Source organism: Mucilaginibacter sp., from assembly GCF_028287845.1.
In the GTDB taxonomy this organism is placed as follows: Bacteria; Bacteroidota; Bacteroidia; order Sphingobacteriales; family Sphingobacteriaceae; genus Mucilaginibacter.
Genome location: NZ_JAQBOW010000162.1, coordinates 115,343 through 169,479, shown reverse-complemented (window position 1 = coordinate 169,479; position 54,137 = coordinate 115,343). Strand labels below are relative to the sequence as shown.

The following is a 54,137-nucleotide window of genomic DNA, read 5'->3' as shown; positions in this document are numbered from 1 at the left end:
CTTGCGAAACTGTTTGCCCGGTATTAGCTACCGTTCACTCATCAGAAGGTTTGAACCACATGGCTTACAACCGTTGCGTAGGTACACGTTATTGCGCTAACAACTGTCCGTTTAAAGTTCGTCGCTTCAACTGGTTCAATTACTGGAACGATTCTCGTTTTGATAACTACCTGAGTAACGAGCATACACAATTAGTATTAAATCCTGATGTAACTACACGTTTCCGTGGGGTTATGGAAAAATGCTCTATGTGCGTACAACGTATACAGGCCGGCAAATTAAAGGCTAAAATTGAAAAACGCCCAGTTAAAGATGGCGATATCAAAGTAGCTTGCCAGCAAACATGCCCTGCAAATGCAATTGTTTTTGGTAACGGAAATGATCCTGACTCTGAAGTATCAAAAGCATTAAGGAGCGAAAGAACTTATTACGTTCTGGAAGAATTAAACGTACAGCCGGGTATTGGTTACCAGGTTAAGGTTAGAAACACAACTGAATTAGAAGCTTAATATATACAATAGCTATACAATATGGCATCTCATAAAGAATCAATTATAAGGGAACCGCTGGTTACAGGCAAGGATATAACCTATGCCAAAGTTACAGATGATGTTTTGTTCGCTGTTGAAAATAAGCCAAACAAGGCCTGGTGGATAGGTTTTACGGTTGCATCATTAGGCGCTTGTCTTTGGGTGTTTGCTGTAAGCTGGACATTTTGGTACGGTATAGGCTCATGGGGGTTAAACAAAACAGTAGGATGGGCCTGGGATATCACCGGTTTCGTGTGGTGGGTAGGTATTGGTCACGCCGGTACATTGATCTCGGCAGTATTATTACTATTCCGTCAAAAATGGCGTAACTCTATTAACCGCTCGGCAGAAGCGATGACCATCTTCGCGGTAATTTGCGCTGCTACTTACGTAGTATCACACATGGGCCGCCCATGGATGGCACTATATTGCTTACCATTGCCTAACCAATATGGCTCGTTATGGGTTAACTTTAACTCGCCGCTGATCTGGGACGTGTTCGCGATCTCAACTTATTTCTCGGTATCATTAGTATTCTGGTACACAGGTTTATTGCCTGACATAGCTACCATACGTGACCGCGGAACAGGCTGGTACCGCAGAATATATTCTATACTTTCTTTCGGATGGACAGGTTCAGTAAAAACCTGGCAGCGTTTTGAAACCGTATCTTTAATATTAGCAGGTATATCTACACCGCTGGTATTATCGGTTCACACCATTGTATCAATGGACTTTGCAACATCATTAGAGCCGGGATGGCACACTACTATTTTCCCTCCATATTTCGTTGCAGGAGCTATCTTCTCTGGTTTTGCTATGGTGCAAACCTTATTATTAGTTACCCGTAAAGTATTAGGATTAGAGAACTATATTACCATGTTCCATATTGAATCAATGAACAAGATCATCCTTGTAACAGGTTCGGTAGTAGGCGTGGCTTATATTACAGAATTCTTTATCGCTTATTACTCTGGTGGTGAGTATGAACAATATACCTTCTTGAACAGGTTTATTGGTCCGTACTGGTGGGCAGCTTGTATGATGTACGGCTGTAACGTATTAATGACCCAGGTAATGTGGTTTAAAAAAGTACGTACCAATATCGCAATGTCATGGGTGTTATCCATCATTGTAAACATAGGTATGTGGTTTGAACGTTTTGTTATCATCGTAACCTCATTACACCGCGATTATATACCATCAAGCTGGGCCATGTTTTACCCAACCTGGATTGATGTATCGGTATTCATCGGATCTATAGGTGTATTCTTTACCTTGTTCTTGTTGTTTATCCGTGTATTGCCTTCAATTGCAATGGCCGAGGTGAAACTGTTACTGAAAGAGCAAAGCGAGCAGGAAAAACGCAAGCAAATTGAAGCAGGGCACCTTGACGTAGCGCAAGTGGCATTCTACAAGAAAAACTTAGAGAAATTTGATAGTGTTGATGTATCAGAATACGAAAACGCATAAACTATGAGCAGCACGAAATTTATATTAGGCCTTTTTGATGATCCCGATGAAATGATGCACGGGATTGACAAACTACAAAAAAACAGCATCCCTATTTATGATGTGTATACGCCGATGCCTATACACGGTATTGAAGCAAAATTAGGGATAAAAGATTCTCGCTTAGGTTATGCAGCATTTATGTTTGGCTGCGTAGGTGGTACAACTATATTAAGTTTAGTGTATTACTTCCTGGTACATGATTGGCCAATGAACATTGGTGGTAAGCCGCACTTTGCCGTTCCGGATTTTATCCCGGTTACATTTGAGTGGTCTGTATTGTTTGCCGCTTTTGGTATGACATTTACTTTCTTTTATGCTACACACCTTTTCCCGGGCCGTGCGCCAAGGGTTATGGACCTGAGAGCAACTAACGACAGGTTTGTTATAGCCATTGATGCTAAAGGTAATATCCCTCATGAGGACATTACTAATTTACTAAAAGAAGCGGGAGCAGTTGAAATTAAGCATAACGACAGAAAATATGTTAGCTATGAATAAATTTAGAATATTGGGTTTAGCGGTTATCACTATTACTGCATCGATTGTAGTTACATCGTGCGATAGTAAGAGAAGTACCGGTTGGGAATATGCCCCCAATATGTATGAACACATTGCTTATGATCCGGATCAGAAGAATCCGAATTTTAAGGATGGTAAAACAGCACAGTTACCACCGGCGGGCACTACGCCAATTGGTTTTACAAGATTTGATTATCCTAAAACTACCGAAGGGTATGAACTGGCAAGTGTAGAAGTTAAGAGCATGCTGCCACAAACGCAAAAAAATTATGCTGAAGGCAAGGCGTTATTTGTAACTTTTTGCTCTCCATGTCACGGTGCAACCGGACAGGGTGATGGTATAGTTACAACGCACGGTTTTCCGCCGCCGCCATCATACTCAAAGGGCCAGTCGTCTCGTGGTGGCGCTATGAAAGATCTTACTGACGGTAAGATATATCATACTATTACGTATGGTTTAAACGCAATGGGCTCTTATGCCTCGCAGTTAAATCCGGAAGAGCGCTGGAAAGTGATCATGTATGTTCACCATTTACAAACTTTATAAGAATTGAATTTAATGGAAACTCATAATAGTTTTAACGAACAATTTGAATTTAGCGGTAAGGCAAAAACATGGAGCCTGATAGCTGTTGTTATCGGCATTATTGCCATAGCGTTCGGATTCCTTACTAATCATGGTGAACGCACATTTGCAAACTTATTGCTTATGGGCTATTACTTTACGTGTGTTTGTATTGCCGGCATATTCTTTTGTGCATTGCAATATGCGGCACAGGCGGGGTGGTCTGCTTCATTATTACGTGTACCGCAGGCATTTGTTAAGGTATTACCTTATGCGGCTGTTATATTATTAGTAATAATTTTTTGCGGTATACACTTTACCCAACAAGTAGTAACAGAAAGTGGTCAGCATATCACCGGGACTTATTTGTATAAAGAATGGGCGCCAAAAGCAATTACTACGCCTGGCACTGATGCATATAGTAAGGTGATTGCCGGTAAATCGGGCTACTTAAATGTCCCTTTCTTCTTTATCCGTTTAGCGTTTTATCTGCTTGCTTATAGCATATTAGGCTTGTTGCTGGTAAAATACTCAAACAACGAGGATGAATTGGGCGGTATGTTCAATTACAAAAAGAGCTTTAATGTAGCTTGTGCATTCCTGGTAGTATTTGGTTTTACTGTACCGTTATTCGCGTTTGATACGATCATGTCATTAGACGCGCATTGGTTCTCTACCATGTTTGGCTGGTATAACTTTGCAGCTATGTGGGTAAGTGGTTTAGCGGTAATTACGCTGGTTATAATTTACCTGAGGAAACAAGGCTATTTTAGCTGGATCACCGAAGATCATTTGCATAATCTGGGTCAGCTAATGTTTGGTTTCTCTATATTCTGGACTTACTTATGGTTTGCACAGTTCCTGTTGATCTATTACGCCAACATACCTGAAGAAGCCGCTTATTTTTATAAGAGATGGGAACCCGAGTTTCAACCATGGTTCTGGTTAAATATAGTAGTGAACTTCTTAGCACCGTTCTTAGTATTAATGGCCCGCGATTCAAAACGTGCCGTAGGTGTTCTAAAAGCAGCTTGTATTATTTTAATACTGGGTCACTGGCTTGATTACTACATGATGATAATGCCTGCTACTGTAGGGGCAGAGGGCCGTGGTTTAGGTGTAGAAGAGATTGGAATTTTTATTGGATTTGCCGGATTATTTACCTTCCTGCTTTTCAACGCGTTGAGCAAGTTCAAATCCCTTGTGCCTAAAAATCATCCTTTCTTGCAGGAGAGCTTACATCATCACATATAATAATTGTTAAATTTGCAACAAAATAAAGAATACCAAACAACCAATACAATGGCATTCAAACAACTAATAAACGGCGGAGCCCTCTTGAACACCTCTGAGAGCAAACCACTCGTGAAAAATTCTAAGAAGTTACTTGCGCTTTTAGCCGTGTTTATGCTTTTGGGCACAAACGTGTTAATGGCACAAACAGAAACTGCTTCTGCTACTACTGCCGATAAACCCGGTGTTGACTGGTTAAGTGTAGGTTATTATGTACTGCTCTTCGTTTTACTGGCAATAGCGATAGCTGTTGTAGGTAAAATATTAAAGGTTTATGACCTTAGCCAGCAGATACAAGGAAAAAAAGGTATCCAGTGGAACAACGTAATGGGTATAATTTGCCTGATTTTTCTTGTAGCAGGTCTTGGTGGTGCTTATTGGGATATCACCGTACAGGGCAGCATGACATTACCCGAGGCTGCTTCAAAACACGGTGTAAAAATAGATGCCATGTTTTTAACAACTACTATCATCACCCTGATAGTATTTGTTATAACCCAGATATTGTTATTTACCTTCCTGTTTAGATACAGACACTCTGCAAAACGCAGGGCTTATTTTTTACCGCACAATAACACCATCGAGAAAATTTGGACAATTGTTCCTGCTATTGTGTTAACGGTGTTGGTTATCTTCGGTTTCTTTACCTGGCAGGAAGTTGAAAACAGCTCTGACGTTAAAGGACAACCGGCTTCATTAAACATTGATATTACCGGCCACCAGTTTGCATGGGAAATACGTTACCCCGGTACTGATGGTATATTAGGAAAGAAAAATTTCAGGCTTATTGTTGGCAGCAACAAATTAGGTATTGATTATAAAGACAAACACAGCTTTGACGATTTACAGGCAGATACCTTAGTATTGCCGGTAAATAAAACAATACGCTTAAACATATTTTCACAAGACGTGATACACAGCGTTTATTTGCCGCACTTCAGGGTACAGCAAAACGCGGTGCCGGGCTTGCCAACCTTCTTCAAATTTACACCTACCATTACTACAGCAGAAATGCGCAGAAAGGTAGACGATCCTAAATTTGAATACCTGCTTTATTGTAACAAAATATGCGGAGGAAGCCATTACAACATGCAAAAAGTTGTGCGTGTGGTTACCGAAGGCGAATACCGCCAATGGATAGCCAAGCAAAAGCCTTATTTAACTTATCCGTTAATGAAGGAACTAAAGCTTGCGCAAGCAGGTCAGAATAAAAGCATTTCACAAAATAGGTTAGCGTTAAACAATTAATTAGCGATTATGTCAACATTATCAGTTCACGATCACGGAGTAGTACACCACGAAGAGGGTCACGAGCATCACCACGATACATTCCTTACTAAATACGTTTTTAGCCAGGATCACAAAATGATTGCCAAGCAATTCCTGATAACAGGTATTACTATGGCCGTTATTGCCATGCTATTGTCTATCTTATTCAGGATACAATTAGCATATCCTGATAAAGCATTTCCATTATTAGAAACACTATTAGGCCGTTTCGCTCCTGAGGGACGTTTGGACCCTGAGTTTTACCTGTCGTTAGTTACCATACATGGTACTATCATGGTGTTCTTTGTATTAACTGCCGGCTTAAGCGGTACTTTCAGTAACTTATTAATACCATTACAGGTAGGCGCACGTGATATGGCTTCGCCATTCATTAATATGTTGTCTTACTGGTTGTTCTTAACTGCATGCGTTATCATGCTGTCATCGTTCTTTGTACAAAAGGGCCCTGCCGGACCGGGATGGACAATTTATCCACCGCTATCTGCCTTGCCTACCGCTATGAAGGGTTCTGGCATGGGTATGACGTTGTGGTTAATTAGTATGGTATGCTTTGTAGCATCATCGCTAATGGGTGGCATAAACTATGTAAGTACCGTATTAAATATGCGTACAAAAGGTATGGACCTTTGGAAAATGCCTTTAACGATATGGGCGTTTTTCTTAACAGCTATCCTTGGCGTATTATCATTCCCTGTACTGGTTGCCGGTGTGGTATTATTAATATTCGATCGTAGTTTTGGTACAAGCTTTTACTTATCAGACATTGTTGTTAACGGACAGGTTATGCCTTTTGAAGGTGGTAGCCCTATATTGTTCCAGCACTTATTCTGGTTCCTGGGTCACCCGGAAGTATATATCGTAATTATGCCGGCAATGGGTATCTCGTCCGAGATCATGTCTGTAAATTCACGTAAACCTATTTTTGGTTATCACGCAATGGTTTACTCATTAATTGGTATTACCGTATTATCTTTCATCGTATGGGGTCACCATATGTTCATCACCGGTATGAATCCGTTTTTGGGTGGTGTGTTCATGATCACTACATTAATTATCGCGGTACCATCAGCAGTAAAAACCTTTAACTGGCTGGCCACGCTTTGGCGCGGAAATATCAGGTTTACACCTGCTATGTTATTTGCTATTGGTATGGTGTCTTTCTTTATATCAGGTGGTTTAACCGGTATATTTTTAGGTAACGCCGCTTTAGATATTAACCTTCACGATACTTATTTTGTTGTGGCCCACTTCCACCTGGTAATGGGTTCGGCAGCTATTTTCGGGATGCTTGCCGGTGTATATCACTGGTTCCCTAAAATGTTTGGCAAAATGATGGACGAGAAATTAGGCTATCTGCACTTTTGGTTAACCTTTATAGGTGCTTACCTGGTATTCTTCCCAATGCACTTTATGGGTCTTGATGGGGTGCCACGTCGTTACTATGCCTTTACCGAGTTTGCTTCAATGCAACGCTGGTTATCAGTAAATATGTTTATTACATGGGCGGCTATTATGTCGGCTTGTGCGCAGGTTGCATTCTTGTATAACTTTGTACATTCTATTTTCTGGGGTAAAAAAGCTATTCAAAACCCATGGCAGGCAAATACATTGGAATGGACAACACCTGTTGAACATATACATGGTAACTGGCCGGGAGAAATACCAACCGTTTACCGTTGGCCGTATGATTATAGCAAACCAGGGGCTGAGGAAGATTTTATACTACAAACAACTCCTTTTTCACAAACAATGAGCTCAAATTTGCCGCATGATTTTGAAGATAATCCTGCAGGAATGGAAGAGCTTAGCAAGTGGACAAGTACACAAAAAGCTAACGAAGAAGTAAAATAATATAACACTTTTACCGATCTGATCTTTTAGGGTATCTGTACCTTTTTTAAGTCGTAAGTTTTAAGTCGTAAGTCTTTAGTCAATAAGTTTTGACTTACTTCAGACTAAAGACTTTAGACTAAAGACTTAAGGTTACAGATACCCTAATTTGTTAGAAATATTTAGATGAACAGAGCCGCATCAAAAATCAGATTTCGAAAAATTAACTTTTTAAGCGTTATTCTGCTTTTTGTATTGATATTAGCAGGTGGGGTGGTACGCAGTACCGGCTCGGGCATGGGTTGCCCCGACTGGCCAAAATGCTTCGGCGGATATATACCCCCTGTTACCGCGTCAGATCTTCCAGCTAATTATAAAGAGAAATATGTTGCCGGTCGTTTGGCTAAGAACCAACGCTTTGCCAAAACGCTTGATGTATTTGGTTACAGCGATTTGGCCCGCCGTCTACGCGAAGACAAATCCATACTTATTCCTGAAGAATTTAACGTTGCCAAAACCTGGACGGAATATATTAACCGTTTAATTGGCGCTGTATCAGGCATATTTTTATTATTAGCCACTATCTATTCATTCAGCTATAGCGATACCAATAAACTAATACCTTTTTTATCAGTTTTTAATTTAGTGCTGATAGGTTTCCAGGCATGGTTGGGCTCTATCGTAGTGTCGTCCAATTTAGTGGCCTGGATAATAACCGTGCACTTATTGCTGGCATTAGCCATATTAGCTATAAGCATTGCTACTTATCATTTAGCCAGAGTTTGCGGCCGACCGAAATTGCAGGTAAACCCAATAACCCATATTGTTACATTATTTGCTTTGATAATAAGCATATTGCAAATAACATTTGGTGCCCAGGTACGAGAAAGAATTGACGCGGTATCAACAAGGTTGCAAGACGGCTACCGGTCTGATTGGATTAAGGATGCCGGCGATATATTCGCGCAGCATAGAGACGTAGCTATATTAGTATTGCTTATTAATGTGTTATTATACGCGTTGATACGCCGTACCTTTAACAGGCATTCGTTACAGCAGCAAATAATGAGTTTTACCTTTTTAATGATTGCTTTGCAAATTGTTACGGGTATAGTGCTATCTTATTTTGCATTGCCTCCGGTTGCGCAGGCCACACACATTTTATTGGCAAGTTTGGTATTTGGTGCCCAGTTTTATTTAATGTTGAATTTATATCAATCGGTTAATTTACAGGGGGCGCGCATATGAAGTTGGCTGATTTTTCAAAACTAATAAAATTCAGGCTAACCTTTTTGGTTGTATTTTCTGCATCTATATCATTTATCATTGCCGTAAAAGCAAATGGGGGCAATACCTGGGGTTCGTTGTACAGCTCGGTGATGTGGATCAACTGGTTAAAACTTGTAGCCGGCGGCTTCCTGGTTACCGGGGCAGCAAATTGCTTTAACGAAATAATAGAAGTGGACCTGGATAAGCTGATGAAACGTACCATGGACCGCCCAATGCCAGCCGGTAGGATGACCACGGGGCAGGGCCTTGTTTTAGGCTTAGCTATGGGCATGGCGGGTACTTATATTTTGGGTACGCTTAATATCTTAACAGGGATATTATCGGTATTCTCAATTTTACTGTATGCCTTTGCATATACGCCGCTAAAGCGGAAATCGCCTATTGCGGTTTTTGTAGGTGCCATACCGGGAGCTTTGCCGCCGCTTATTGGTTATGTAGCCGGGCAGCCACATGGGCGCATTGATGAAATTGCACTAATACTATTTGCAATACAATTTATTTGGCAGTTTGTCCATTTCTGGGCAATTGCCTGGGTGCTGGATGATGATTATAAATTAGCGGGTTTCAGATTGTTGCCAACAGGGAGCCGTGATAGAGCCAGCGCCATAATAACCTTTATATTTGCAATTATATTAGTACCGGTAAGCTTATTGCCAACTATTTATGGATATGGCGGTTGGTATGTATTCGGCGTGTCATTAGTGTGCAGTTTGATATTTTTATACCAGGCATTCGTATTATTACGCAAGCTGGATATACCATCGGCACGTAAGCTAATGTTCGGTTCGTTTTTTTATTTGCCGGTAGTACAGTTAATGTTTTTATTTGATTTTATAGGAAAGTGAGATGATGGCCCAAATACAACAAGAAGATAAGATAAACTTAAATGCCAAAAAATTTGTAATGTGGATTTTCATATTCACATCATTTATGCTTTTTGCGGCTTTTACCAGCGGATTTATAGTTTACAGCGGGGGGAGTGGCCATGGGCTTAGCGTAATATTGCCAAGTTCATTCAGGTACAGCACCCTGGTATTGATAGCAAGCAGTGTCACCTTATTTTTTGCATCAAGGGCCGCAAAACGATTAGAATTTGAAAAACAACAAATGCTATTGTGGATAACCATAGGCCTGGGTATAAGCTTTTTATTATTACAGGTATATGGCTGGTATATATTGGCCTACAAAATGCAAATATACCTGGTAGATCCAAATGCAACACGGTCATTTGTTTATGTAATGACATTTGCACATTTACTGCATGTTATTGGCGGCCTTATATGGTTAATAAGCGCGCTAAAAGGCAGTATTAATCGTATACCACAGGTTAAAAATTTATATAGAATGGAAATGACATCTATTTTTTGGCATTTTCTAGATATTATATGGATTTATCTGTATGTTTTTTTACTTTTGAACCAATAATTTAATAACGCTATACTAATTACAAATGAGCGCAACAGTATCACAAATTGATGAAATAAAAACAACACCATGGTCGGGGGGAAGATCTCCGTTTAATGTTGAGTATGGTAAAATGATGATGTGGTTTTTCCTCCTTTCGGATGCATTTACCTTCTCTTCATTATTGATCGCTTACGGGGCCTTACGCTTTAGTGCAAGTACCTGGCCTGGCGCTGATAAAATATTTCAGTCAATCCCCGGGTTAGTTGAGCATGGCGCTCCATTAGTGTTTGTGGGTTTAATGACTTTTATCCTAATCATGAGCTCTGTTACCATGGTATTGGCTGTTGAGGCCGGCCACCGTAACTCAAAGAAAGAAGTTGTCATGTGGATGATATTTACTGTCATTGGCGGGTTTATGTTTTTGGGTTGCCAGGCATTAGAGTGGAACCACTTACACAGCGAGGGTTTTTGGTGGTCAAGCATACCAACAAATACAGAAACTTTAAAAGAGTTTTTTAACGGTGGTACATTAGTAGCACAACAAACATCTGCACACCAGTTTGCTAATTTATTCTTTACTATAACAGGTTTTCACGGTTTTCACGTATTTAGCGGGGTTATCATTAATATCATTATCACCATTAATGTATTGGTTGGTACCTACGAAAAACGCGGCAGCTATTTAATGATAGAAAAAGTTGGCCTTTACTGGCACTTTGTAGACCTTGTATGGGTATTTGTATTTACTTTCTTTTATTTAGTTTAAAACAACATCTTTAACATATTATATATGTCATCAGAACCAACAGAAGTTCATCACGAAGAACATGGTGAACACGATACAATGACCCGCAAAAAAATATGGAACGTATTTTTTGTGTTGCTGGGCATTACTACAATTGAATTTATAATTGCGTTATACATGGTGCCCAAGGGTATCATTCCCGGCCATATTGCAAACCCGGTATATATTGTTTTAACGTTGTTAAAAGCATTTTATATTGTTGCTTATTTTATGCACTTAAAGTTTGAAAAAGTAGGCTTGGTTTACGCCATATTGGTGCCTATTCTTTTCATCATCGGTTTGATCCTGGTATTGACGAACGAAAGTCATCACTGGATTGATCTGAGATTGTAATGGGTAATTTAAGTGCAGTAAAAAAAATTATAATCCTGGTAATGATATTAGCATTACCGGGATTTTTATATTATTTGCTAACCGCCGAAGGTAAGAACCGTTATAAGCCGCTTCCTTTTTTCGGGCCAAAGCAGCTGGCCAAAACAAGTCATAAATTTCATGGTGAGGTTATTCCCGATACTATATACCATCAACTGCCCGATTTTAAATTGTATGACCAAAACGGTAATATAGTAACCGCTAAAAGTTTTGACGATAAAATATTTGTAGCCAGCTTTTTTTATACGCACTGCCCGTCGGTTTGTAATACCATAAATAAAAATGTTAACGCGCTATTATCAGATTATGCCAAGAATAGTATGGTTTGTTTTGCCTCTATTACGGTCGATCCGCAAAGAGACTCGATAGCAGTGTTAAAAAAATATTCAGCACAATATAACCCGCCGGGTATAAAGTGGCTGTTTCTAACCGGCGATACTTCAGTAATATATCCGCTGGCCCGTAAAGGGTTCCTGGTTAATGCAATAAAAGCCGGTAACGATGATTTTATATATAGTGATAAGCTGATATTGATTGATAAAGAAAAACGCATCAGGGGCTATTATTCGGGCACATCAAACAACGACCTTGCCAAGCTTAATGATGAAATTAAAGTACTGATAGCCGAAGAGCTGCGCAAGAACGATAAACCGCTTTATTAGATTCAAGGAGCAAGAGTCAAGAATCAGGACAATGACATAAAATGAACTATTAAATAAGAATCTTGACTCTTGTCTCTTGATTCTTAGATCTCTAAAAAATTATGACTGATAAATTTATATTCCGTTTTGTAGCTGCAGTGTCTGTGTTTGTATTTGCAGTAGTGTTGATCCTAAGCATGAAAATATTGCCCACCCCGGCGGTTTTGCCGTCATTTACCCCATATTTACCTAAGCTTAATGCTTTATTAAATGGTACCTGCAGCGTACTGCTGGTTATATCATTGTACCTCATCACCCACGGAAATATTACCTGGCACAAGCGTATTAATATCCTTGCCTTTTGCTTGTCATCTTTGTTCCTGGTTTCATACATTTTGTTTCATTATTTAATGAAAGTGGATACAAAATATGGCGATTTGGATGGTGATGGAATTTTATCACCAATGGAACTTGCTGCCGTTGGTAACCTGCGTACCATTTATCTAACTATTTTAACATCGCACATTATACTGGCGGCAGGGGTATTGCCGTTAATACTATTGAGCTTTTACTATGGCTTGCAAATGCGGGTAGAGAAGCATAAAAAACTGGTAAGATGGGCGTTCCCTATATGGTTATATGTAACTGTTACCGGGGTAATTGTATATATATTGATATCACCTTATTACCATTTCTAAATAGCAACTGTCACTCGAAATGACAGATATTAATGATTAATTTTGTACTAATGAAAGCCTATAAAATATTATTGATCCTTTTTGTTGCAGGTATGCTGGTTTGCAGTGTTGAAGCTGTTAGCGCGCAATGTGCTATGTGTACAGCTTCGGTCGAATCGAACGCGAAAAGCGGTAGCACAACAGCTAATGGATTGAACCATGGTATTATGTATTTGCTGGCTGCCCCGTATTTGGCGGTTGCTATAGTAGGTTATATATGGTATAAAAAATATCGCCGTAAAAATGTTGATCTTAACATGCGCGACGAAAAACTTCATTTAAACTAAATCAGGTAAGCCTGTCTCCGGCTTAAATATATCATGGCTACAACATCCAAAACATGGGCAATGTTACATGCCAAATGCCCGCGTTGCCGCCGTGGCGCTATGTTTAGCGGCATGATATATAGTTTAACCAGCAACCGTATTAATATTGATTGCCCGCGTTGCGGCATGCACTTTGAAATTGAGCCCGGCTACTTTTACGCGGCTATGTATGTAAGCTATGCGCTTAACGTAGGTACATCATTTACCATTGCCATGCTTACCTATTTTATTACAGGCAATATCACTTCGCCATGGTTGTATACGGGAGTTATTATTGGGGGATGTTTTTTGTTGGCTCCCATAATTTTCAGAACTTCGCGGGTATTACTTTTGTACTGGCTATCGCCCAAAATACATTATCAACCTTATTTAGATGTAGATGATACAACAGCAAACACTTGATTTTTTAAAGGAGCTTGTTGAGAATAATAACCGCGAATGGTTCATGGCCAATAAAGTACGCTATGATACCGCCCGCGAAAACATGATAGCGTTTACCGCCCAACTTATTAAGCTGCTCCATAAATTTGATCCGGCAGTATCAGAAGAGCTTGATCCTAAAAAATGTGTTATGCGCATTTACCGGGATATCAGGTTCAGTAAAAACAAAACGCCTTATAAAAATAACTTTGGGGTAAGTATTCCAACTTCAGGCACTAAATTAGGCGGGGCCGAGTATTATTTTCATGTGCAACCCGGTAAATCATTTATAGCCGGCGGATATTGGATGCCCGAAGCGGCACATTTAAAAGCTATACGCCAGGAAATAGATTATAACGCCCATGACCTGCTATCAATCATTGACGATCAGGAATTTGTAAAACTATTTGGCGATTTTAGAAATCAGGATAAACTGAAAACCTTACCGCGCGATTATACTGCCGATAATGAGAATATTGAATTACTGAAATTAAAAAGCTTTATTGTTAGCTGCCCGCTAAAAGATAAGGATCTGTTGAGTGACGGCGGTGCAGTGAAAGTAGCGGCTATATGCAGCAAACTATACCCGCTTAATGTTTTTTTACGAAATGCAATTGTTTAACTATAATCCCCGATACTATGAAAATAAAGTATTTTTTATTCGCCCTGTTTTTAAGTATAACCTTGCATTCGTGCGTGGTATTATCAACAAAAAAATATAAAGCAATGCTGTCTCAGCGCGATTCGCTGTTTAGCCGTTCGGCTAATTTAGAGGAAGAATTAGCAAAGCTACAGAGCGATACTGCACGGCTGCACCGTGAACTGGCAGGGTTAAAGCATGACCTTGCAGACCAGCAAGCCAGCTATACTACATTAAAAGGCAATTATGATGCATTGAATACTAACTATGGGTCAGCATCATCAAAAGTAAATCAATTATCAAGCGATCTGCAAAAACGCGAGCAGCGCTTAAGAGAGGTAGAAGAGATATTGCGTAAACGCGATGAGGCAACCAATGCTTTAAAAGATAAGCTTCAAAAAGCTTTACTGGGTTTCCAGCAAAATGGTTTAACGGTTGATATCAGGAACGGCAAGGTTTATGTTTCGTTGACGGATAAATTGCTTTTTCCGTCGGGCAGTATTGTTATAGATGAACGTGGTAAGGCAGCGTTGAAACAATTGGCCGCGGTACTAAATAAAGAACCGGATATTAATATGGCTGTTGAGGGTCATACCGATGATAAAAAAGTAATTAACCTTGGTCAGATAAAAGATAACTGGGATTTGAGCGTACTGCGTGCAACATCTGTTACCCGTTATTTAACCGAGGTTGAAAAGATAGATCCGCATAGGTTAACCGCAACGGGTAAAAGCGAATACCAGCCAATTGATCCGGCTGATAATAATGATGCCCGTACAAAAAATAGAAGAATAGAGATTGTACTTAGCCCTAAATTGGACGAACTGTATAATTTGATAAAGAAGTAAAGAGAAAGGCTAACCGAAAGGTTAGCCACCGCGACCGTAGGGAGCTCTTAATACCTTTAAAAACAAACAACACATTAATAATCTCTACATGCAAGGTAAACAATGTATCTGGCGTGTAGAGATTGCCACGCTATCGCTCATAATGAAAGTGATTGTAAGTTATTGATTATCAATGTAATAAAAATGTCATCTCGAACGATAGTGAGAGATCTATACACACGCTAAGCAGACGGACTGAAATGTATAGATTTCTCGCTATCGCTCGAAATGACAACGGTTTTTATATATTTTCCATTTTTTCACACGTCATTCAATATTTTTTCCAGGGTGGGCTCTGGTGGGTACTTGCAATGACGTCGTTGTGGGGAAGAGCTAAAACGGGCTCACAAACCCCGCAAACTCCGGCAATACCGCATCCTTGGGTGATATCAATGCATCCTGCTCTGCAATGCCCCAGTTTATGGCAAGGGTAGGGTCGTTCCATCTTACACCAACCTCGCATTCTTTGCTATAATAATCATTCACCTTATAGGTAAAAATAGTATTATCCTCCAGCGTAGCAAACCCGTGTAAAAATCCTTCGGGAATTAAAAACTGTAGTTGGTTATCACCGCTTAACTCAATAGCTTCATATTTACCATAAGTGGGCGATTCTTTGCGCACGTCTACAACCACATCTAAAACCCGGCCCTGTATCACCCGTACTAATTTGGCCTGCGCATGCGGGGCAGATTGTGCATGTAAACCCCGTATGGCACCTTTATGCGAAAAGGATTGGTTATCCTGCACAAAATCAATAGTTATTCCGGCAGCGGCAAACTTTGTTTTGCTGTAACTTTCAAAAAAATAACCGCGGCCATCATTAAATATTTGCGGTTCAATTATCATTAATCCTTTAATACTTGTTTCTGTAATTTTCATTTTTTAGTCTATTGTTTGCATTAAAGTATTAAACAGCACAAATTGGTTCTCGAATTTTTGCTGATGTATGGCTTGAAGATCTTGTAAATGTTTTTTGTTAAAATTATTGTAATGCTCTAGTTTATCGGTTAAATACTGAATGCAATAAGTAACCCCTTCATTTGGCGAATCTAGCACATTGAGTATTTTATAAGATTTAAAATGGCCGCTTTTCATTACCATAGGGATGTATTCGTTTTGCATCCAGCTTAACCATTGCTTATGTATGGCTTCGTCCACAATAATGGTTTCATTGTATATAATCATGGCGCAAAAATACAAATTAAGGCTTAATATGGCTTTACAGTTTTTAATTATAAACCATCGGTCTTATCGCCCCGCAGTTTCCTGAAACGTTTACGCGCCTCGTTTATAAAAAGGCTGCCGCCATAATCAGTTATAATTTTTTGATAATAATTTTTTGCCTGTTCCTTGTCGGTAAGCTGGTTTTCATAAATATCGCCCAGCATAAAAACCGCGTCGTCGGCCCAAAGATCAGTAGGGTGTTCGGCTACAATTTTTTTCAGATCAGCCGCTGCATCAGCAAAGTTTTTTTGCTGAATTGCAATACGCGCCTTGGCCATTAATATATCATCGCTCAAAGCATTGTTTGGATATTTAATATTTATACTATCCAGTATTTTTATGGCTTTATCCTGTTGTTCGGCAAATATTTGCAGATCAGCATGTGCATACATTTGTAATGCTTTGCCGCTGGTATCAACTGCTATATTATCAGCAATTAAAAGCGACAGGTTAAGGGCGTCGTTAGCTATGAGTTGTGATGTTGCTGCTTTTAATACATCCAGCTGCCCTTTTGCCCAGGTAAAATCGCCGGTATAATAAGCAAACTTAGCATTCCTGAATTTAGCATCCTGGCCTATGGCAGTATTAGGGTATTCCTTTTCCACCTGGCTATATAATAGCGTAGCCTCCCACGGCTGATTGTTTAACAAATAAATATCGCCAAGATCAAGCTTGCAGGCCGCACGTAAATTTGGCCTTATTTCGGTAATATTTATAGCATCTTCCAGTATTTTTTGTGCTTCGTTTAGCTTATGCAATTTAAAGGTTTGCAAGTTAGCCAGTTTTTGCATGGCAGAAGCGGTTGTGTTGTTGCGGCCAAACTCGGCTATAAGGTCTATATAATTTTTTTCAAGATCAACAAGGTCGTTTTGTACATATTTACCCGCTGTTACCTTTAGGTTTTTAGTATTAATTAACTCAATTCTCGCGTCAGCATATAGTGGTTGGTCTTTACCCATGCTAATCAAATATTCATAGCCCCGTATGGCTTCGTCATAAGCTTCATTAGCTATCAGCGTGCGGCACAGATCGTAAATATCACTACCATCACTATTTGTTCTGCGGCTTAATGCCAGAGCCTGGTTTAATGCCTGGCCAAAATCTTTTTGCTGTAAAAATTGCCAGGTAAGCAAATTAACAAAAACAGTTTGCTGCGGATCTTTTTGTATGCGTTTTAACAAAGCTATCCTGAGCATATCATAATCAGCCTCACCCTCAAATAAAGTAGAAAATGTATTCTCTGCCTGGCTAAGGAAAAGCGGATTTTTAGGCAAAATATTTAAATACTCTTCGGTAAGCTCCGGTTTGTTTCTTTTAAAGCGATAAAGCGTTATCAGCTCATACGTAAACAGATCATCATTATGTAACAGTTTGCGCCCCTGTTGAAATGTTTTTATAGCAAAATCTGCATTAGTGCCCTGGTAAAACTGGGCGGCAAGTGATGCAATGACATTTTGGTCGGCCGGAAGGCTTTTTATTAAACCATTATATAAAGCGTTGGCTTTTTCTGTATCGCCGCGCTGGATATAAATGGAGCCTAAAGTAATGGTATACTCTGCCGCATTAGGATGCTTACGCATTATTTTTTTGGTGGCGATTTCTGCCTCATCAAACTTTTTAAGCGACATCAATGCAGCAACATAACTATTGTAATAGGTATCATTATCCTGCTTATACAATTTTTGATATATAGTAAGTGCCTTTTCATGCTCACCATTGGCGTAATACTGCTTTGCCAACTGTAACTCATCGCTTTGAGCAAACAGCTTAGTGCAGCTAAGTATGGCAAAAAAAACTAATACCAATATCCGTTTCATTGGTTAAAAATAATTATTTAAAAATTAAACCCGATGTATATTTTTGACGATTATTTATATAACGCTTAAGTAGGGTAAAATTGTAGTGACATTTTGAAAAGCCTATGTAAAATGTATAACTTACTTGATTATAAGCCGGAGTTTGATATCTATGTTAAGGAATCTGCGAGTTTTATCTTTATTTATTTTAATAGCTGCTTTATACTCATGCCAGGACAATAAAGTACAGGAAATACCTATTGTTGAATTTTTTAAAACTCCCGACAAAACCAATTTTAAAATATCTCCGGACGGAAAATACATATCATATTTAAAGAACTATCAGCTTAAACAAAATCTTTTCATCCAATCGCTGGTTGATGGAAAAGAGCGTGTGGCAACCTCATTTAGCGACTTTGCTGTACGTGGTGATTATAGCTGGACATTTGATAACCAGATTGTTTTTAGCCTGGATGGTACACCCCATGGTGTATATTTAATGTTTGCACTGGATGTTAATACTTTGCAAAAAAGGCCCCTGCTTTCTGAAGAAAAAGTTAATGTAAGAATGGTAGGCAGGAATAAGCTTACGCCCGATATTATAACCATTTCAATGAATAAGCGTGACTCGGCTAATTTTGATGTGTACCGGCTAAACGTTACAAATGGCGAATTGAAACCCTACCTGGTAAACCCGGGGAACATAACCGAATGGGTGATGGATGCTGATGGCCGGATACGATTAGCAAAAGCATCAGACGGTGTTGACGAAACTATATTATTCCGCACTAATGATAATGCTCCGTTTAAACCTATTATAAAAAACAATTTCAGAAACTCAGTTAAGCCTATAGCCTTTACCGGGGTAAAAAACTATTTCTATGCGTTATCAAATGTGGGGCGTGATAAAACAGCTTTTGTAGAGATAAATGCAGAGAACGGAAAAGAAGAACGGGTAATTTTTTCAAGCAATACATCAGATATACAACGGGTAGATTATTCAAAAAGTAAACGCCGTCTTGAATTAGCTGCATGGGAAGAAGCAAAGCCGAAGAAACAGTTTTTAAATGCCGACATTAAAAACATATACGATAACCTGGCTAAACAACTTGGTGAAAGCGAAATAAATATTACCGACAGGGACACGGCAGAGAAAAAATTTATTGTAACAACTTATACAGATCGTAGCCGTGGCGCGGTTTATTTATATGAGCGGTCAACTGATAAATTAATCAAATTGACCGATAATTCGGACATTAATCCTGACGAATTATGTGCCATGCAGCCTATAAATTATAAAGCGAGTGATGGCTTGATAATAAACGGTTATCTTACACTACCACTTGGCGATAATAAAACTAATTTACCCGTAGTGGTTATGCCACACGATGGGCCTTTTGGTATGCGTAACTCATGGGGATACAACTCTGAAGTGCAGTTTTTGGCTAACCGCGGTTATGCGGTTTTGCAGGTTAATTATAGAGGCTCATCAGGTTATGGAAAAGCTTTTTATAGTGCCGGATTTAAAGAAATTGGCGGTAAAATACAGCAGGATATAACGGATGGTGTAAACTGGCTCATTGCCAATAAAATAGCTAACCCTAAAAAAATAGCTATATATGGGCGTGGCTTTGGTGGCTTTTCGGCTTTATATGGTGTTTCTTTTCATCCGCATTTATATAATTGTGCAGTGGTACAAAACGGGTTGATAAGCTTCTTTACTTATATACAAACAGCCCCGGCTTATTATAAGCCATTCTTACAAAAAATGTATGCAACCATAGGCGATCCTGAAAAAGATGCAGCCCAATTAACTGCCATTTCGCCGGCGTTTCATCCCGAAAAACCGGTAGTTCCGCTATTTATTTCACAGGATGCAAATGACCCGCGTGCAAATTTGGACAATATGAACCATTATGTTAGTAAATTGCAAAAGCGTAATGTACAGGTTAAATATTCTGTAAATAAAAGCGAACGCGGATCAGTTGGTAATGAAAAATGGCGAATGCAAAACAACGCTGATATTGAAAAGTTCCTGGATAATAATATACGGGTTAAACCTTAATCCCTAAAGGTGATGAAGGGCTCCGGAACCGTATATCGTAAAAACTTTTCGCTTATTGTTGCTTTTTTAATATTAGTAACAGTAACCCTTATTATAGGATTAATAGTGGCCTACAAATTTACAGCTCAAACCGTCGAGAATGATTTTTCGACTAAAAAAAATAGCGTTGCAGATCCAATCATTAATTCTTATACCGATTTTTCAAATAAGATACAGGATATAAACGTTTACTCCGGATTACTTGATTCGGCATCGGCGGCCAACTATACCGATTCTGTTTTTCACAACTTTAGTTTTGTTAGCAAAATAGTTTTTTATCAAATAGTAGTTGGCAATCAAAATAACGGGCCTGCTGATAAGAAAAACCTAAACATATCTCTTAAATCAATTTACCAATATTATCCAAAAGACGGTAAGCCGAATAGACAGAAGAACGAAAATGAGATCAATCAAAACGATTTCATGCAAATGGCAGATAAGTTCAGCGATTATATAGCCAGTTACGATTCTTTGAAGGGCCCGCGGGCCGATGCATCTTTTGAAACATTTTATGATGCAAGGCCCGGTAAAATTATTTTTTTAAATGAGCCTACCCCCGAGGTGTTGAAAACCTATCATGATCTTCAAAAAAGCGGCCATGCCAAATCTTTCTATAAGCAACAAAATATGATGGTTTTTTATGTTGATCCGAATAGGCTCAAGTTTAAAAATATCCATCCTGAACTTTATCAAAGGGTTTCGAAAGAACGAATAACTTATGATCCTACTGATATTGACCGCGCCAATACAATTACGGGCGAGGTTGCTCTTATAGGGGCCTTTGCTAACTATAAATTATATTTCAGGTCGCCCAGAGATTTTCTTATACCCGAAATCGATCACCGTTTTATGCCCGTTGGAGGTGTTATATTTTTGATCTATTTCTTTTTTGTATTAATAGGCTGGTTAATTTACCGTAATCTGGCTGTTAACCTTAAGCTGTTTAAACTGCAATATGATTTTATAAACAACTTTACGCACGAGTTTAAAACACCGGTAAGTGTAATAAAAATTGCAGGTTCAAACTTAAAAGGAGATAATGAGCTTACAGACCGCCAGCGTAAACATTATGGCAAGATTTTGGATGAAGAAGCCGATAAGCTGAATGAATTAATGAACAAATTATTATCATTCACCCAATTGGAAAATAAATCTATCACCATAAAGAAAGATAAGATAAAAATTGAAAGCTTTGTGAAAGGATATATTGATACCTTTAAAATAAAATACCCTGATTTTAAACTTAATTATAATATTAGCGAGGCTGAAATATTTTATACAGATACAGTATTGCTTGGCAGTGTGTTTCAAAACCTGATAGAAAATGCCTATAAGTACTCGCACCCTGAAAAAAGAGAGCTTTTTATAAATATTACGCTCGAAAAACGTAATATTATATTTTCTTTTATTGATAAAGGAATTGGTATACCTAAAAACGAATTGAACAATATATTCAAGAAATTTTATAGATTAGAAAATCAATATAACCAAAATGGAAGCGTAGGGCTTGGCCTGGCATTTTGCAAAGAACTAGTTAACTTTATGGGTGGCGATATAGCAGTACGAAGTAAAGTTAACCAGGGATCAGAATTTATTGTTACACTTCCATACGAAAATTAGATTATGAATAAAGAAATAAAGATAGCACTGGTTGAAGACGATGAAAATCTTCGTTTCCTGGTTGCCGAACGATTACAATCAGAAGGATATAAGGTTTTAGAAGCCGGTAATGGCGACGATGCCGAAGTAATGATACTGGCCGAGCAGCCGGATATTGTATTGTTAGACTGGATGCTGCCCGGCAAACAGGGCGCAGAAGTTTGTAGTAACATCCGCGCTAAAGGATTTGATGGCGTAGTAATAATGACAACCGCTAAACAGCAGGATATTGATAAAATATCGGCCTATGGTTTTGGCGTGTCTGATTATGTGACCAAGCCGTTTAATATGGATGTGCTGGTAGCGTTGATAGATAATAAGATCAAATTTGCATTAAACAGTGATAAATCAGAAACGTATCAATTTGCTAATATGGAGCACCATCCAAACACGCATTTGCTGATACGGGATGGCAAAAAAATCGAGTTGACCATATTAGAAAACCGCATATTATTATACTTCCTTAAAAACAAAAACAAGGTAATTAACCGCGAGGAGTTAATGATGGAAGTATGGGGCTATAATGCCGATGTAAATACCCGTACACTGGATATGCACATTGTACGGCTTCGTAAAAAAATAGAAACTAACCCGGATTACCCGCAGTTTTTACAAACAGTTAGGGGCATTGGGTATAAGTTTGCTTATGTGCAGTAGTTGAAAGTAGCTGCAATAAGCTATAGTGTCCCACGTTGTCCCAGGTGTATCCAGGTGTCCCTGGGACAGTTTGAAACTACTTTTGATAGGCTCTTGAAGCAATGAACCCACCAAAGAAAGTTTTTTCAGCAATAGTGATGTAGTTGGTTTGGCTAAATTGTTTTTCAATATCAGGTAAAGCCGAAGCCTCTATGCCGCATAGCATTTTGAAAAACACAAACATCGTATTTAGTAATATATTTTGCCACCATTTTCCGGTTAGCTGAAAATCAGTATTCAACCATAAGCCACCTGTTTTAAGTTGCGGGTGCAAATAATTAAACACTTTTTGCAGAGTTTGTTCTGTAAAGTTATCAAACAGAAAAGGGGTGATGATCACATCAAAATCGCCGGGCAGTAACGTATCTTCTGCGGCAGCATTTATAAAGGTTACTTCGTTATTACCGCAATTTCTTTTTTTAGATAGCGTCATCATATTTGCAGCCACTTCTACATAGTTGATCTTTAATCCGGCAGGGTAAATGCGGGTTAATTCGTCCAGTATCCAACCGGTACCGCCACCCACAATTAATAAATTTGAATTTGGAGGGATAAATTGCAGCAAATAAACCTGGGCGTTTATCAAGGCCCGGCCATAAACCAGCCCCGACAAGCGATCATAGAACCAGGCGGAATTATTATAATTAGCGGCCATCCAAATTTATTTCAAATTAATATTTTGCTGTATAATGCTTATATTTAAGCGGATATCATAAAATTCACAGCAAATATGAAAATTCTCTTTACCAAAATCTCCATCATTGCAACTTTAACATTAGCTACAGCTAACCTGTTTGCACAACATGTAAGTCCGGATGATAAATATAATCGAAAGGAAGTAATGATACCCATGCGCGACGGAATTAAACTACATACCATAGTATTCACGCCGAAAAATCAATCAGAAAAGCTGCCTTTCCTGATGTTGAGGACACCCTATGGTGTGAACAAATATCCAAGTCCCGAAAAGTCTGAATATGTAAAAGATATGGCTGAAGATGAATATATATTTGTATACCAGGATATTAGGGGTAGGTATCTTTCTGAAGGAAAATACGAAATGCAGCGTTTCAGCAGGGATAAAAAAGATACCAAATCTATTGACGAAGCCAGCGATACTTATGATACCATAGACTGGCTGCTTAAAAACATACCCGAGAATAATGGCAAAGCAGGGATGTACGGCATATCATACGATGGCTGGACAAGCATAATAGCAGCAGCCGATCCGCACCCGGCTTTAAAAGCCGTGTCTGAACAGGCTACCCCGTCTGATATGTTTATGAATGATGATTTGCACCATAACGGCGCTTTCCGTTTAAGTTACGCTTTCGAATATGCCTTTATGGAAGAGATATCAAAGACCGACTCGCTTTACCGGTTTGGCAATTATGATACGTATGACTGGTATTTAAAGCTGGGTCCATTATCAAATATTAACAAAAAGTATATGCATGGAATTTTACCAAGTTGGAATGCCTATACAAAACATCCTGATTACGATGATTATTGGAAGAGGCAAGCGGTAACCGCCCGGCTTGATTACCCGCGTTTAGCCATACAGCATGTTAGCGGCTGGTGGGACCAGGAGGATATGGTGGGCCCGCAGGATGTATATAAATTTTTAGAAAAACGCGATACCAACAACAATAACTTTATAGTAATGGGCCCGTGGAGACATGGCGGTTGGAGCAGGGGTGAGGGCACAAGCTTAGGTAATATTACCTTTAGTAACCAGCCTACCGCGGCTTATTTCAGAAAAGAGATACAGGCCAAGTGGTTTGCATGGTATTTAAAAGGCAAAGGCGAGGGCAAGTTTGCCGAGGCAATATCGTTCCAAACCGGTTCTGATAAATGGAAAAGCTATGCCACGTGGCCGCCTAAAGAGGCTGCAGAGAAAAATATCTATTTCCATGCGAATGGCAAGTTATCTTTCGAGAAGCCATCGGCTACCGAAGCTAAAACCTTTGATAGCTATGTGTCTGATCCCGCTAAGCCGGTACCCTATCGTGCAAGGCCGATTGAAGAAACTTACGGCCCGGGCTCACGATGGTTCTTTTGGTTGACGGATGATCAGCGGTTTGTTGATAACCGCCCCGACGTATTAACCTGGCAAACCGATACACTTAAAGAAGACATTACTATAACCGGTAATGTTGCTGCTAAACTGTATGCGGCAACATCAGGCACTGATGCAGATTGGGTGGTAAAGCTGATAGATGTATATCCGCAGGAATATAAAAAAGAGCCAAAAATGGCTGGTTATGAATTGATGATAGTTGATGATGTTTTCCGCGGCAGGTTCAGAAAGAGTTTTACTAACCCCGAGCCAATTACGCCCGGTAAAGTTGAAGAATATACCATTGGCTTACATGCTGCCGATCACGTATTTAAAAAGGGTCATAAGATAATGGTGCAGGTGCAAAGCACATGGTTCCCTATAATTGACCGTAACCCGCAAAAGTATATTCCGAATATTTTTGATGCGAAGGAAAGCGATTATCAAAAGGCAACACAAAAAATATTTCACTCCAGCCGTATTGTATTGCCTGTGGTAGAATAAAAGTTAGCGTGGTAATTAAATTAAATAGTAGCTACCTTAAAGCTTAAGCAAATTTGGCGAACAGAACTAACATTATGTATTGCAATATTAAAACGCCATCAAGATAAAAAAAGTAGTAATACTCGTCTTTTTTCCATTCGGATTTAAAGATGAGCCAGCCTGCTAATATGGCGGTAAGGGTAAGTGCCCAAAAATCATTGTTAAAGCCATTGTTTTTAAAGAGGAACAACAGTACAATATATCCGGCTAAAAGTGCCTGGCAAAACAAATAGGCACGTTTTTCGCCTAATATTACCGGGATAGTTTTTAAGCCTGATTGACGGTCCTCAAACAGGTCGCGGATATCAAAAGGAACGGTTAGCGCGCCTATCAATAAAAACCGTTTAGCAAGGAGTATAGTGGTATCGCGCATTGATATATTGGTTAGGTGCATATTTTGCGCCTCTAAAATGGGTAGCAACACACTGCTCAGGGTCCAAACCAAGGTTATTAAAAATTGCTTTAGTCCCGGAATATTGCGCAAACCAAATTTTTGATCGCCCAATGAAAATAGGGGAAGGCTATATGCAAAAGATATAATAGCGAGGAAAATAAGTAATAGTTTTGCTTCTGTAGATACCAAAAAGAATAAAGGAACCAGTGAAAGAATAGATACAATGGTAAAAGTAACCATCAACCTATAATGCGAAAAGAACCAGCGCACTCGTATATATGCTGATTTATGAGGTTCTTTAGGTTTGCTTAAAAGGATAGAGAAATTATAAATGCCAATTGTAGAAGTAAATAATAGAGCAAGTACAGTATAGAGTGGCCGGCAGCCTATTAAATGAAAAGTAACCATCGCCTGTGCAACCGCGCATAGGGCCATGAATACATTACTAAACAGCAAAAAATCAAAAACAGGCTTAAATAGTTTTTTCATTTATGATGAGAGTCTGCCGGTAAACCTTAAATATTTTTAGCTAATGGATTGTGGGCGGATCTTAATGTAAATATCGTAATCTCCGGCAATATTCCAACCCTGCCGGGGAAACCTAAAAATCCGTAACCTACATTTACATATAGTTGCTGATTTCTTTCAAGGTAAAGGCCGGCCCATTCTTTATAAACATACTCTACCGGACTCCATTGATAGTGCTCTGCACGCACGCCAAATTGCATGCCATGCGTATGGCCGGAAAACATAACATCTATCTGCGGATAATGCGGCAATATCTGCGCCCGCCAGTGCGAAGGATCATGCGATAAAAGAAGTTTAACCGGGAGGTATTCTGTGCCCTTTATGGTTGGCTCCATTTTCCCATATTTAGGAAACCGTGTTAACTCGCCCCAGTTTTCGCAACCCAAAATACCTATCTCTTCGCCATTAACTTTAAGGCGGCGATTTTCATTAAGCAATAGGTCCCAACCCATATTTTTGTGAGTGGTTATCAGGTCGGCAAGGTTTTTCTTTTTGGCTGATAATGATGTCCAGTCGGCATAATCACCATAATCATGGTTTCCTAAAGTAGAAAAAACACCAAGCGGCGCCTTTACTTTGCTGAAGATATCCTGGTAGCCGTATACTTCATCGGTACGCTTATTAACCAGATCGCCGGTAAAAAAAATAACATCCGGCTTTTGGCCCAATAACATTTCTACACCGCCCTGTACCGCTTTTTTATTATAAAAACTGCCCGAATGTATATCAGATATCTGGCCTATTTTTATGCCATCAAAGGCTTTGGGTAAATTGGGCAGATAAAGTGTTTGATAACGTACACGGTAATCATAAGCGCCAGCAATAATACCATATCCTATTGCCGCTAACGGAACAGCACCAGTAATTAGCCCAGCCCTCATTAAAAACTCTGAACGGGGAATGATTTCATTACCAGCTCCTTTGGTTGGTGGAGGAAGCGTTGATTTGGTACCGGTATGTTTAAGCCAAACAATTAACCGCCTTATATCATCAGCCAGCACAAAAGGTAAAAAAGTGATCTTTACTATGGCCAGCACAAAAAATACCATTAAAAATCCGGCACGTACGCCAACCGGTATTTTCATATATATGCTGATGATGACACCGGTTATAAGGACTATAGAAAATAGCGTATAACCAATTTTAAACCCGGTGGTATTACCCAAACCCCGCTTTTTAAAGGCGGCGGCAAAACCCCTGGCTAAATATTGGTCAAGCAGGAAAATCCCTATGCCTATTAAAATTAAAATGAATAACTGACTCTGCATTTATTAATTAGTAACGATCATCTTCTATATCAAGATCGTCATCATCAGGTTGTAGATTAAATAAACTGTTAAACATATCAGAAAAGGCGAAGCCATTGTCAAGGAAGCCTTTACTTAGTTGTGAAAATTCTGCAAGGCCATGCAATACAAATTCCATTAATATCAATTGCTGACTCTCTACCAAACCCGGATGGAATTTCTTAACCAGGTCCTTTAACCCGGTAACAGCGTTTAATAGCTTTTTATATTCGGCAAGCGGCAGGTCGTCAAGTACAGACAGGCTATTACCCTCGCTAAACCAATTGATGATCTCTGCATAAGGGTTGGGGGTCTTTGATTTCTTGGCTTTCTCCGGGTCAGGGAAAAATTTAACTAACAGAGTTTTAATGGCCTTGCCAATTAAAATATTAGCCACTTTAGCCGGGCCTTCCAGCTCGCCCTCATAAACCAACTCAATCTTGCCGGTAATGGCCGGGATAACACCCAGGAAATCAGCAATACGTACAAAGGTTTTATCCTCGTGATTGATGATCATGCGACGCTCGGCATTACTTATAAGGTTTTCATAAGCTGATATGGTTAAACGCGCAGATACCCCGGATTTTTTATCGATATATTCTGAGTTACGCGCCTCAAAGGCAATTTGTTCAACCAAATCTTTAACCAACCCATCTGCTTCAATATTAATCCTTTGCTCGGGTGAAAGTGATGCTTCCTGCTGGGTGATTTTGCGCGATATCTCTACCGAGCGCGGGTAATGCGTTAATATCTGGCTCTCTATACGGTCCTTTAGCGGCGTTACTATCGAGCCACGGTTAGTATAATCTTCCGGGTTGGCGGTAAATACAAATTGTATGTCTAAAGGTAAACGCAATTTAAAACCACGTATCTGTATGTCTCTTTCCTGCAGGATGTTGAATAGCGACACCTGAATACGTGCCTGCAGATCCGGCAGCTCATTAATAACGAAAATGCCCCTATGGGCACGCGGAATTAACCCGAAGTGAATAACCCGCTCATCCGAATAGGTAAGTTTCATGGTGGCGGCTTTGATAGGGTCAACGTCACCAATCAAATCGGCAACGGTAACATCAGGTGTAGCTAATTTTTCGGTATAACGTTCAGAACGGTGTATCCAGGCAATTGGGGTATCATCGCCTTTTTCTTTAACAATATTATGCCCAAACCATGATATAGGATTCAACGGATCATCGAATAACTCAGAACCATCTATGTATGGAATGTACTCATCAAGCAAATTAACCAATAAACGCGCAATACGTGTTTTGGCCTGCCCGCGTAAACCCAGCAATAATATGTTGTGGCGCGATAAAATAGCAGTTTGCAGGTCAGGAATTACGGTATCTTCAAAACCAATAATACCCTCAAAGCCACCTTCATGCTGTTTTTGCAGTTGGGCAATCAGGTTCCTTCTTAATTCATCCTTAACCGATTCACTTTTGTAACCTGTTTGTTTTAGCTGGCCTAAGGTTGTTATATTTTGTTTGTTAGTCATAGTATTTGTAAGTATTTCTGTCATTTTGAACGATAGTGAGAAATCTATACATAGCTAAGTCGCTAATGCATGTGTATAGATTTCTCCTCGTTCCTCGTCGAAATGACAATCGAGTTAATGTGTTGGACTATCTTACGTTCTTCCTTCTATTCTTAGCGTAGTCCTCAAAAATATACTCGCCTAAATTATTAAGCGAACTATAAAAAGCTTTGCCGCCGTTAGTCTCTGTAAATTTACGTACAAATTGCTGTAGGTAGGGGTCCTTAGCTATCATAAAAGTAGTGATAGGTATTTTTAGCCGCTTACATTGTGCCGCCATGTTAAGGGTTTTATTAACCACCTTTCTATCCAGTCCGATGCTGTTTTTATAATATTTGGTGCCCTCTTTTAAGCAAGTGGGTTTACCATCAGTAATCATAAAAATTTGTTTGTTATGTGTTTTACGGCGACGTAACAGATCGGTAGCCAACTCTAAGCCCGCATAAGTATTGGTATGATAAGGGCCAACCTGCAGATAGGGCAGATCCTGCAAAGTAATGGGCCAGGCATCGTTGCCAAACACCACAATATCCAGCGTGTCCTTAGGGTATTTGGTGCGGATGAGCTCTGCCAGCGCCATGGCTACTTTTTTTGCGGGTGTGATCCTGTCTTCGCCATATAATATCATGGAGTGCGATATATCTATCATCAGCACGGTAGAGGTTAGGGTTTTATAGTCCATTTCCTCTACTTCCAGGTCGCGTTCGGTCATCATAAAATCGCCGATGCCGTGGTTAACCTGGGCGTTGTGGATGGATTGGGTCATGTCTATCTGGTCCAAACTATCGCCAAACTCAAACTCGCGACGCTCGGAATTGCGCTCATCGCCCTGCCCGCTTTGCGGCGAGCGGTGATTGCCCTTGCCTGATTTTTTAAGCTTGCCAAATATCTCTTCGAGTGCGCTCTGCCTTATACTTTGCTCTGTTTTAGCGGTAATGTTAAAACCGCCGTTTTGCTTATCCTCATCAAGGTAGCCTTTTTGTTTAAGCTCGTCAATGAAGTCGCCCATGCCATAATCGTCATTGGTAAGGTTATATTGCTTATCCAGTTCGTTTAGCCAGGCCAAAGCTTCGCCGGCATCGCCCGCGGTATAGTTGAGCAATTCCAGGAATAATTTTAATAATTCTTCAAATCCGCCTTTTGGGATTTGGTTGGGGGTAAACTTCGAAAATCCGAAACCACGCATAATTTGCCTTTCAGTTATAAAATAACGGTTTATTTTACTCAAAAGTTTGATGATAGACAGATAAAGTTGAATTGTTAGGTAGGGATGACAAAGTTGGTGAGCAGTGAGTGGAGAATAGTGATTAGTTTAGTTGCATTATGCCACCGTGCATCTGGCGCAGCTGGTGCAATGACGGCGCACAGTTCAGTTATTTAACGCGTTTGTTTCACAATTGGTGAAACAAAATGTAACAAGTGAAACAAGATTTTGACTTAACCTATTGAAAATAAAACAATTACTAAAAAGTGGTGTAACAAAATGTAACAACTTATTAGTCTGTATTTTTATGCGTGAATTTTTAATATTTTATTGATTATCAAATAGTTGCAAATATGCTATTTTGGGAGTGGTGAAACAAGATGTGAAACAAATATATATCGAAAATAATAAAGAGGTTATTGTTAGTTGGCGTAGCCCTCCAGGAGGTCATTAAAAAACAAATTATTGCGAGTTAAACTTGAAAGTCTTTTACTACATTTATACTATGTATACCGACATTCAATTAATTAACAACACCGCCATTCACAATTTCGAGGTATTTGTTGATGGTCACCGCGCCTTTATTGATTACAAGCAACATGGCGATAAAGTATTTTTAATACATACCGAAGTGCCGGTAGAACTGGAAGGCAAAGGCGTTGCCTCGGCCCTGGTTGAAAAAACCTTTAAATATCTGGAAGAAAATAATTTAAAGATGGTGCCTTATTGCGAATACATTAAAGTGTATTTAAAACGCCACCCGGAGTGGGAGAGGTTGGTGGTGTAATGATAACGTCAACATAATTGGCTGCACTTATTCACCATATGTTTCAGGCGAAGTTTTATTAAAGTACCTCTTTCTTCCAGTCCTATCAGTAAAGTATGTTGGGTTATTTTTGTCATTTAAGGTGTAAATTCCATCGGCATATACCCCATATCCAAAGAGGCATTCTCCGCTAACCGTTTTAATAATGATTTTATTCTCTCGTTTAATAAATATTAATTTACAATTAGAGCTAATATCTTTGGGTATATATTCATAATTTCCGGTTTTTCTATTAAATATTAACCTACCATATAAAGCTCCAGAATTATAACTAGGTGCACCTCTTCCAACCTCTAAATAAAAAAGTATTGTGGACTGATCAGAGTAATGGATTTGAAGAAGTTGATAGGGACTGTCTTGACTTTTCTTTCCATATGTGTGAAAATAACTTCCTTGAATTGGAAATGATTGGATCCCATGAAAATTTAACAGCGTCCAAGTAATAATTGTAAACATGTACCCAAGTTAACTATAAAAATATATCTATTAAACTTATACAACTTAACTTTCCATCCCAGAACCAGGCAAAAAAATTGAAGAAACATTATACCGTTTAGCCGATGAGATGAAAAAGGCTTCTGTTTACGCCGCGTAAGAAGGAGATCACTATTTTAACACCTCCACAATCCCCTCATCATAAACCGGGTTTGCCCCGCGTTTGCCCGCCACATACGCCCCAACAGCACACGACTTTTCTAATACTTCCTGCAAGGGTTGTTTGTTAAGCAAGCCATTAATAAAAGTAGCCAAAAACGAATCGCCGGCACCTACGGTATCAACCACATCAACTGTAAAACCCGGGTGTTCATAAAATTCATAATCATGCCATACTATCGCGCCATGTTCGCCGCGGGTTACGCAGATGGTTTGGGCATGGTACTTTTTGCGGAACTCGTTTACCTTATCTTTCAGGTTGCCGTTGCTGCCATTGATGAGCAGGTTAGCTTCATCCTCGTTCATCTTAACCACATCGGCGCGGGCAGCCAGCGTTTCAATGGTTGATAGCGTGTAATGCGGCGCGCGTAGGTTAACATCAAACACCTTTAAGGCATTGGTTTCGTTCAGCAGGTTTAACAGCGTATCGCGCGTAGTTTGCTGTCTGCAGGCCAGGCTGCCAAATATTATGGCCGATGCCTGCATGCCGCTTTGTGTAAGCGCCGTTTCTGTTTTTATATTATCCCATGATACAGGCTGGGGTATGATGTAGGTAGCCTGCTGGTTCTTATCCAGTTGTACGGTAACCTCGCAGGTAGGCAGTTCTGCATCATTCTGTATCAACTCACTATAGAGGTTATTTTCTTTTAAAAATGCTATCAGCTCAAATCCAGAAGCATCCATGCCAACCTTACTGGCAAACGAGGCATTGGCACCTTGTTGCCGCAGGTGATAGGCCACATTCATAACGGCGCCGCCGGCTACTTTTTCGTCGCCAAAGGCGTCCCATAAAACCTCGCCGAAGCATAGAATATTGTTTTTCATAAGCGGTTGCAAGTTAGAGAGGTTGTGGGCTGTAAGCAACAATAAATGTATATATTTAGTTTATGAAAAAGTATATACTTTCTTGTCTCCTGTTTTTTAATGCTTATTTCTTATTACACGCCCAGGACAGGCAGGCGATCATCAAACTAATGGACGACCAGCGCCAGGCCTGGAACCGCGGCGACCTTGAGGGTTTTATGCAGGGCTATTGGAAATCAGACTCGCTTATGTTTGTGGGTAAAACAGCACCCACGTTTGGCTGGCAAAACACGCTTAACAACTATAAACGCGGCTACCCAGACAAGGCTGCCATGGGTATTTTAATTTTTGATATTAAAAAAGTACAAATTCTTGATCCGGAAAATGCCTTTGTATTTGGTGCATGGCACCTTAAACGTGAAAAGGATGAACCCGGTGGTTACTATACTTTATGGTTCAGGAAAATTAATGGGGTTTGGAAAATAGTGGTTGACCATACTTCGTAAAATAAGGCTGAAAGAATCATTTAAACGCGTCGTAGTGCTCAATTGCTGCTGGGCTGTTACTTTTGTCTTTGATACAAAAGTAACCAAAAGATCAAGCCAGCCCAATCGCTGCCACCTCACGGGCCAGACTCCCGGCCGCGTGGGCTGACGGGCCACCGCTTTTTTTTGATTGCTCATAATAACAGAATGTCGGTTCTATCCTAAAGAAGCGTCAGCAAATAAGCTTCGGGCGAAAGCAGGTAAAATAAGTTGGCCTGTGCGGCGGGAGAGGCATAGCAGCTTTTTGCCCGGGCAATGGCCTTGCGCGATATGGAGCAAAAATATTGCAGCCTGTGATTTTATCTGATTTGCAGGGCAAAGGCCTCGTGCGCAAAGAAGCCTCTTTGCTGACTTGATTTTTGGTTACTTTTCATCAAGGAAAAGTAACAGCCTTAGCGGCAATTGAGCGTCACCAAGCGATAAATACAACGCTAATTTATATTACCTGGGTTGCCCCTTTGCCAAAGCTTTATTAGCCCGTTTTACAGCCAACTTTTCACGATACCGCGCATAATCGCCTTTAAAAGCCATTTTAAGCATGCTATCCAAACCGCCTTTAACGGCCAGGTTATACAAGCTTGCCGCTTTGCGTGCAGGCGAGGCATCCCATGCACGCAGGCTTAACGAGTAGCCGCCCTCTAAATATTTCATCCAGTGCCAATAGCCGGTTGGCATAAATAAAGTATCGCCATGTTCTAAAAAAACTTCGGTACCTTCAATACCATTTAGTGCGGGGAATTTTTTTATGTCGGGATTAGCTACGTCGTAATCTTCCAGCGCGTAGGTAGCGTTAGGTAAACAGTACAGGCGTTCTTTCCATTTATTTTCAAACAGGATAATGTGTTTTCGGCCGCCAAAGTGGGTATGAAATATATGGGGCAGATCAATATCATAATGCAAAAAGGTAACCGAATTAGAACCGCCGAAAAACATAGCCGGCATACTTTCTAAAAATCCACCCATCAAGTCTTTAGGCAAAACAATATCATTCAGTAATTGCGGAGCCTGTTTAAATATATTGAAAAAGAATATGCGCAACTCGGTAGGTTGCGACATGATAAGATCCATATAGTCATCAAAAGGCATCTCGGCAGCTGCCGAATTGATGGGTTTCGCCGGATCGGCCTTGGCGTTATCATATAACGGCACTACCTTTTTACCAACTACCTGTTTTAAATATTCAGGTGTCCATTTTTCGCGGGCGGGCCAATTGTTGGTTAACCCTTTAATAACCAGCGGACGGCGCGCATCTAAATAGTTCTTTTTAAAATCGGCAGGAGAAATGGTATCAACGGTATCTATAGGGTGCAGAATAAAGCTCATGTTATATGTGATCAGAAAACTATTTTACTATGTGCCTGATACGGCAAAATAACGAAATTAAAGTACGGAATATGTTAAGGAAATGTTAAATATTAGAGGTTAGAGATTGAAGATTGAAGATTGAAGATTGAAGATTGAAGATTGAAGATTGAAGATTGAAGATTGAAGATACATTATGTTAAGCAGGGTTTTATATCCGATAGGCCTAATCTCTAATCTTTAATTAACTAATCTTTTTTGCTGACAGGCCTAATCTCTAATCTCTCTAATAAACTACCTCGGTTCTCTTGCAGCCAGCGCCTTGCCTGCCCGTTTAACTGCCAGTTTTTCCTTCCAATCCATATACCGGCTTTTAAAATTTCTTTTCATAATATCGTCAAACTTGCGTTGGATAATTAGGTTATACAGACTTTTTGCTTTAATGGCCCATGAGCTGTCCCAGGCACGCAGTGATATGGAGAATGATCCGTCCAGGTACTTCATCCAGTGCCAGTAGCCGGTAGGCATAAACAGGGTATCGCCATGTTCTAAAATAATTTCATAACCTTCAACACCGTCCAATGCAGGGAACTTGCTGTAATCGGGGTTTTCTATATCGTAATCCTCCAACGCATAAGTGGCAAAAGGTATCTGGTACAATCGTTCTTTCCATTTATTATCAAACAAAATAACACGTTTGCGCCCGTTAAAATGGGTGTGAAATATATGTGCGAGGTCTATATCGTAATGCAAAAAAGTAATTGATCCGGCACCGCCGAAAAACATATTAGGATATTTATCTAAAAAGCCACCCATCAGGTCGGTAGGCGAGCGGTAATCTTCCAGCAATTTAGGCGCGTGCTTTATCGGGTCGAACAAAAATATACGCAGATCGGTAGGGTGTTTTTGTATCAGGTCTATATAATCCCTAAACTTCATTTCGGCAGCCGATGCATTGATGGGTTTTGAGGGATCGGCTTTGGAGCTATCATATAGCGGAACCAACTGGTCGCCAACGGTTTCCTTTAAATAATCAAACGTCCATTTTTTTAAAGCGGGCCAGCTTTGGGTAGCCTTACGGATAACCAGCGGCTTGCGCGGTTTTAAGTAATTGTTAATAAAATCTTCTTTATTAATGCTATCAACCCTATCAATAGGGGTAAGAATCATGCCCATGCTCACAATTAATTAACATGCAAAACTAATTAATTGTATAGAAGCTTAATATGCCGGTTTTTGTTTTTTATATTTCATTGACATAAGTAGTGAATGGTAAGTGTGTGAATGGGAGAATGGTGAATAGTGAGTGGCGAATGGAGAATAGTGAGCGATTTGTTTTTAAACCAAAGCGCAGGTTCATTAAGGTTCAGTCGTTTAGAGAGGGCTAAAAAAATAGCTCGGCAGCTATATGGTCGGCATATAATTTACCTGTTTGGGTGAGGTAAAAAATGTTATTTTTTTGGGCGATCCATTCCTTTTCTAAAAAAGGTTGGCCCGTTTTGAGCAATACATTTGATGATGCCGCGGCAATAATATTTAGCTTATCCATGTCTAATCCCCACATGGTACGCAGCGAGGTCATTATGTATTCGTTCAGGCGGTCGGTCTCGGTCAATAGCTCGGTTTCAGTAGGCAGGTTATTGGTTTGGATAGATTGAATATATTTGGCATTATTGGCAATGTTCCACTGCCTTATCTCACCGTTATAAGAATGTGCCGATGGGCCTATGCCCAGGTATTTTACGCCCCGCCAGTAGTTAGCATTATGTTTGGAGTAATGCCCCGGTTTACAAAAATTTGATATCTCGTAATGTTCAAAACCTTTTGTTTGCATAGCATCCATCAGCAGGTTAAACTGCTCCGCGCTTTGCTGGTCGTTCATGGCAGGCTGCTTTTTTTTGTTGATGAAAGCGGCTAATGGGGTTTTTGGTTCAACCGTCATGGAATATGCTGATACATGTTGTACATCCAGCTCAAAAACCTTATTTAGGTTATGCTTCCACTTTTGTTCGGTTAGCAGGGGATAGCCGTAGATCAGGTCGACAGTGATATTCTCGAACCCGTTATCCTGCGCTCGCTTTACTGATGCTTCTGCTTCGCCGGCACGATGTACACGGTTCATCCATTGCAGGTCGTCATCAAAAAATGATTGAATGCCAATGCTGAAACGGTTAACCGGTGTTTGGCGCAAAGCCTGCAATTTAGCTTTATCTAAATCGTCGGGGTTAGCCTCTAATGTAATTTCAGCATTCGTGGTAACCGTATGTGAGCCGGTTATGGTATCTAATAACAGGTTAATCTCGCCAGCTTTCAGCAGGGAAGGCGTACCCCCGCCAAAGTAAATGGTTTCAATAGTTTCGCCTTTAAAATAATCTTTTTGCAGTTGTATTTCTTTTACTAATGCCTGCAAAAGTTCGTCTTTATATTTTAGTGATGTGCTAAAATGAAAATCGCAATAATGGCAGGCCTGTTTGCAAAAAGGGATATGTAGGTAAACGCCGGCCATGGGGATAAAGGTAAGGAAGCTCCTTTAAATCTCCCCGGTTAGTTGGCTTTTTTTTGTGATATTCTTAAAATATCTACCTTTGCGTTGGCGTTACCACCATAAGGTTGCCTGCCGATGCCAAATGAAAAGGATGCTGCTATTGACGGGATACTTGAGGTTATCAAACTTCATTAAGTTAAAAACAACCCATACTATAATTTTAGAAATTACGACAGCTCGATAGTATTATGATATTTGATAAAACACATTTAACACTTGATTCATTAGGCGGGGTGGTTGCAGATCATGTTCCGGCAATTCTTGGTTATTGGGACAAAGACTTAGTTTGCCGGTTTGCAAATGCAGCCTACCTGGAATGGTTCGGTAAAACGCCGGATGAAATGGTTGACACAGTTACTACAGAAGATTTACATGGACCAAATTACGCAAAAGTTAAACCCTACATTTTAGGAGCGCTTGCCGGCAAACCTCAAAAATTTGAGCGTGAAATAATACTTCCCAATGGCGAAACCAGACATTCTATTACTACCTATATTCCAGATATAGATAATGACGAAGTAAAAGGCTTTTTTGTACATATAGCGGATGTAACGCCATTAAAATTGTTAGAACGTGAGTTGATTAAATCTAATGAAATTATTGTTGAACAAAATAAACGTTTGTTAAATTTTGCCAATATTGTTTCGCATAATCTTAAAACCTATGCTTATAACCTGAGAGAAGTTTTGGAGTTCTTTATAAACGCAGATTCCGAAGGAGAAAAAGATTTGATGGTAAGTTATTTAAAAAGCATATCAAAAGGTTTTAGCTCTACAGTAAGTAATTTGAATGAGATTGCCGACGCGCAAAACAAGGGAGACATAAAAGCCGAACCAATAAATCTACATGAACATATAGATGATGTAATGAATACGCTCCAAATTCAAACAACTTCATTACATGTAAGTATCAGAAACAATGTGAATGTTGATTTCTATTTACTTGCGAATCCGGCTTATATGGAAAGTATCCTTTTAAACGTTCTCACCAATGCTATCAAATACAAACATCCAGATAGAACGGCTATAATTGAATTTGATGCGTTTACAAATGAAAAATATCTAACTTTAACAATTAAAGATAACGGAATTGGCATAAATCTGGAAAAAAATGGGAAGGACCTTTTTGGTATGTACAAAACTTTTCATGGAAATATGAATATTGACTCCCAGGGTATTGGTTTATTTATTACTAAATTTCAGGTTGAAGCAATGGGTGGCTATATAGAAGTTGAAAGTGAAGTGAACATTGGCACAGTGTTTAAAATTCATTTCAGTTTATAGTTATTATTAAATCTTTAATCAGGAAGTATTAAAGATAGCTCGAATGATTTTATTGAACTACTATAAAGCCTTAATTAATAAACCAATAATAGCAGCAGCTCCAATAATATAAGGCTCCTGTAGTTTTTTCATGGCGATCAAAGCAACCACAGCAGCCAGGGCAATTAACATGGTTGGTATGTCTGTAATGGAACGTAATCCGATAATTATTACAGACCCCACTAAGGCGCCAATTACAGATGCGGTAATTCCCTCTACAAATGCTTTGATAGCGGCATTTTTAGCAATCTTTTTAAAAGATGGCGCCAGGGCAACGGTAAACAAATAGCATGGTAAAAAAGTAGCTAAGGCCGCAATACATGCTCCCGGGAAACCGGCAACCAAATAACCAATAAAACCAACTGTAATAACTACCGGCCCCGGTGTTATCATGGCTACGGCTACAGCATCTACAAATTGGTTTTCTGTTAACCAGCCAAACTCTTTCACCACGCCACCATGCAGGAAAGGCACAATAGCCAGCCCGCTGCCAAACACAAATGTACCGGCTTTCAGAAAGAACCAGGCTATTTCATGCAGGTTCTTGCCATCATATTTCCAGAATCCGGTACTGATTAAAATTCCGACAGGTAATGTTGCCGGTTTTTTTATCCACTGGGGCGGGGCCTTGATCAGCATATACAAAATGCCACAGGCAAGGAATAACAGGATCTCTTCTTTTTGCGTAATTACTGTAATGGTAACACCAATTATATAAAACAACCATAGCAGCCATTTAGATCTCATGGCAGTTAGTTCAAATTTGCTAATCGATTTAATGGTTAACTTATAGGCGCTCATGCCGATAATTCCTATCACCGCGGCACCCACTCCATAAAACACGGCCTGCATCCAGGCTAAACCGCCATAAAGCTGGTAAGCCATGCCCAACAATACCACCATGATAAATGATGGCAGTACAAAAGCCAGCCCCGCCAGTGTAGCGCCGGTCAGCCCGTAATGCACAAAACCAATATAGATGCCTAATTGTGCAGCTAAGGGCCCCGGTGCCAGTTGGGCAAGTGCCAAACCCTCTTTATATTCATCTTCTGTCAGCCAGCCTTTATCTTCAACCAGGTCACGGTGCATATAGCCCACTAAGGCTATAGGGCCGCCAAAACCCCAGGTACCCAGCTTTAGAAAATACTTGGTGATATCAACTAAAGAATATTCGGCTTTTGCTTTCATCACATCTTCATTCCGCCCATTGGTTTCTTACCCAATTCGTCTAACGCTGCCCGAAAACCCTGCGCTAGCGTAACGGCATTACCACGGCCATAATAATGTAGGAAGATCATGTGAGGGTCGTCGCCCAGCATGTGGTTATGTACCGCCACTACTTCCAAATTATGTGCCCGCAAAGTTTTGATCACATTGTTTACCTCATTTTGCAGCATGGCAATATCACCTGCAATATGGGCATCATCCTGTTTGCCCGCAAAGGACGCCCAGCTATTCAGACCGATATTTGTGGTCATTTCCACACCCATAGCCATAACTTTCACATCGGCTCGGCCAATAGTATATTTGTACGTCGGGCCATTTACCGTACCCGTATATTTCACAATAGCATCCAATGCAGCAATATCAAAATTTTCTTTACCGGTTATCGTTGGCGGTGCTGATGGCGCGGGCTGGTTAGCCGGAAATAATTTGCTGTCGCGTATGGTGTTGGCATATTTTTTAGCCAGTTCTGCTATAGTTCCTATGCCATGAATGTGCATATAAAAGATGCGCGGCTCCTCATAAAAAAAGTGGTTATGGATAGCAGCTATTTCCAATCCGTTAGCATGTGCAGCAGAAATTAAAGGATTCACCTCTTCCATTTGCAATACCGTATCGCTCATAACCATTGCTGATTTGCCGTCAGTAGTTTTTTTGAACGATACCCAACCACCAAAACCAAAGGGAATGGGTATAGGCTCGCCTTTGATTTTCATTTTCAGATCATTACGTGGCAAGGGTGTAGTGTATACAGATTCGGCATCTTTATAACTTCCCTTTTTACCTAATGCAGCATCAATAGCTGCCATTTCTTCGGGCGTTATTGCTGGTGTTTTCGCCAATGATAATGAGGCGGCCTCTAATTTTTGTAAGGGCAATAGTAAGGTGGTGCCTAATACGGCCGTAGCCTGCAATGCCCGCCTGCGTGTGAATTTATTTGTTTCCATAGGTTAGTTGTTAGTTATGCAATGCTACCTTTTTGAAGGGGCTTAAAATTGTACAGATTTAACTATTTGGTATCTTTTTTACTTTTACCGGCGCTTTTTTTATAAGCGGAAGGATTTTGTCCGGTTTGTTTTTTAAATATCCTGGTAAAATGGCTCTGGTCAGAAAAACCGGTAAGGTAAGCGATCTCGGTTAACGAATAGGGCGTAATATCCATCAGGTTTTTGGCTTTATCAATGCGTAGTTTTCTGATATAATCGCCGAACGACAGGTTATCAAAGTATTTAGAAAATTCGCGCGACAGGTAGGCGGAGTTGATCTCCAGTTCGTTAGATGCCTGCTGCAAACTTAATGTTATATTGGTATCTAACTGATCCTGTATCATTTCTTTGAGCTCCTTTGCCCAATCAGGGGCCTTTTTTGAATCGTTTTGTTTGATGTACTTATTAAATACATCCAGCAGCATTTGGTCAACAGGGCCTGTTTGAGAATGTTTTAACTGGTGTAAATGCTTTGCCCAACTGTACAGACCATCGTAAATGGTCATGCCCAAGTTGAGTAATTCCTGATCGTCTTTGATATTATACGCCAGTCCGGAAAAAATGGCTCCAAGTCCGGCCGCCTGCGGTGCAAAATCATGCCGGTCGGTATCAGCGCCACGCACAATTGCGGCTACCCTGTCAAGCGCGGCATCTTTAAGGTGATGCTTCTTAATAAAATAATCAAAGGTACAATGATCATTATAATGAGTGTACTCAACTCCCGGCAAATCAAATGGCACCGCATTTAACTCTTTGGCTTTTATCATAACCTCATCAAATGGAACATAAATAATTTCTGCTTCCGTATCAATAAACCGCTTGATGAGCCAGGGGCAAGCGATACGGTCAATTTTCGGATGTTCACGGGTGATCCATTTCATGCAGTACAAATTATAAAAAAATTAGTAGAAAAGAATAATTTGGCCTATAACAGAAAGTTAACAGGAATAAAGGTTTATTGCCGCATTTGTTTACTACACGGGGGAGCTAATTTTATACAGCGTTTAATCATTAAACATTTTCGTTTTGCAATTAATTCATGCTGTTGGCTGAAGCCAACAGATAAAAGTATATTTTTGCAGCTTAACCATTAGTATTATAAATGCGTTTTATTGCTTTGTGCTTTTTGTTTATTGTTAGCTGCCATCTGGCAGGCTATGCGCAAAGAGATACGTCGGCAATTAACCCCATGCGCGCATACCCTGGTGGGCAGGGCGGCATGACCGTACTCGATTCGGTGGTACAGGCAACAGCCGCGCATAAAAAATTCATTGCAGATTCTATTGCCTTTTTATATATCAAATATCCGGATTTGTCAGTAAGTAAACAGTTTGTAGCCAGGGTATTAAATGAAAATTTATATAAAGGAGTAGCTTTTTTAGATATACCTTTTAAATCAAAAAGCATTTTACGCGACGGCCATATTCGCCAAACCCGCGACCAATGGATCATTACTATTATAATCGGACTGTTACTATACACAGCGGTATTAAATATTCTAATGAACAAGGATATTAAGAATGTATACCTGTCATTTTATAGTAACCGATCGCTTACACAGGCTGGTAAAGAGGAAGGGCAGATCAATTTTTGGGCCTTTATAGGTTTGTATATATTGTTCAGTTTAACATTTGGGCTCTTTCTATACCAATTGGCTTCCTACAAAAGCATTTATTACAGCATAAGCGGTTTTAGATTATTTACTTCGCTATCGTTAATAATTATCGTATTATTTTCCATTAAATTTTTGGTGCTAAAATTTATTGGATTTGTTTTTGATATACAAAAGCTGGTAAGTGAATACGTATCTATACTATATCTAACCTATTTTAATATAGCTTTTGTTTTTTTACCCGTTACTGTGTGTTTTAGCTTGTTGGCCGCGCAGTATATACCTTATTTACTGGCTATTGCCGTAATATTAATAGTAGTAATTTTTACCTGGCTATACTTAAGAAGCAGTGTGAATATTATTTCAAATTTTCGATTTCATAAATTTTATTTATTTATCTATCTTTGTGCCCTCGAAATTTGCCCCATTTTGATACTAATTAAGGCACTGAATATTAATTTTTAGGTTTTTATATAAACACAGAATTGGAAGATAGAAAGAAAAAGGTAAAAAGTATATTGGTTACTTTGGCGAAGCCTGAAAACGATAAAAATCCATATACTGAACTGGCGAAGAAACATAATCTGAAAATTGATTTCAGATCGTTTATACATGTTGAAGGTGTACCGGCTAAAGATTTCCGTAAGGATAAGATCAACCTGGCCGATTTCACTGCGGTAATATTTACCAGCCGTAACTCGGCAGATCATTTTTTCAGAATATGCGAAGAGATGCGTTTTGAGGTGCCGGTAGAGATGAAATATTTCTGCCTGTCTGAAACCATTGCGCTGTATCTTCAAAAATATATTCAGTACCGCAAAAGAAAAATATTCTTTGGCAAGCAAACAGCAACAGATCTGGCCGAAGTATTGAAAAAACACTCGAACGAAAAATTCCTCTACCCATGCTCTGATGTGGCTGCCGAAGAAACCCAAAAGTTTTTGTTAGAGAATGGTTATGATTTTACTCCGGCAGTGCTGTTCCGTACGGTTTGTAGTGACTTGTCTGATCTTGCCGATGTGTTTTATGATATCATTGCCTTTTTTAGTCCTTCAAGTATACAATCACTATATAAAAATTTCCCTGATTTTAAACAAAACAATACCCGTATAGCTGCATTTGGTGCAACAACCCATAAAGCAGTGTTAGAATCAGACTTAATTTTAGATATTCCGGCACCTACCCCCCCCGCTCCATCCATGACAATGGCAATCGAACAATATTGCAAGCAGGTAAATAAATAATTTTCAGCATTTTTTTAACTGGCTTGCAACATATTAAAATTATATGCCGTATAAGCTTCTATTAAATAACAGCAGTTATAAATTGTTAATTTAAAAAGGGTTTTTCGTTGTATATAAATTTGTTCTGTTTTTAATTAAGTTTCCTTATAGTTTAAAAAATGTTTGGATTTGCTATAAAAAACATTTTTTACCATTTGGTGAAGCAAATTTTATATATTCGGGGGTCATTTTGTGTTATATATTTATAACAGGATTTTTATTAATTGAAAATGAAGCAGATATACTTTTTAATAGCAGTTTTAGTTACAGGGATTTTAAGCGGATGCGGTAAAAAAACTGATAGAGGTGAAGTTTTGGGTGCTGATAGAAAATCGGCACCGCATACCGAGGTGCCTTACGGCATGGCCTATATCCCCAGCGGCAGTTTTTTGATGGGCCAAACAGATCAGGATATAACATTCGCCCAAATCGCCCAAACTAAGCAGGTTACTATACCTGCCTTTTTTATGGATCAAACCGAAACTTCAAACACCCAATACCGGCAGTTTGTTAACTGGGTTCGCGATTCAATAGCTATTACCTCTTATTTAAATGATCCTAAGTATTACATAGGTGCAAATGCTAAAACACCTAATGCTAACCCAACAGGGAAAAAATATATTAATTGGGATTATGTAAAAAAATACCCAATATGGAGCAGCCGCGCTAAAAAAGGCCAGGCTAATCCTGCTGCATCAAAATTGCAAACAATGATGTACCAGGGCGATGACCGTATATTTGATCGCGATGAAATTGATGTGCGGCTTATAAAATACAATTACGCAATGCCATTATTGCGCGAGGCAGCTAATTATAAAAACGACAAAACTAAAAAGAGATCTGACTTTATTTTAAGAGATACTGTTGGGGTTTATCCTGATACATTGGTTTGGTTAAGTGATTTTTCATACGCGGCCAATGAGCCAATGGTTGAAGGTTATTTTTCGCACCCATCCTTTAAAGACTATCCTGTTGTTGGTGTAACCTGGCGCCAGGCAAGAGCATTTACGGTATGGCGCACACGTTATAATGAATCTTATAAAGATTCAAGGCACCTGCCACACCGGGCACCTTATGAATTGCCAAACGAAGCCGAATTTGAATATGCTGCACGTGGCGGCAGGATAGGTAATGATTACCCATGGGGCGGCCCTTATATTAAAAATGCAAAAGGCTGCTTATTGGCAAACTTTAAACCGGGCCGTGGTAATTACTCAGACGATGGCGGTACATATACAGTAAAAGTAAAATCGTACTTCCCTAATGATTATGGTTTATATAATATGGCTGGTAATGTAGCCGAATGGACCTCATCTGCATTTGATCCGTCAGCATCAACATTTGTTAATGACTTGGCACCAACATTTAACTACGAAGCAAAAAAGAATGAAGCTGAGGTGATGAAACGCAAAGTAGTAAGAGGCGGATCATGGAAAGATATTGGTTATTTTCTGCAAAACTCATCACGTAGTTATGAATTCCAGGATACTGCTAAATCATATATAGGCTTTCGTTGCGTAACACACTTCCAGGGCCGCGACTTGAGAGATAAAAAATAACTCTTAAAAATCTTAATAAAAAACAAAAAATTAAAATTTCATTTAAAACTTAAATACACATTATATTACTATGGCTGGAACTGGACAAAAACTGCACCCTTATGGAATTAATAACATTGTATCCTGGGGTGCAACTATAGTTATCGTTGGGTTATTATTTAAAATTCAACACTTACCCTTTGGAGGTTTGTTTATCTCTATCGGATTAGGCGCAGAAGCTATTCTGTTTTTTATATTAGGATTTCAAAGGGAAGCAGTTGAGATTGATTGGACAAAGGCCTATCCAGAGTTGGCCCATGACTATACCGGCGAGCTACCAACAGCAGCAAGAGGTGCAATAGGTAGTGGTGGTGGTGGTGGTGTTTCAACCACTGCTGCGCTGGATAAAATGCTGGAAGAAGCCAAAATAGGCCCCGAATTAATTGGCAGCCTTGCAGATGGTTTGAAAACCTTTGGCGATAAAGTTAATTCTATATCAAAGGTTACAGATGCAGGAGAAGCTACCATGGCCTTTACGCAAAAAGTTAAAGCAGCAACTCAAAGCTATGATAACCTTACTACATCATTCGAGAAAGCTTCGGGTAATTTAATGGAGCTGGCAAATACAAATGTAGATTCGAAAGCTTACCATGACCAGGTAAATAACTTAGCTAAAAACCTTTCGGCCTTAAATGCGGTGTACGAATTGGAGTTGCAAGACTCAAGCGCCCATTTAAAATCGATGAACAAGTTTTATCAAAACCTGTCTTTAACCATGAATAACTTTAATGAATCATTAGAAGATTCTAAACAGTTTAAAGACGAAGTGGGCCGATTGGCTAAGAACCTGTCGTCATTAAATGCTATTTATGGCAATATGCTTACAGCAATGAACCAGCCGCGCCCTGCCTAATTGAGAGACCATAACAAAATTTTGAACAATAATATATACATATAGAAGATGGCTGGAGGTAAACAAACCCCAAGGCAGCGGATGATGAACATTTTATATCTGGTACTGCTGGGCCTTATTGCCCTTGAAGTACCGGAAAGTTTGCTTGACGCGTTTAAAAACATTAGCGATAGTTTAGTTGCATCCAAAACAAATGTTGAGGTTGGTATTGAGAATACTTTTAATGCATTTGAAAAAACCAAACTTAAGGAGCAACCTGAAAGGGCCAAACCTATTTATGAAAGGGCCAAAAAAGCAAAAAAAATGTCTGATGACCTGAATACTTATGTGGAGTCATTAAAAACTATGTTAAAAGATGCAAGTGGCGGCTTTGACCCCGTTATGGATGATTATAAAGGCAGGGAAAATGTGGATATATCAGTTGACCTGATGGTTAACCGAAAAAGAAACGCTTACGACTTGCATAAAAAAATTGATGCTACCAGGGAAGGATTAATTGCATTATTAGATCCAAAAGACCGCAACGCTGCAAAACTGCCATTGCAGGCGCTTCCACCGGCACCAAGAGTTGGGTTCCAGAATAAAAGCTGGGAACAGGCTAATTTTGGCGAAGGTATGCCAATGGGTGCGGCTATGACCTCTTTGGTAAAGATACAGGCCGATATAAAAAACTCAGAAAACGAAGTAATTAAAAAAATATTAGGCGAAGTTGACCAGGCTGTAGTCAACCTTGATCAGTTTTCGGCAGTAGCAGTTGCCCCAACAAGTTATGTGCTGGTTGGCCAGCCTTATACGGCCGAGGTGTTCCTGACAGCGTCTGATTCAAAATCATCTCCGGATATTACCGTTGATGGTGGCAGGTTACCTACTGAATCTGGCCGTGGTAAATATACAGGCACCACCAGTAGTGAGGGTGTACACACCTGGATAGGTACAATATCTGTTAAACAAAATGATGGTACTTTTAAAACTTATAAAACCGAACCGCAAACTTATACAGTAGCAAAACCATCGGCAGTGGTATCACCCGATAAAATGAATGTATTATATATCGGTGTACCAAACCCGGTTTCGGTATCGGCACCCGGTGTTGCAAAAGGAGATATTAGAGTAAGTATTACAAATGGGTCTTTAACCCCGGCAGGTAATGGCTATACGGCAGCAGTAACTACGCTGGGTACAGCCACAATAACTGTATCCGGCCAGATATCAGGAAAATTAATGACTTTAGGGTCAACTTTATTCCGTGTAAAACGTATACCACCACCAAAGGCAATGTTTGCAGGTAAATCAGGAGGAACAACAAGCTCTGGCAATATTAAAGCGCAGGATGTTCTTTTTGCAAAGCTGGACGGTTTTGACTTTGATGCTAAGTTTAATGTTACCAGGTTTACGTTATTAATTTCTAAGCCACGCCAGGACCCGATTACTATTTCAGGAACAGGGAGCGAATTATCAGCTAATATGCACACGGCATTAAATTCTGTTACACCGGGTACAACAGTTGTATTTAAAGACATTTTTGCCGTGGGCCCTGATGGTGCACAGCAAAGCCTTGATAATATTGTATTATTTGCAAATTAAAAGCATATGAAAAAGAAATTATTACTAGGTGTACTTTGTTTAGCGTGTGTGGCATCATTCGCGCAAACAAAAAAGAAAAAAGGTACAGGTAATCCGGCACCAAAACAGGCTAAATCGGTTTCAAATGGCGCTGTGTCTAAACAATCATCAACGATTGATACTTCAAAGAAAATAACGGAGGCGCCCGTTACTCCGGATGCTCCTGCCAAACCATTTGACAGGCCCCTGGATGGATATTACAAAAAAACCAATATTCAAAATAACAAGGTAACACCGTATGCTAACGTACGCGAGTCGGACGTGGTATTTGCTAAAAGGGTTTGGGAAGAAATTGACCTGCGCGAAAAAGTAAACGCCTACCTGGCGTCGCCAAAGGCAAGGTTAATTGATGCTTTAATGGATGCTGTAGCGGCAGGCGAATTAACTGCTTATGACCCAATGCCTACTAAGAATGACCCTAATGGCGATAGCTTTGCAACTCCCTTAACTCCCGCTAAAGCCAAGGCCAAAATGGTAGATAGCGCTACAGTTGATGTATTTGATAAAAAAACGGGCGATAAGATTAGCTCTAAAATGCAGGCAGGTGAATTTGTTGCCGATAGTATTGTGAAATTTCGTATTAAAGAAGATTGGTTGTTTGATAAACAACGCTCTGTTTGGGAACCGCGTATTATTGGTATAGCACCAATGATCAAGCAAAAAGTAGCAGGCTTAAATTTGGATTATCAGCCGGCATTTTGGATATATTTCCCTGCTGCCCGCCAGGTATTGGTTACCAAAGAGGCATATAACCGCAATAATGATGCAACCGACCTAAGCTTTGATGACGTGTTCTTGAAACGCTTGTTTCATGGATATATAGTAAAACAATCAAACGATAAGGATGAACGTATTAAGGATTATGCCACAGGCATAGATCGTTTGTACGAATCTGAAAGAATAAAGAAATCATTAATGGACTGGGAACTTAATTTGTGGCAGTATTAATAAGTTAAAAGTCAAAATTAAAAAAGTCAAAATCTTATAGGTTTTGACTTTTTTGCTTTTATACGTTGATAAGTTTTTGAATTTTTACTTTTTAATTTTGACTTTCTAATCCGCTTAGGATTTAAGTGAAAAATCAAAATTAAAAAGTCAAAAGCTGATAAGGGTTTTGACTTTTTTGCTTTATGATAATTAGTGAAATTTTGAATTTTTACTTTTAAATTTTGACTTTACAAACCGCTGCCGCCAAAATATTCTACTATTGCTTTGGCTTGTTTGCCATTAACTACTTCCTGCAAAGTTTCGGCATCAGCTTCGCGAATTTTTTTAACAGATTTAAAGTATTTAAGCAGCTTTTCGGCAGTGGTTTTGCCTATGCCTTCAATTAGTTCAAGCTCGGTAGCCAGTGTACCCTTATCGCGCTTTTTACGGTGAAAGGTTATGCCAAAACGGTGTGCCTCGTCCCGTAAATACTGAATAACCTTTAGCGTCTCTGATTTTTTGTCGAGGTACATTGGGTATTGGTCGCCCGGGTAATAAATTTCTTCCAGGCGTTTGGCAATACCAATAATGGTAACCTGCTTTTCAATACCCAACAGTTTCAAACTCTTCATTGCAGATGATAGCTGGCCCTTGCCGCCGTCAATTACAATGAGCTGGGGTAATCCGGTGTCTTCATCCAAAACCCTGCGGTAGCGCCTTAAAACAGCTTCTTCCATGGTGGCAAAATCATCAGGGCCTACAACTGTTTTTACGTTAAAGTGGCGGTAATCTTTTTTAAATGGCTTACCATCCCTAAATACCACAATAGCCGACACCGGGTACTTGCCCTGGAAATTTGAATTATCAAAACACTCAATATGGCGTGGCAGTTGGTTCATGCGCAGGTCCTTCATCATCTGCGTTAGCAGGCGCTCGGTGCGTATTTCGGGGTTAAGCTTTTCGTATTGGTCTATGCGTTCTTTTTTAAAGAACTGTACATTTTTTTGCGACAGGTCAAGCAGCTTTCTTTTCTCGCCTAATTTTGGTACGGTAAATTTTAAAGTTGTGTCGTCAAGGTCTATCTTAAACGGCACAATTATCTCTTTAGATTCGCTGTTGTACCGGCTTCTAAATTCAATTATAGCCAGTTCCAGTAACTCCTCATCGCTTTCATCCAGCCTCTTTTTAAGCTCGATAGTTTGTGTTTGAATGATAGTGCCATTCATCACCTTTAAAAAATTCACAAAAGCAATTTTCTCTTCGGATGCTATACTAAACACATCCACATCAGTAATAGATGAATTTACAACGGTTGATTTACTTTGGTAATTCTCCAGCAGGTCAAACTTGCGTTTTAGCCGGTGCGCCAGCTCATAGTTCATGTTGGTGATGGCGTTATCCATCTCGGTTTTCATTTTGCGCAGCACTGCGCCAATTTTACCGTTCAGGATGTCTTTAATCTCTTCAATACTGTTATCGTAATCATCCTCGGTTTGATAATTTTGACAAGGGCCTTTGCAGTTACCCAACTGGTACTCCAGACAAACCTTAAATTTACCGGCATCAATATTTGGGCGGGTAAGTGCCAGGTTGCAAGTGCGTAGCGGGTATGTTTCTTTTATCAGCCCCAAAATGGCATGCATCATGCTTACTGAGGCATACGGCCCCAGGTATTTAGAGCCATCTTTAACAATGCGCCTGGTCCAGAATATGCGTGGGAAATGTTCGTTTTTAATAATGATCCAGGGATAAGTTTTATCATCCTTTAGCATTACATTATAGCGCGGCTGGTGCTTTTTGATCATGCTGTTTTCCAGCAGCCAGGCATCAACCTCGGTATCAACAATGGTAAACGTAATGTCGCGAATCTTTGATACCAAAACTTTTGTTTTGGCATTTACATTAATGTCTTTATTAAAGTAAGAGGTAACCCGGTTGCGCAGATCCTTAGCCTTACCAATATAAATAAGCTCCTTATCCTCGTTCCAATACTGGTATACCCCCGGTTTATGGGGGATGTTTTTTAATGCTGCCCTGTAGTCGAATTTCTCCATTCTAATTTAACTACGTCCTTGATTATCAATATAATTAAAAATTGTCATCTCGAACGATAGTGAGAGATCTTATACACCCTGCTAAGCAACCATGCCCAGGCGTTTAAGATTTCTCCTCGTTCCTCGTCGAAATGACAACCCGTTTTATGTAATTTCTTTTTTGCATACGTCATTCAATTTTCCAGGGTGGCCCTTAGTGGGTATTCGCAATGACGCTCGGATATTATTGTATAACATTATTAAAAACTGAGCTTCTTGTCCACCTCATTGGTGCCTTTTTGCTGCTGGCTGTAAGCATTGCAATCTAAAGTAATAGTTAGCGGATCCTTTGGCGGCGTAAAGTCTACATTCTTTTTTATGCCCAGCTGGCCATCGGCATACACTTTTTTCATATACAATGCAAAAATTGGTAATGCAGAATTGGCTCCTTCGCCCAGACTTTGAGTTCTGAAATGTATATCGCGGTCCTCGCAGCCGGTCCATATTCCGGTTACCAATTGCGGCGTTATACCGATAAACCAACCGTCGGAGTTATCATTAGTTGTACCTGTTTTACCGCCTATTGGGTTGGTTAAATTATAGGTCCATCTTAGCCTTTGTCCGGTTCCTATTTCTATAACCCCTTTTAACATGTAAGTCATTACATAGGCGGTTTGCTCACTCATGGCTTGTTTTCTTTTTACATGGTTGGTATATATTATATTGCCATTTTTGTCTTCAATTTTTACCAGATAATTAGGTTCGGTCCATACGCCATGATTAACAAACGCAGAGTAAGCGCCCGTCATATCAAATACCGAAGCGTCAAAACTGCCTATGCAAATAGACGGATAGGCAGGTACAAAACTTGTAACCCCCATTCGTTTAATAAGGTCTACCACCGGTATGGGGGTAAGCTCTTTCATGATATGGGCCGTTATCCAGTTTTGAGAGTGGGCCAGGGCTTCGCGCAACGTCAGCATGCCGTGAATAGTTTCGGTTGGGCCCGAATGCGGACACCAGGGCGGACTGCCGGGAGTGTAAATCGTATCGGGCACATTGTTTACCTGCATACAAGGAGAGTATGCATTTTCAATAGCCACAGCATAAGTAAACGGTTTAGCGGTAGAGCCTACCTGTCTTGTACCTCTGTATATCTGGTCGGTTTGAAAATGTTCGAAATTAATCCCACCCACCCATGCTTTAACATAGCCGGTTGTAGGGTCCATGCTCATTAACGAATTGCGTAGCAGGAACTTACAATACACTATAGAATCAATGGGCCGCATTAAGGTATCTATATCGCCGTGCCAGGTAAACAGGTTGATGTTATCGGGCGTATTAAAGTTTTGTTGTATCTCTTCCTCGCTTTTACCTTCCAGTTTTAGTTCTTTATACCGGTCGCAATGGCGCATGCCCGAGTCAATTAACAATTGATAATTATGTATCTCTTTGGCATAGTTATGATCGCGTTTTTTCCAATGCGCATTAAACTGTGCTTGCAGCGTACGCATATATTGTCTTTGCGCGTCCTCGGCATATTGCTGCATAGCGTAATCAATAGTGGTATATATTTGTAAACCATCGCTATCAAGATCATAGGGCGTTCCATCAGATTTATAAATAGAATTTTTATCCAATAATCTCCTAACAGCCCTCTTTAAAAAATCCCTGAAATATGGGGCTGGCCCCTCAGTATGGTTAACAGGGTGGTAATTTATGCCAAGCGGTTTAGCTTTATATTCTGCGGCTTGGCCCTCGCTTAAATAACCTTCACTAACCATGCGGTTCAAAACAAAATCACGATTGGCTTTTGCCCTATCCGGATGTCTAATTGGCGAATTTCGGGTTGTAGACGTTAACATTTGTATTAACACTGCAGCCTGGTCGGCTGTTAATTTAGCCGGAGTAGTATTAAAATAGGTTTGCGCTGCCGACTTTATGCCAAATGTATTGGCGCCAAAATCTACCGTGTTTAAATACATGGTAATGATTTCTTCTTTAGTATAATGCTTTTCTATACGGATGGCAGTTATTAATTCCTTTAATTTTTGAATAACACGCTTTACCGGGTTACGCGCTCTTTTATTGGTGTCCGAAAAAAGATTAAAAGCTAATTGCTGTGTAATTGTACTTGCTCCCTGTTTTTTAAACAGAAGTAAGTTATAAGGTATAATAGTAAATGTGCGCCAAAAATCTACGCCCGAATGGGTGAAAAAATGATTATCTTCTTTAGCTACTAATGCATTTATTACATCTTTTGATATCTGATTATAAGTTACGTTTGAACGATTTTTAACATAATATTTACCCAATATCTGTTTATCAGACGAATAGACCACCGATGCCTGGTCGCTTTTTGGATTTTCCAACTCATGCAGTGAAGGCAATGTGCCAAATACCCCAAAGGTAGTTAACGTTATCAGTATTATTACAAATGCAAAGCAGGCTATAAAAAATCTCCAGATGTACCAGTTGTATCTCTTTATATCTTGTTGCGAAAGTTTAACATCCATTTTATTAATAGGTTTGTTGGTAATAATCAATATAATTATCCAATAATTTTTTGTCGGCTAATTTATCCAGATTTTCTTGTGTTATAATAAAAAAACTGTATTTATCATTTGGTATTTTCATGATCTGGGGCAATAACGGGATAATAGTCCTGGCATATTTCTTAACCGCGTCAAGATTGTAAAACCGGCCTATATATATTAGCTGATTATCACGCCCGACATTTTTTAGCTGATGTTTAATTGCATTAGCCTGGAAATTGGCCCGGTTAAACTGCCCAATCCCAAAACGTGATGATGCCAGATCTGTTGTGCCGGTACTTACATTTATTACAAAATAATAGTTAGTACTATCTCGCAAGTTAAAAGTAATTGATGTTACTTTAACCGGCGGCCTGTCTTTTATACCTACCTGCTCTGCCGGTTTAACTACAGGTTTATCAACCACCGGTGTATAGCTACGATTGCGGTTATATGCTGTTTCTTTTTGATAGGCTATAGGCGGCGAAAAGAAGGCGCCTGTAGTATCACTATCCATTATAGCATAAGTTTGCGCGGCGAGTTCGGCTGAGTTAGCATCAACATAGGCTAAATGCTGTTTTACCAATGGTGTTATTAACTGATCGTTCGGGTAATTGTTAATCATTTGCTGCAGATCAGCACGGAAGGGGGCCGTTTTTTCTAAATGCCCACCCGCTATAGCGCGCAGGTAATACAACTGTACCAATAGCTTATTGCCGGGATATTGCTTTAACAAACTATCGGTAACACTAATAACCTGGCTATATTTTTTCTGGCGATACAGATCATACACTGTGTTATAAGATGCATAAAACCGCGAATCGTTGTCATCCAGCTTTTTGTTGTAATCGGGGTCGATAATTACTTTGGCAAATATGCTTTCGGGGTAAGTTTTTACCAGCTTGTTTTTATAGTCGTTTGATTTTTCTATATCAATATCGCTATACAATCTATACAAATTATAGTATACTGAAGGCTTATTAGGGTCATCAGGAAATTTACTTAATAATAATTCGTAGTTTATTATCGCATTATTTTTATCCTCTAAAATATCGCGGTAAAAATTGGCTATATCTAAATAAGCGTTATAAATGCGTGCGTTTGATTGTGCGAGCAATGCAGGGGTAAGGGGAAGATTTTGTAATAAATCGTTCCGGTAATTACCTGCCGATACATCAGTTTTACTTTTACGCATGTCTGCCGGTAATACTGCATCAGGGTCGGTTATAGAAGGTACATTTTGCTGTGCAACATTTGTATTATTGTTTATAACCGTATTATTGCTTTGTTTACTGCTCCTGCGCCAGTCATCTTCCAGTTTACGGCCACCCCATATACGTTTAAAATCATTATATCCCTGGCTAAC

General features: G+C 39.6%; 50 protein-coding genes and 1 pseudogene (1 of these 51 cut by a window edge). 31 read left to right on the top strand and 20 right to left on the bottom strand.

Translation table 11 applies throughout. From position 1 onward, the window contains the following. The 18 genes and pseudogenes from JWP71_RS16730 to JWP71_RS16645 all read left to right on the top strand — a co-directional run. Positions 1–509, top strand: a pseudogene (locus tag JWP71_RS16730) (4Fe-4S dicluster domain-containing protein); the annotation flags it as partial. 21 nt (positions 510–530) lie between these two features. Continuing rightward, positions 531–2,003: an NrfD/PsrC family molybdoenzyme membrane anchor subunit gene (nrfD, locus tag JWP71_RS16725; RefSeq protein ID WP_299502325.1), complete on the top strand. Its 1,473-nt coding sequence runs from the start codon at positions 531–533 to the stop codon at positions 2,001–2,003. Between the two features lie 3 nt (positions 2,004–2,006). Beyond that, a complete protein-coding gene (locus JWP71_RS16720; protein WP_299502323.1) occupies positions 2,007–2,543 on the top strand; it encodes a DUF3341 domain-containing protein in 537 nt (178 codons plus the stop codon). After that, positions 2,527–3,111: a cytochrome c gene (locus JWP71_RS16715; protein WP_299502320.1), complete on the top strand. Its 585-nt coding sequence runs from the start codon at positions 2,527–2,529 to the stop codon at positions 3,109–3,111. The genes JWP71_RS16720 and JWP71_RS16715 overlap by 17 nt, the downstream gene beginning before the upstream one ends. A gap of 12 nt (positions 3,112–3,123) precedes the next feature. Then, on the top strand, positions 3,124–4,383 hold the full coding sequence (locus JWP71_RS16710) for a quinol:cytochrome C oxidoreductase (protein ID WP_299502318.1): 1,260 nt from the start codon (positions 3,124–3,126) through the stop codon (positions 4,381–4,383). A gap of 177 nt (positions 4,384–4,560) precedes the next feature. Continuing rightward, positions 4,561–5,670 carry a cytochrome c oxidase subunit II gene (locus tag JWP71_RS16705; RefSeq protein WP_299502315.1) on the top strand — a complete coding sequence of 370 codons (1,110 nt, stop codon included), beginning with the start codon at positions 4,561–4,563 and terminating at the stop codon, positions 5,668–5,670. Between the two features lie 9 nt (positions 5,671–5,679). Further along, positions 5,680–7,563, top strand: coding sequence for a cbb3-type cytochrome c oxidase subunit I (locus JWP71_RS16700; RefSeq protein ID WP_299502313.1), 1,884 nt, complete (start codon positions 5,680–5,682; stop codon positions 7,561–7,563). 165 nt (positions 7,564–7,728) lie between these two features. Beyond that, positions 7,729–8,790: a COX15/CtaA family protein gene (locus JWP71_RS16695; RefSeq protein WP_299502311.1), complete on the top strand. Its 1,062-nt coding sequence runs from the start codon at positions 7,729–7,731 to the stop codon at positions 8,788–8,790. Further along, on the top strand, positions 8,787–9,677 hold the full coding sequence (gene cyoE, locus JWP71_RS16690) for a heme o synthase (protein ID WP_299502309.1): 891 nt from the start codon (positions 8,787–8,789) through the stop codon (positions 9,675–9,677). Before JWP71_RS16695 ends, cyoE begins: the two co-directional genes overlap by 4 nt. 1 nt (position 9,678) lies before the next feature. Then, positions 9,679–10,257: a cytochrome c oxidase subunit 3 gene (locus JWP71_RS16685; RefSeq protein WP_299502306.1), complete on the top strand. Its 579-nt coding sequence runs from the start codon at positions 9,679–9,681 to the stop codon at positions 10,255–10,257. Positions 10,258–10,282: 25 nt separating this feature from the next. Beyond that, positions 10,283–11,005 (top strand): cytochrome c oxidase subunit 3, encoded by a 723-nt coding sequence (locus JWP71_RS16680; RefSeq protein WP_299502303.1) that lies wholly within the window; start codon positions 10,283–10,285, stop codon positions 11,003–11,005. A gap of 24 nt (positions 11,006–11,029) precedes the next feature. Beyond that, a complete protein-coding gene (locus JWP71_RS16675) occupies positions 11,030–11,377 on the top strand; it encodes a cytochrome C oxidase subunit IV family protein (protein WP_299502301.1) in 348 nt (115 codons plus the stop codon). 41 nt (positions 11,378–11,418) lie between these two features. Further along, on the top strand, positions 11,419–12,078 hold the full coding sequence (locus tag JWP71_RS16670; protein ID WP_299502299.1) for an SCO family protein: 660 nt from the start codon (positions 11,419–11,421) through the stop codon (positions 12,076–12,078). Positions 12,079–12,179: 101 nt separating this feature from the next. Next, the gene (locus JWP71_RS16665; RefSeq protein ID WP_299502297.1) at positions 12,180–12,755 is read left to right on the top strand and encodes a DUF420 domain-containing protein; all 576 of its coding nucleotides are present in this window, start codon (positions 12,180–12,182) and stop codon (positions 12,753–12,755) included. Positions 12,756–12,805: 50 nt separating this feature from the next. After that, positions 12,806–13,081, top strand: a complete 276-nt coding sequence (locus JWP71_RS16660; protein ID WP_299502295.1) for a hypothetical protein — start codon at positions 12,806–12,808, stop codon at positions 13,079–13,081. Positions 13,082–13,114: 33 nt separating this feature from the next. Next, entirely contained in the window at positions 13,115–13,522 is a 408-nt protein-coding gene (locus JWP71_RS16655; protein ID WP_299502294.1) for a DUF983 domain-containing protein, read from the top strand. Continuing rightward, positions 13,500–14,162 carry a DUF2461 domain-containing protein gene (locus tag JWP71_RS16650; protein ID WP_299502291.1) on the top strand — a complete coding sequence of 221 codons (663 nt, stop codon included), beginning with the start codon at positions 13,500–13,502 and terminating at the stop codon, positions 14,160–14,162. The genes JWP71_RS16655 and JWP71_RS16650 overlap by 23 nt, the downstream gene beginning before the upstream one ends. Before the next feature lie 17 nt (positions 14,163–14,179). After that, positions 14,180–15,028, top strand: coding sequence for an OmpA family protein (locus JWP71_RS16645; RefSeq protein ID WP_299502289.1), 849 nt, complete (start codon positions 14,180–14,182; stop codon positions 15,026–15,028). A 372-nt stretch (positions 15,029–15,400) separates the two neighbouring features. Here the strand turns inward: JWP71_RS16645 and rfbC are convergent, their stop codons facing one another. The 3 genes from rfbC to JWP71_RS16630 are packed head-to-tail and all read right to left on the bottom strand — an operon-like array spanning position 15,401 to position 18,111. Beyond that, entirely contained in the window at positions 15,401–15,949 is a 549-nt protein-coding gene (gene rfbC, locus JWP71_RS16640) for a dTDP-4-dehydrorhamnose 3,5-epimerase (protein ID WP_299502286.1), read from the bottom strand. 3 nt (positions 15,950–15,952) lie between these two features. Continuing rightward, positions 15,953–16,255, bottom strand: coding sequence for a DUF4286 family protein (locus JWP71_RS16635; protein ID WP_299502283.1), 303 nt, complete (start codon positions 16,253–16,255; stop codon positions 15,953–15,955). Between the two features lie 47 nt (positions 16,256–16,302). Further along, the gene (locus tag JWP71_RS16630; RefSeq protein ID WP_299502280.1) at positions 16,303–18,111 is read right to left on the bottom strand and encodes a tetratricopeptide repeat protein; all 1,809 of its coding nucleotides are present in this window, start codon (positions 18,109–18,111) and stop codon (positions 16,303–16,305) included. 151 nt (positions 18,112–18,262) lie between these two features. Here JWP71_RS16630 and JWP71_RS16625 point away from each other — a divergent pair, with 151 nt between their 5' ends. The 3 genes from JWP71_RS16625 to JWP71_RS16615 are packed head-to-tail and all read left to right on the top strand — an operon-like array spanning position 18,263 to position 22,510. After that, complete coding sequence (locus JWP71_RS16625; RefSeq protein ID WP_299502277.1) at positions 18,263–20,155, top strand: prolyl oligopeptidase family serine peptidase; 1,893 nt, start codon at positions 18,263–18,265, stop codon at positions 20,153–20,155. Positions 20,156–20,167: 12 nt separating this feature from the next. Next, positions 20,168–21,814, top strand: a complete 1,647-nt coding sequence (locus tag JWP71_RS16620; protein WP_299502274.1) for a HAMP domain-containing sensor histidine kinase — start codon at positions 20,168–20,170, stop codon at positions 21,812–21,814. Positions 21,815–21,817: 3 nt separating this feature from the next. Next, complete coding sequence (locus JWP71_RS16615; RefSeq protein WP_299502271.1) at positions 21,818–22,510, top strand: response regulator transcription factor; 693 nt, start codon at positions 21,818–21,820, stop codon at positions 22,508–22,510. A gap of 76 nt (positions 22,511–22,586) precedes the next feature. Here the strand turns inward: JWP71_RS16615 and JWP71_RS16610 are convergent, their stop codons facing one another. Next, positions 22,587–23,204 carry a class I SAM-dependent methyltransferase gene (locus tag JWP71_RS16610; RefSeq protein WP_299502268.1) on the bottom strand — a complete coding sequence of 206 codons (618 nt, stop codon included), beginning with the start codon at positions 23,202–23,204 and terminating at the stop codon, positions 22,587–22,589. Between the two features lie 75 nt (positions 23,205–23,279). Here JWP71_RS16610 and JWP71_RS16605 point away from each other — a divergent pair, with 75 nt between their 5' ends. Next, positions 23,280–25,112, top strand: coding sequence for a CocE/NonD family hydrolase (locus tag JWP71_RS16605; RefSeq protein WP_299502266.1), 1,833 nt, complete (start codon positions 23,280–23,282; stop codon positions 25,110–25,112). Between the two features lie 43 nt (positions 25,113–25,155). Here the strand turns inward: JWP71_RS16605 and JWP71_RS16600 are convergent, their stop codons facing one another. The 4 genes from JWP71_RS16600 to JWP71_RS16585 form a co-directional block, all read right to left on the bottom strand. After that, the gene (locus JWP71_RS16600; RefSeq protein WP_299502263.1) at positions 25,156–26,034 is read right to left on the bottom strand and encodes a UbiA family prenyltransferase; all 879 of its coding nucleotides are present in this window, start codon (positions 26,032–26,034) and stop codon (positions 25,156–25,158) included. A gap of 26 nt (positions 26,035–26,060) precedes the next feature. Beyond that, positions 26,061–27,341: a metallophosphoesterase gene (locus JWP71_RS16595; protein WP_299502261.1), complete on the bottom strand. Its 1,281-nt coding sequence runs from the start codon at positions 27,339–27,341 to the stop codon at positions 26,061–26,063. A 7-nt stretch (positions 27,342–27,348) separates the two neighbouring features. Continuing rightward, positions 27,349–28,857, bottom strand: coding sequence for a sigma 54-interacting transcriptional regulator (locus JWP71_RS16590; protein ID WP_299502258.1), 1,509 nt, complete (start codon positions 28,855–28,857; stop codon positions 27,349–27,351). Positions 28,858–28,984: 127 nt separating this feature from the next. Next, a complete protein-coding gene (locus JWP71_RS16585) occupies positions 28,985–30,082 on the bottom strand; it encodes a VWA domain-containing protein (RefSeq protein ID WP_299502342.1) in 1,098 nt (365 codons plus the stop codon). A 523-nt stretch (positions 30,083–30,605) separates the two neighbouring features. Here JWP71_RS16585 and JWP71_RS16580 point away from each other — a divergent pair. Further along, positions 30,606–30,887 carry a GNAT family N-acetyltransferase gene (locus tag JWP71_RS16580; protein ID WP_299502255.1) on the top strand — a complete coding sequence of 94 codons (282 nt, stop codon included), beginning with the start codon at positions 30,606–30,608 and terminating at the stop codon, positions 30,885–30,887. Between the two features lie 27 nt (positions 30,888–30,914). On the opposite strand, the gene JWP71_RS16575 is transcribed toward JWP71_RS16580, so the two are convergent. Together JWP71_RS16575 and JWP71_RS16570 are read right to left on the bottom strand one after the other, a co-directional pair. After that, on the bottom strand, positions 30,915–31,382 hold the full coding sequence (locus JWP71_RS16575; RefSeq protein ID WP_299502252.1) for a hypothetical protein: 468 nt from the start codon (positions 31,380–31,382) through the stop codon (positions 30,915–30,917). Between the two features lie 150 nt (positions 31,383–31,532). Then, on the bottom strand, positions 31,533–32,405 hold the full coding sequence (locus tag JWP71_RS16570; protein ID WP_299502249.1) for a carbohydrate kinase: 873 nt from the start codon (positions 32,403–32,405) through the stop codon (positions 31,533–31,535). Between the two features lie 62 nt (positions 32,406–32,467). Here JWP71_RS16570 and JWP71_RS16565 point away from each other — a divergent pair, with 62 nt between their 5' ends. Further along, on the top strand, positions 32,468–32,890 hold the full coding sequence (locus JWP71_RS16565) for a DUF4440 domain-containing protein (protein ID WP_299502246.1): 423 nt from the start codon (positions 32,468–32,470) through the stop codon (positions 32,888–32,890). 480 nt (positions 32,891–33,370) lie between these two features. On the opposite strand, the gene JWP71_RS16560 is transcribed toward JWP71_RS16565, so the two are convergent. From JWP71_RS16560 to JWP71_RS16545, 4 genes are all read right to left on the bottom strand, one after another. After that, positions 33,371–34,252 (bottom strand): cupin-like domain-containing protein, encoded by an 882-nt coding sequence (locus tag JWP71_RS16560; RefSeq protein ID WP_299502243.1) that lies wholly within the window; start codon positions 34,250–34,252, stop codon positions 33,371–33,373. Positions 34,253–34,525: 273 nt separating this feature from the next. Continuing rightward, entirely contained in the window at positions 34,526–35,407 is an 882-nt protein-coding gene (locus tag JWP71_RS16555; RefSeq protein WP_299502240.1) for a cupin-like domain-containing protein, read from the bottom strand. Between the two features lie 208 nt (positions 35,408–35,615). After that, positions 35,616–36,737, bottom strand: coding sequence for a radical SAM family heme chaperone HemW (gene hemW / locus JWP71_RS16550; RefSeq protein WP_299502237.1), 1,122 nt, complete (start codon positions 36,735–36,737; stop codon positions 35,616–35,618). 38 nt (positions 36,738–36,775) lie between these two features. Beyond that, positions 36,776–36,901 (bottom strand): hypothetical protein, encoded by a 126-nt coding sequence (locus JWP71_RS16545; RefSeq protein ID WP_299502235.1) that lies wholly within the window; start codon positions 36,899–36,901, stop codon positions 36,776–36,778. Positions 36,902–36,964: 63 nt separating this feature from the next. Here JWP71_RS16545 and JWP71_RS16540 point away from each other — a divergent pair, with 63 nt between their 5' ends. After that, positions 36,965–38,059 carry a PAS domain-containing sensor histidine kinase gene (locus JWP71_RS16540; protein ID WP_299502233.1) on the top strand — a complete coding sequence of 365 codons (1,095 nt, stop codon included), beginning with the start codon at positions 36,965–36,967 and terminating at the stop codon, positions 38,057–38,059. A 60-nt stretch (positions 38,060–38,119) separates the two neighbouring features. Here JWP71_RS16540 and JWP71_RS16535 read toward each other — a convergent pair whose 3' ends face one another. The 3 genes from JWP71_RS16535 to JWP71_RS16525 all read right to left on the bottom strand — a co-directional run bounded on the left by JWP71_RS16535 (position 38,120) and on the right by JWP71_RS16525 (position 41,189). Beyond that, complete coding sequence (locus JWP71_RS16535; RefSeq protein WP_299502231.1) at positions 38,120–39,286, bottom strand: chromate transporter; 1,167 nt, start codon at positions 39,284–39,286, stop codon at positions 38,120–38,122. Next, on the bottom strand, positions 39,286–40,269 hold the full coding sequence (locus JWP71_RS16530) for a DUF1259 domain-containing protein (RefSeq protein WP_299502229.1): 984 nt from the start codon (positions 40,267–40,269) through the stop codon (positions 39,286–39,288). Before JWP71_RS16530 ends, JWP71_RS16535 begins: the two co-directional genes overlap by 1 nt. A gap of 62 nt (positions 40,270–40,331) precedes the next feature. After that, on the bottom strand, positions 40,332–41,189 hold the full coding sequence (locus tag JWP71_RS16525) for a chromate resistance protein ChrB domain-containing protein (RefSeq protein ID WP_299502227.1): 858 nt from the start codon (positions 41,187–41,189) through the stop codon (positions 40,332–40,334). A gap of 221 nt (positions 41,190–41,410) precedes the next feature. On the opposite strand from JWP71_RS16525, the gene JWP71_RS16520 reads away from it, so the two are divergent. The 6 genes from JWP71_RS16520 (at position 41,411) to gldN (ending at position 48,225) form a co-directional block, all read left to right on the top strand. Then, complete coding sequence (locus JWP71_RS16520; RefSeq protein ID WP_299502224.1) at positions 41,411–42,385, top strand: DUF4271 domain-containing protein; 975 nt, start codon at positions 41,411–41,413, stop codon at positions 42,383–42,385. Between the two features lie 20 nt (positions 42,386–42,405). Beyond that, entirely contained in the window at positions 42,406–43,164 is a 759-nt protein-coding gene (locus tag JWP71_RS16515) for a uroporphyrinogen-III synthase (protein ID WP_299502222.1), read from the top strand. A gap of 269 nt (positions 43,165–43,433) precedes the next feature. Beyond that, positions 43,434–44,762: an SUMF1/EgtB/PvdO family nonheme iron enzyme gene (locus JWP71_RS16510; RefSeq protein WP_299502219.1), complete on the top strand. Its 1,329-nt coding sequence runs from the start codon at positions 43,434–43,436 to the stop codon at positions 44,760–44,762. Positions 44,763–44,832: 70 nt separating this feature from the next. Continuing rightward, a complete protein-coding gene (gene gldL, locus JWP71_RS16505) occupies positions 44,833–45,654 on the top strand; it encodes a gliding motility protein GldL (RefSeq protein WP_299502217.1) in 822 nt (273 codons plus the stop codon). 48 nt (positions 45,655–45,702) lie between these two features. Next, on the top strand, positions 45,703–47,238 hold the full coding sequence (gldM, locus tag JWP71_RS16500) for a gliding motility protein GldM (RefSeq protein ID WP_299502215.1): 1,536 nt from the start codon (positions 45,703–45,705) through the stop codon (positions 47,236–47,238). A 6-nt stretch (positions 47,239–47,244) separates the two neighbouring features. Continuing rightward, positions 47,245–48,225: a gliding motility protein GldN gene (gene gldN, locus JWP71_RS16495; RefSeq protein ID WP_299502213.1), complete on the top strand. Its 981-nt coding sequence runs from the start codon at positions 47,245–47,247 to the stop codon at positions 48,223–48,225. Between the two features lie 227 nt (positions 48,226–48,452). On the opposite strand, the gene uvrC is transcribed toward gldN, so the two are convergent. The 3 genes from uvrC to JWP71_RS16480 form a co-directional block, all read right to left on the bottom strand. After that, positions 48,453–50,258 carry an excinuclease ABC subunit UvrC gene (gene uvrC, locus JWP71_RS16490; protein ID WP_299502211.1) on the bottom strand — a complete coding sequence of 602 codons (1,806 nt, stop codon included), beginning with the start codon at positions 50,256–50,258 and terminating at the stop codon, positions 48,453–48,455. Between the two features lie 239 nt (positions 50,259–50,497). After that, complete coding sequence (locus tag JWP71_RS16485; RefSeq protein WP_299502209.1) at positions 50,498–52,753, bottom strand: transglycosylase domain-containing protein; 2,256 nt, start codon at positions 52,751–52,753, stop codon at positions 50,498–50,500. 4 nt (positions 52,754–52,757) lie between these two features. Beyond that, positions 52,758–54,137: the 3' portion of a hypothetical protein gene (locus JWP71_RS16480; protein ID WP_299502207.1), read on the bottom strand. Its footprint extends 1,407 nt past the window's final position; the window shows 1,380 of its 2,787 coding nt (coding positions 1,408–2,787); the start codon falls outside the window, past its right edge; its stop codon occupies positions 52,758–52,760.

What these genes read in the sequence shown, in the direction of transcription:
- JWP71_RS16630 (WP_299502280.1), bottom strand. Translation starts at nt 18,111, where the DNA reads ATGAAACGGATATTGGTATTAGTTTTTTTTGCCATACTTAGCTGCACT.
- JWP71_RS16595 (WP_299502261.1), bottom strand. Translation starts at nt 27,341, where the DNA reads ATGCAGAGTCAGTTATTCATTTTAATTTTAATAGGCATAGGGATTTTC.
- JWP71_RS16610 (WP_299502268.1), bottom strand. Translation starts at nt 23,204, where the DNA reads ATGGCCGCTAATTATAATAATTCCGCCTGGTTCTATGATCGCTTGTCG.
- JWP71_RS16695 (WP_299502311.1), top strand. Translation starts at nt 7,729, where the DNA reads ATGAACAGAGCCGCATCAAAAATCAGATTTCGAAAAATTAACTTTTTA.
- JWP71_RS16620 (WP_299502274.1), top strand. Translation starts at nt 20,168, where the DNA reads ATGAAGGGCTCCGGAACCGTATATCGTAAAAACTTTTCGCTTATTGTT.
- JWP71_RS16570 (WP_299502249.1), bottom strand. Translation starts at nt 32,405, where the DNA reads ATGAAAAACAATATTCTATGCTTCGGCGAGGTTTTATGGGACGCCTTT.
- hemW (WP_299502237.1), bottom strand. Translation starts at nt 36,737, where the DNA reads ATGGCCGGCGTTTACCTACATATCCCTTTTTGCAAACAGGCCTGCCAT.
- JWP71_RS16605 (WP_299502266.1), top strand. Translation starts at nt 23,280, where the DNA reads ATGAAAATTCTCTTTACCAAAATCTCCATCATTGCAACTTTAACATTA.
- JWP71_RS16530 (WP_299502229.1), bottom strand. Translation starts at nt 40,269, where the DNA reads ATGGAAACAAATAAATTCACACGCAGGCGGGCATTGCAGGCTACGGCC.
- JWP71_RS16535 (WP_299502231.1), bottom strand. Translation starts at nt 39,286, where the DNA reads ATGAAAGCAAAAGCCGAATATTCTTTAGTTGATATCACCAAGTATTTT.
- JWP71_RS16670 (WP_299502299.1), top strand. Translation starts at nt 11,419, where the DNA reads ATGATATTAGCATTACCGGGATTTTTATATTATTTGCTAACCGCCGAA.
- gldL (WP_299502217.1), top strand. Translation starts at nt 44,833, where the DNA reads ATGGCTGGAACTGGACAAAAACTGCACCCTTATGGAATTAATAACATT.
- JWP71_RS16650 (WP_299502291.1), top strand. Translation starts at nt 13,500, where the DNA reads ATGATACAACAGCAAACACTTGATTTTTTAAAGGAGCTTGTTGAGAAT.
- JWP71_RS16580 (WP_299502255.1), top strand. Translation starts at nt 30,606, where the DNA reads ATGTATACCGACATTCAATTAATTAACAACACCGCCATTCACAATTTC.
- JWP71_RS16665 (WP_299502297.1), top strand. Translation starts at nt 12,180, where the DNA reads ATGACTGATAAATTTATATTCCGTTTTGTAGCTGCAGTGTCTGTGTTT.
- JWP71_RS16715 (WP_299502320.1), top strand. Translation starts at nt 2,527, where the DNA reads ATGTTAGCTATGAATAAATTTAGAATATTGGGTTTAGCGGTTATCACT.
- JWP71_RS16685 (WP_299502306.1), top strand. Translation starts at nt 9,679, where the DNA reads ATGATGGCCCAAATACAACAAGAAGATAAGATAAACTTAAATGCCAAA.
- JWP71_RS16540 (WP_299502233.1), top strand. Translation starts at nt 36,965, where the DNA reads ATGATATTTGATAAAACACATTTAACACTTGATTCATTAGGCGGGGTG.
- JWP71_RS16700 (WP_299502313.1), top strand. Translation starts at nt 5,680, where the DNA reads ATGTCAACATTATCAGTTCACGATCACGGAGTAGTACACCACGAAGAG.
- JWP71_RS16675 (WP_299502301.1), top strand. Translation starts at nt 11,030, where the DNA reads ATGTCATCAGAACCAACAGAAGTTCATCACGAAGAACATGGTGAACAC.
- JWP71_RS16645 (WP_299502289.1), top strand. Translation starts at nt 14,180, where the DNA reads ATGAAAATAAAGTATTTTTTATTCGCCCTGTTTTTAAGTATAACCTTG.
- JWP71_RS16720 (WP_299502323.1), top strand. Translation starts at nt 2,007, where the DNA reads ATGAGCAGCACGAAATTTATATTAGGCCTTTTTGATGATCCCGATGAA.
- JWP71_RS16680 (WP_299502303.1), top strand. Translation starts at nt 10,283, where the DNA reads ATGAGCGCAACAGTATCACAAATTGATGAAATAAAAACAACACCATGG.
- JWP71_RS16510 (WP_299502219.1), top strand. Translation starts at nt 43,434, where the DNA reads ATGAAGCAGATATACTTTTTAATAGCAGTTTTAGTTACAGGGATTTTA.
- JWP71_RS16615 (WP_299502271.1), top strand. Translation starts at nt 21,818, where the DNA reads ATGAATAAAGAAATAAAGATAGCACTGGTTGAAGACGATGAAAATCTT.
- JWP71_RS16520 (WP_299502224.1), top strand. Translation starts at nt 41,411, where the DNA reads ATGCGTTTTATTGCTTTGTGCTTTTTGTTTATTGTTAGCTGCCATCTG.
- JWP71_RS16655 (WP_299502294.1), top strand. Translation starts at nt 13,115, where the DNA reads ATGGCTACAACATCCAAAACATGGGCAATGTTACATGCCAAATGCCCG.
- uvrC (WP_299502211.1), bottom strand. Translation starts at nt 50,258, where the DNA reads ATGGAGAAATTCGACTACAGGGCAGCATTAAAAAACATCCCCCATAAA.
- JWP71_RS16565 (WP_299502246.1), top strand. Translation starts at nt 32,468, where the DNA reads ATGAAAAAGTATATACTTTCTTGTCTCCTGTTTTTTAATGCTTATTTC.
- JWP71_RS16600 (WP_299502263.1), bottom strand. Translation starts at nt 26,034, where the DNA reads ATGAAAAAACTATTTAAGCCTGTTTTTGATTTTTTGCTGTTTAGTAAT.
- gldM (WP_299502215.1), top strand. Translation starts at nt 45,703, where the DNA reads ATGGCTGGAGGTAAACAAACCCCAAGGCAGCGGATGATGAACATTTTA.
- JWP71_RS16485 (WP_299502209.1), bottom strand. Translation starts at nt 52,753, where the DNA reads ATGGATGTTAAACTTTCGCAACAAGATATAAAGAGATACAACTGGTAC.
- cyoE (WP_299502309.1), top strand. Translation starts at nt 8,787, where the DNA reads ATGAAGTTGGCTGATTTTTCAAAACTAATAAAATTCAGGCTAACCTTT.
- JWP71_RS16625 (WP_299502277.1), top strand. Translation starts at nt 18,263, where the DNA reads ATGTTAAGGAATCTGCGAGTTTTATCTTTATTTATTTTAATAGCTGCT.
- JWP71_RS16525 (WP_299502227.1), bottom strand. Translation starts at nt 41,189, where the DNA reads ATGAAATGGATCACCCGTGAACATCCGAAAATTGACCGTATCGCTTGC.
- JWP71_RS16590 (WP_299502258.1), bottom strand. Translation starts at nt 28,857, where the DNA reads ATGACTAACAAACAAAATATAACAACCTTAGGCCAGCTAAAACAAACA.
- JWP71_RS16705 (WP_299502315.1), top strand. Translation starts at nt 4,561, where the DNA reads ATGGCACAAACAGAAACTGCTTCTGCTACTACTGCCGATAAACCCGGT.
- JWP71_RS16560 (WP_299502243.1), bottom strand. Translation starts at nt 34,252, where the DNA reads ATGAGCTTTATTCTGCACCCTATAGATACCGTTGATACCATTTCTCCT.
- JWP71_RS16585 (WP_299502342.1), bottom strand. Translation starts at nt 30,082, where the DNA reads ATGCGTGGTTTCGGATTTTCGAAGTTTACCCCCAACCAAATCCCAAAA.
- JWP71_RS16555 (WP_299502240.1), bottom strand. Translation starts at nt 35,407, where the DNA reads ATGGGCATGATTCTTACCCCTATTGATAGGGTTGATAGCATTAATAAA.
- JWP71_RS16575 (WP_299502252.1), bottom strand. Translation starts at nt 31,382, where the DNA reads ATGTTTACAATTATTACTTGGACGCTGTTAAATTTTCATGGGATCCAA.
- nrfD (WP_299502325.1), top strand. Translation starts at nt 531, where the DNA reads ATGGCATCTCATAAAGAATCAATTATAAGGGAACCGCTGGTTACAGGC.
- JWP71_RS16635 (WP_299502283.1), bottom strand. Translation starts at nt 16,255, where the DNA reads ATGATTATATACAATGAAACCATTATTGTGGACGAAGCCATACATAAG.
- gldN (WP_299502213.1), top strand. Translation starts at nt 47,245, where the DNA reads ATGAAAAAGAAATTATTACTAGGTGTACTTTGTTTAGCGTGTGTGGCA.
- rfbC (WP_299502286.1), bottom strand. Translation starts at nt 15,949, where the DNA reads ATGAAAATTACAGAAACAAGTATTAAAGGATTAATGATAATTGAACCG.
- JWP71_RS16660 (WP_299502295.1), top strand. Translation starts at nt 12,806, where the DNA reads ATGAAAGCCTATAAAATATTATTGATCCTTTTTGTTGCAGGTATGCTG.
- JWP71_RS16710 (WP_299502318.1), top strand. Translation starts at nt 3,124, where the DNA reads ATGGAAACTCATAATAGTTTTAACGAACAATTTGAATTTAGCGGTAAG.